This is a genomic window from Streptomyces sp. NPDC013187 (assembly GCF_042899705.1).
GTDB lineage: Bacteria > Actinomycetota > Actinomycetes > Streptomycetales > Streptomycetaceae > Streptomyces > Streptomyces hawaiiensis_A.
In genome coordinates this window covers 112,222-169,072 of sequence record NZ_JBIBAF010000009.1, presented here as the reverse complement: position 1 = coordinate 169,072, position 56,851 = coordinate 112,222, and the positions used below count along the sequence as shown (strand labels likewise).

Below are 56,851 nucleotides of genomic sequence, written 5' to 3'. Positions count from 1 at the left end.
TCCGATAACACTCGGCCGGGGTGGGACGCCTCCACGTCCCACCCCGGCCCAACCAGCGACAGCGCCACACCTGTTGCGGTGTTTGTCGTCAGCAGTGCCAGCGCTGAGCTGCATCAACGCTAGAACGCCACGGCGCAGGCCTCGAGAGAGTCGCCGCGCCGACTGCACGTCAGTCAACGGGACACCCGGACCGACGACCGACTGATCCAAACGAAACCGCCCAGTCCTCTGTGATCAGAGTGACGCTCGTCAGGGCCTCGGTCAGCACACCGCTGACGTCCTCGACCGTCTTTCCGACTCCGCCACCGGACCGGGGGGATCGGTCACGTGACCGATGCCCACCTCGGCACCAGCACCCCGATCTCACCCACCACCGTCACCGACAGGAGCCCACGATGAGCCGCAAGCCGCTGAAGGACCCGCTCGACCTGCTCGACTTCTCCTCCACCCTCACCGACGAGGAACGGGAAATCCAGGCCACCGTCGCGAAGTTCCTCGCCGACCGGGTGCGCCCGCACCTCGGCGAGTGGTTCGAGAGCGCGCATTTCGCCTGTGAACTCGCACTCGAGCTTGGCAAGTCGGGCGTTCTCGGCATGCATCTGGAGGGCTACGGCTGTGCCGGCACCAACGCCGTCTCCTACGGCCTGGCCTGCCTCGAACTGGAGGCGGCGGACTCCGGTTTCAGCAGTTGTTCAGCATGATCACTTCTGGGTGTCTGTGTCGTCGGGAAGGAGATCACCTACGTCGATTCCGCACTCCTGCTCGATCCCGGTGATCGCGGCCTTGCGGGAGGCGCCATCGACCGAGGTGCCGTCGCCCGACCGGAGGGAGTCCGCGTAGGCCCGCAGGGACGAGGCGCCCTCGTCCGTCATGTCGGCGAGGTCCGTGATGACGGAGGCGAGCTCGTCCGGGGCGTAACGGTTCGCTTCGGACACCGCGAGCGGCGACGCGACGGAGCAGAACGTATCCGCGGGCGGCTGGGTCTCGCCCGCGACCTTCTGGTGACGGGCGACCGCGTCGAGGTCGAAATACCGCGCCGCCGTGGTGTCGGCAGGAGTGCTCTGCAAGAGGTTCCCGAGACCCGTGGCCGGGCTCCCGACGGTCCGCAAGGCCACCGGTTCGTCTTCGCCGGGGATCATTCGTCGCTCCAGCGCCGCTCGGTAGGCGGCGACGGTGACGTTCTGTCCCTCGAACTCGCCCTGGCCGATCCGGCCGTTGTCGTAGGGCAGGACGCCGCCCGATCCCAGCGGTGCCCATTCGTCGTCGGAGAAGCGGGCGAAAGCGATCACGTAGTCGTGGCCAACCTCGAGCCGCGAGGCGTCCTGAGGTGCCAGGGGGGTTCGCTGGTCCCCGTCGAGCGCCCATCCGTCGGCGACGACCGACAGGGCGTCGGGCAGGGCGGCCACACCGGACCTCGCCCACACGCGCTCCTTGACGCGCAGGTCGATCGACCGCACCACATAGCCCTCGCCGGCCTCGGCTTCCGCTTGAGCGAGGCCGGACTCCTCGTGTTCGGCCGCCACATGGACGACAGCGACCTGGTCGCCGTACGACACCCAGTCGGTCGCCGTGTAGGAGGGCAGGGCTTCCTTCGACCCGGCCGCTGCGGCCTCCAGGCTGACGGTGTCTCGTCGATGGTCATCCTCCGCGAAGACCGGAACGCACGCGATCGCGCCGGCGACGGCCGCGCCCAGCACGGCACCAGTGATCTTCATACGCTTGGTCAAAACCATGAGACACCCCTGTTTCAGTCAAGCGGTCGGAGCTCCTGCCCGGTCCGCCGACACTGTGACGCCATAAGGCATCCGAACGTTCACGGGATGACTGAGCCGTGGCACGGCGGATCACTGGGCTGATGGCCGATGTGATTGCTGGACTCGTGCCGGGGGCAGGCCCGTTGTGGCACGAGTGCCGCCAGGACAGGCTTGCCGCCAGGCAGCGGAAACGGGCAGTGGGCGCCGGTGCGATGCACCGGCTGGTGTTCGGCTGCTCTCGACCCTGGTTCATCTCCGTCACGGGGTGACCCATGACGTGCTGGCCTGCTGGTTCGGTGGCGAGCGGCTGATGACGGCCTCAAAGGTGCCCGGGGTCGGCGGACGACACCTGACGACGTTTCACGTTGCATGGTTCGGATCCTGCCGCCCAGGCATCAAGAGTGAAGGCCCCCCGATGCGCTCGAGCCGGTTTCGCTCGTGACGGCATAGCTGCCGCGATGACACGGTCGCTGGTGCGTGGCCTCGGAAGGTGCCTGTGGGCTCGCGGTCCGCGGAAGCGTGTCATCCGGATGTGACGCCAAGTTCGGCGCCACCTCTTGCGGAGATGCCGCGTCGGCGTCCATCATCAGGAATCCTGATATTTGAAACTTGTAATGATGGGCGGTCGAGTCATGCTGTTGAGTCCCGGAGTGCAAGCCAGAGCAGTGCAGCTGCTGCTCGGCCGCATGATGAGCCGAGTCCACAAGGAGCTGCGCTTCACCGACGTCCCGAAGCGGACCGAGTCCCTGCGGGTGGACACCGGAGCCGGACCGGTGGCCTGCACGGTCTACCGCCCGCCGACCGCCCCGACGGCCACCCCGGCCCCCGTGTACGTCAACTTCCACGGCGGCGGCTTCGTGGTCGCCCGCCCGGAGCAGGACGACCACATCTGTCGCTACATCGCCGCCACGGCCGGCTGCGTCGTGATCAACGTGGACTACGCCGTCGCACCGCAACGGCCGTTCCCCGCCCCCGTCAGGCAGGCGTACGACGTCACCGCCTGGGTCGCCGAGCACGGCACCGCCCACGACTGGGACGGCACACGACTCGCCGTGGGCGGCCACAGCGCCGGCGGCAACCTGGCCGCCGCGGTCTGCCGCACGGCCCGAGACCGCGGCACCTTCACGCCCCGGCTGCAGATACTCGACTCGGCGCCGCTCGACCAACTCGCCGACCCGGCCACCAAACCGTCCCCCATAGCCAAGCCCCTGCTCACACCCCAGCTCATGCGGATCTTCACCGCCGCCTACGTCCCGGACCCCGCCGACCTCACTGACCCCCTGGTCTCGCCCGCACACGCCGACGACCTCTCCGGACTGCCGCCCGCCCTGGTCATCACGGCGGAACACGACCGGCTCCGGGACGAGGGCGACGCCTACGCCAAGGCCCTGGAAGCCGGCGGCGTACCGGTCACCCACCGTGTCTTCGCAGGGGTCGACCACTACTTCACCCATACCGGCCCCGTCGCGGCAGGAAAGGAAGCCATCGATCTGATGGCCACCACCCTGCGCATGGCGCTCGCGACGTGACCGGCGAAGATCAGTTCTCTCCGCGGGCCGTGGCCGGGACGGCCGGCTCGCTTGTCCGTGAGCTGTCCGGCTTGGCAGGGCTCTGCCCGGGCGGCCTAGGACGTTCATGAAGGTGTTCGGCCGCACCGAGCTGCGCAGGCGACGGCGCGCTCCAGTCGGTGGGGCTGACTGATTCTCCGTGATGGGCACCGACCGGTCACACCTGATGTGGGTGACGCAGGTCGCCGGGTGGGGATCCTGGCGGCGCGGTACGCACGCCGGGTGGCAGCCCGGCCAGTACCGACTGCGGGCGCAGTACCGCGTTGTCGGTCGGGGGCCGAACGGACCAAGGAAGAGATCACCCGTCGGTAGCCATGTCCCACCGCTCCCCTCCGACAGCGCGGGCGGCGGCCGTGCGGCCGCCGCCCTCCGCATGCTCCTGGGTGCAGCGACAAGCCCCGCGACACGGGCATGTGGGTCGACGGTTCCGAGGCGGGGATGCGTTTCCCTCACCTTCGCGCGTCGGTCCTGAGGAGATCGCCCGCGGGCCGGATCTCAGAGCCGCTCAGCCTCAGGGAGGGTCTGCGAGCACCAGATCGTCTTGCCGTCGGTGGTGTGCCGGGTGCCCCACCCCTGGGTGAGCTGTGCGACGAGCAACAGGCCCCGGCCGCCCTCGTCGAACGCGCGGGCCCGGCGCAGGTGCGGGGCGGTGTTGCTGGCGTCGGAGACCTCGCAGATCAGAGAGGTGTCCCGAATCAGCCGCAGCCTGATGGGCGGCTCGCCGTATCTGATGGCGTTGGTGACCAGCTCGCTGACGACCAGTTCGGTGACGAACGCTGCCTCCTCCAGGCCCCAGGCGTCCACCTGGTCGACGGCGAGCTTCCGGGCGCGCGGCACCTGCGCGGTGTCGGGCTCGACGTCCCAGTCGGCGACGTGGTGGGGATCCAGCGCGTGGGTGCGAACGAGCAGCAGGGCGGCGTCGTCGGTGCGGCGTCGCGGAAGCATGGTGTCCATCACCGTGTCGCACAGTGCCTCCAGCGAGGCGGTCGAGTGGTTCAGGGCTCGCTGCAGTTCGGCGGTCCGCTGGTCGACGTCGCGCTCGCGGCTTTCCACCAGTCCGTCGGTGTAGAGGGCGAGCAGGCTGTCCTCCGGCAGCTCGAGCTCGGTGGCCTCGAATGGCAGTCCACCGATGCCGAGCGGCGGTCCCGGATGGACGGGCACCGGTGTGCGGGTGCCGTCCTGGGAGATGATCAGCGGCAGGGGATGGCCGGCGCTCGCCAGCGTGAGATGCCGGGAGACCGGGTCGTAGACGGTGTAGAGGCAGGTGGCCCCGGACTCGCCGGTCGGCTGGAAGTGGGCGGCGGGCTGGAGGTCGCTGGCGAGGTGGAGGACCAGGTCGTCCAGGTGGGTCAGCAGTTCGTCCGGTGGGAGGTCGACGTCGGCGAGGGTGCGTACCGCCGTGCGCAGCCTGCCCATGCTGGCCGAGGCGTGCAGGCCGTGACCGACGACATCACCGACGACCAGGGCGACCCGGGCGCCGGACAGCGGAATGACGTCGAACCAGTCACCGCCCACTTCGGTACCGGTTCCGCCGGGCAGGTAGCGGGAGGCCACCTCGACCGCTTCCTGGTTCGGCAGCCCTTGCGGCAGCAGGGCGCGTTGCAGGGTCAGCGCGGTGGTGCGCTCGCGCGAGTACCGGCGGGCGTTGTCGATGGCGACGGCCGCCTTGGCGGTCAGCTCCTCGGCGAGGATCAGGTCGTCGGCGGTGAAGGCCTCGGGCCGGTCGACGCGGGAGAAGGCGACGACGCCGAGCAGCGTGCCGCGCGCCCGGAGCGGCACGGTGATCCGGCCGGTCAGCCCGTCCGCGGCGATGGACTCGTCGATCACCGGGTTGCCCGGTGGCCAGTGGGCCGGGTCGGCGGCGAGTCCGGGCCCGAAGGCCCACTCGCCGCCCTGGCCGGGCTCGACGGCGAGCTCGACCGTGGACCTGCCGGTGGCCATGCAGCGGGCGGCGACGGAACCGGGCGCGTGCGTGACCGGTGCCGTGGCCTCCGGATCCTGGCCGGCGTCCGTCTTCGTGCTGTGCTGGGCGGCACGGCTGAGCCTGATGGTCTCGCTGGGGTCGGACGCGGGCACGGAAGGCGGTTCCTCGCCGCGCAGCACCTCGTCGAAGAGGTCCACGCTGACGAGGTCGACGAATCCCGGCACCGGGGTCCTGGCCAGTTCCTGGGCGGTGCCCATCACGTCGAGTGTCCGGCCGATGCCGCCGCTGGCCTTGTTGAGGATGAGCAGGCGTTGCCGAGCCCAGTACTCGGCGCTCATGTCGAATCCCCAGTTGGCGATCGCGCGGACCGTGCCCTCGGCATCCCGGACGGGCCAGATGCTGGTGGCCCAGGCGTTGGCGTAGTCGCTGCCGCGCGGGCGGAAGACGGTGATGAGACGCGTGGGCTCGCCCGTCCTCGCCACGTGGGCGACCGCGTCGGTGTAGGGCTTGTCGTCCCTTTCGGGAAACAGCGTGCGGTCGAACTCGGGGAGCACCTCGCGGTACTTCCTGCCGAGCACTTGCTCCTCGGAGTGCGCGATCACCCGGCCCGAGGAGGCGTTGATCCACAGGAACCGCAGCTCGGGATCGTAAACGCCCAGAGCGAAGGGAGACTGCTCGAAGGCCCGGTCGGCGATCACCGGGCGGCGTCCCCAACGCTGGATGGTCACCACGTGGCCCATTGCCGATCCGCCGGGCCCGGAGAGCGGGTGAGCCGTCACCACGGCGTCCACTGTGGAGCCGTCCCGGTGGCGCAGGAGGATGAACCCCGTCGGGTCGGGGCCCACCCCGTAGCCTTCGGGAAAGCCGGGCGGCGGGGGGTCGACCAGCAGGTCGGTCACGGGGCGCCCGACGGTGTCCTGCGCCGTCCAGCCGAGCAGCAGCCGGCCCCCCTCACTCCAGCCGCTCACCATGCCGTCCGGGCCCACCACGACAGCGGCAGTGGGGGCATCCTGCTTGCCGGCCATCTCCACGTACCACGCCTCCGTCCGGATTGCCGGGCCCGTCGGGGCTGGTTTCCAGCGGCTGCTTCCAGCGTAGATCGGCCCCCGCTCAACGGCGCTCCGGCCGGTGACACCGGGGTCCCGTGGGCAGCGGTCTTGTGCTCTGGCTCCTGGGTGACCAGACGGCTTCCTTCGTCAGGTCTCGGACATCTGCAGAGGGCCCGTGGTCGCCCGTACCCGGACGGAGGCTGGTCGGGTCCGGGTCACCACAGGCCCTCTGCGGTCACCGTTCTCGTCAAGCGCGGGGCAGGCCGAAAAGGACGGGGAGGTCGGCGATGTCGGTGATCCGCTCGTAGCCGAGCCAGTGCTCGTCGTGCTCGAAGCCGCGGTCGACGTACACCTTGTTCTTGATGCCCATGACGGCCGCGGAGCGATGGTCGTACATCGGGCTCGCGGAGACGTGCACGAGCTCGTCGGGTGTGACACCGAGCTTGTCGAAGAGGTACTCGAAGGCCTGGAGTCGTGGCTTGTAGACGCCCATCTCCTCGGCGCTGATGATGACCTCGAACGGGGCCTTGAGGTTCTCCGCGAGGCGCACGGCGTGCGCGGTGTCGCTGTTCGTGATGATGACCAGCGGGACTTCCTCGGCCAGGCGGTTCAGCGCCTCGGTGACACCGGGGTACGGGCCCCAGGTGGGGATGCGGTCGTACACCGCCCGCGCCTCGTCCTCGCGGTACTCGAGACCGACGCTGCGCGAGGCGCGTTCCATCGAACGCGCGACGACTCGGTGGAACGGCTGGTACGCGCCCGTGCACTCGTCGATCCGGTACGCCTTGCAGATCCGCAGGTATTCATCGGCGACCTCGGCCGGCAGTCGGTCGCCCAGGACCTCTCGCATCGCGTCGTTGATGCTGAACTTGATCAGTGTTCCGTTCATGTCGAACGTCACGAACTTCGGCTTGTTCTCGAATCTCACGGTTCCTCCATTCGTCGACCACGGCGGCAGCCGCCCGATCGGTGATTGCCGAGGACCATACCCACAGTCATGCAAACAGACAACTGTTGACAGTTTGCAGTCGGCGTCCTTACCGTCACCTCATCGAACCGCCTCACACAGGCGCCCTGGACGCACGGAGGACCAGTGACAACCAGCACGCCATCCGGAACCGCCACCGAGCGCCTGGACGCTCTCGGCTTCACGCTTCCCCGCGTCGGAGAAGGCGGGAAGTACGTGGAGCACCGGTCGCTGGGCTCCAGCGTCTACGTGTCCGGGCAGCTGCCGTTCAAGGACGGTGTGCTGCTGGGGCAGGGCATCGTCGGCCGGGACGTCGAGACAGGGGCGGCGCGGGATCTGGCGCGTCATGCGGTGCTCAACTGCCTTGCCGTCGCCGCGGATGCGGTGGGCGGCCTGGACCGGGTCCGGATCGTGCAGATGCTGGTCTTCGTCGCCAGTACGCCGGATCTCGGACAACAGTCACGTGTCGCCGACGCGGCGAGTGATCTGCTCATCGAGGTGCTCGGCGAGAACGGGCGGCATGCCCGCACCGCGATCGGTGTCGCGGGACTTCCGCTCAACAGTCCGGTCGAGATCCAGATGGTCTGCACGGCGCTGTAGAGACGCGCCGGCGTGAACGGCGGCTGCGACTCGTGTGGTGTTCGAGGTCGCCGGGACGTGCCGCAAGCCATATTCCAGACCGCTCATCCAAGGAGTGCAGCGTGCACCGGCTTCAACGAGCTCTCGACGCGCTGGTCGACCGGGTGGACACACCCGCGCCCATCGTGTTGATCGACGTCATGCAGCAGAACATCGACCGGATGCAGCACTTCGCCGTCCGGCACAACCTTCAGCTGAGACCTCACGTCAAGACGCACAAGTGCGTGGAGATAGGCAGACTCCAGATCGAGGCGGGGGCCGTCGGGATCACCGCCGGCAACGTCGGTGAGGCAGAGGTCTTCGCCGAGGCCGGCTTCGGCGACGTCTTCCTCGCCTATCCCGTCTGGCCGGCCGGTACCAAGGGTGAGCGGATCCGTCAGCTCGCCAGGATCACCCGGCTGCGGGTGGGGGCCGACAACGTCGCCGCCATCGACGCCCTCGCCGACGCCATGGGGGACGAGCCGGAACGGCTTCAGATCGTGGTGGAGGTCGACTGCGGGGCCGGCCGTTCGGGTGCGCCGCCCGAGACCGCGGGTGACCTCGCCCTCGCCGCCCGCAAGCGGGGGCTGGTGCCCGTAGGCGTCTACACCTACCCGGGGCACGGCAGCTCCGGCCCGGGTGTGCGCGAGCTTGCCGCACGGGACCAGGAGGTCGCGCTGACCGCCGCCGTGCGCAGCTTCGCCGGCGTCGGGATGACGGCCGAGGTGGTCAGTGCCGGCTCCACGCCCACGGTGGCGTTCTCCACCACCAGCCTGATCACCGAGATCCGTCCCGGCGAGTACGTCTTCTGCGACATGAACAACACTCGCCTCGGTGCCTGTGACGAGGACCAGATCGCGTTGTTCGTCGCGGCCACGGTGGTCAGCGACCGGGTTCCCGGTCAGGTCATCCTCGACATCGGTACCAAGGCCCTCGGCAGGGAGGGCAACCCGCGGCTGGGGTACGGGCAGATCGCCGGTATGAAGGCCGTGCTGTCCAAGCTCAACGAGTACCACGGCTTTCTCACCGTGCCCCCCGAGGAGCGGCGGCCCGGTGTCGGAACCGTTCTCCCGATGGTGCCCAACCACGTGTGCCCGATCGTGAACAACTTCGAGGAACTGGTCGTGACCGACTCGCAGGGCACGACGCTGCGGTGGCCGGTCGCGGCCCGGGGACTCCTCAGCTGAACGGCCCCGCTGCACCGCCTCACACCCCCCTTGTCCGACCCAGGAAAGAGTGGCTGAACATGAGACTCGACAAGCTCACGGCGCTGGTGACCGGAGCCGGCAGCGGCATCGGGGAGGCGGTGAGTTCCCACTTGGGCCGCGAGGGCGCACGGCTGCTCCTCACCGGCCGCAGGCCCGAGCTGCACACTGCCCGACCCGATGATCTGTACGTCCCCGGTGACCTCAACGACGAGGCGTTCGTCGCGAGCCTGGCTCAGCAGGCCGCCGACGTGGTGGGGACCGTCGACGTCGTCGTCCTCAACCATGGCCTCCAGGTCAGCGGCGCGCTCACCGAGATGGCGTACGAGGACGCGAAGAACGTGTTGCACAGCAACCTGCTCAGCGCGTTCCTGGTGATGAAGCACTTCGCGCCGCTCATGCCCGAGGCGGGCGGGTCGTTCGTCTGCGTCGGCTCACGGCTCGGCATGGTGGGCAAGGCCGACGAAGTGCTGTACTCGGCCGCCAAGGGCGGGCTCATCATGCTGGCCAAGGGTGCGGCCATCGAATGGGCTTCGCGCAACATCCGCGTCAACGTCGTCGCTCCGGGCCTGACCGTCACGCCCGTCATCGAGGCGTCGTTCCAGCGTCGGCCCGACCCCGTCGCACACCGACGCCAGCGAGAGGCCCAGATACCGCTCCAGCGCCTCGCGACCCCCGAGGAGATAGCGGACGCGGTCCTGTTCCTCGCCTCACCGGAGTCGTCCTACATCACCGGAGCGGTTCTTCCCGTGGACGGCGGTTACACCGCCTTCTGACCGCGCCCTGAGCGGGACCGTCCCGTCGTCGAGCAGGAGACTGCGTGGGTGGCCCGTCACGCCGCGAGCTGCCAGGGGCGCCTCCTCACGCGAGCGACGGCACAGCACATGCCGCCCGCTTCGGCAGGCGGTGGCGGCGATGATCTGCTCAAGCGGGAGGCTCAATGGTTCGCGGACCGCTAGGTTCTCGAGCGGTGGCTCACGTCGCGCTGCGGTGCGGTCGCCGTGGCGAGGCCGGTGTGAACGGTGTCATGGAGGCGCGAGGCTTCAGCCGGTTCCCCGACCGCAGCCCTGGCCGCCCGCTCCGCCGGCGTCTCCCGCGTGCTCACCCCGCGGGCGGTGCCTGCTTCTCCTCGCCGTCCTGGCTGGTCAGGGTCGCCACCGCGTCGTCGAAGTGCTTCTTCAGCGCTGCCAGGGCGCCCGGGGCGTCGCCGTCACGGATCAGCTCGCTGATCTTGCGGTGATTGACTTCGTCCGGGCTATGGGCCTTGTGGTGGTGCCGAGCCTCCTCGGTGGTGAGGGCGCCCATGCACAGACGGGTCTCGGAGATCACCGTGCTGAACATGCGCTGGAGCCGTTGGCTGCCGGAGGCGGCGACCAGGATGGTGTGGAACTCCAGGTCGTACTTCCTCGCCGTCTGCCAGTCCCCGGCCGCTTCGGCGGCAGCCTCCGCCCTGACGTTGCTGTCCAGTTCCTTGAAGGTCTCCTCCGACTTGGCGGAGGCGATGATGGACTGGACCGCTGCGGACTCCAGCGCCGTACGAGCCAGGTAGATGTCAGCGATGTCTTCCCTGGTGAGCAGCGGGACGGAGACCCTCCGGTGAGGCTCGCCGCGGAGCAGCCCCTCTTGGATCAGCCGCTGGATGGCCTCACGGATGGGCCCGCGGCTCACCCCGAAGCTCGTGGCCAGCTCTACCTCGCTGAGCTGTGTGCCGGCGGCGAGGGTCCCGTCGATGATGTCCTCCCTCAGGCGGTCGAGCACCATCGAGGCGAACGTCTCGCGAGGCAGGCGGACGGGCCTTGCAGACTCTTGACTCACAGGGCTTCCCTCTCGTTGATCACTGTCCGCGGCGCAGCGCCCTGAACGCTCGCAGCTGTCCCCTCGGTCCCAGTGGGCCGAGAGGTAAGGGGGTGGACTGTGTCTCGCGCTTGCGTCGGCTCTTCACATCCAGGCCCGGTCCGATCATGTTAATGCCGAGGGCGGGGACGACGGGGTCGCGCGCTACGACCCGGTCGCCCGAGTTGGTCGTGACCGATCGCCCTTCCCGTCCCTATCCGACACGGTCCTTGAACTTGTAGTAGGCGCCCGCGAAGGGCAGGAACCACGGCGGGCCGAAGTGGCCGGGGATTCGCGGGAAGGACAGGTCGCGCCAGGGGTTGGCGGTCGTCGTACCGTCCATGTACTCCGCCATCTGCTTGCCCATGTGGGTGGCCATCTGGACGCCGTGGCCGGAGTAGCCGACCGAGTAGAACAGCCCGTCCTGCTCACCGGCGTGCACCATCCGGTCCATGCTCATGTCGACCAGGCCACCCCAGCAGTAGTCGACGTGGGCCTGGGCGAGTTGCGGGAAGACCTCGGTCATCGCCTTGTGCAGAATGCGGCCGCTCTTCGCGTCGGACTGCGGTCCGGACATGGCGAACCGGGCGCGGCCGCCGAACAGCAGCCGGTGATCCGGGGTGATCCGGAAGTAGTTCAGCAGGTTCATGGACGTCGACGCCATCCGACGGGTCGGCAGGATCTGGTCGCAGAGGTCCTTGCCCAGTGGTTCGGTCACGATGATGAAGCTGCCGACGGGCGCGATCCTGACCTGAAGCCAGCGGAACGGCCGGCCGGTGTAGCCGCTGGTCGCGACGAGGACCTGGTCGGCCCGGACGGTCCCTCGCGCGGTGACCACCTCGTGCTTGGTGCCGCCCAGCCGCCGGACCTTCTCGACCGGTGCCTTCTCGTGGATCTCCGTGCCCGCCCGTGCCGCGGCCTCGCCCAGACCGCGCGTGTACTTGCCGACGTGCAGTCCGGCGCTCTTGGTGTCGACCATCGCGCCGTGGAAGGAGTCGGAGCCGATCTCCGAGTGGAGTTCACTCCTGGGCACCAGGCGGGTCGTGTCGAGCCCGATGCGGTCCAGCAATGCGTGGGTCTTGCGCAGGCCTTCGAAGTGAGCCGGCTTGGAGGCCAGGACCAGCTTGCCCGTACGGGCGAAGTCGCAGTCGATTTCTTCTTCGACGACCAGCTGCTCAATGGTGTCGACCGCGTCGTGGTAAGTCCCGAGGTACCGTCTCGCGGTCTCGAAGCCGTAGCGGGCGACCGCGTCACGGGTGCCGATCGACAGTCCTGTGGTGGCCATGCCGCCGTTACGGCCCGACGCGCCGAAGGCCACGGTGTCCTTCTCCAGGACCGCGACCTTCGCTCCCTTGCGGGCGAGATGGAGGGCCGCGGACAGCCCGGTCAGCCCTGCCCCGACCACCGCCACGTCCACGTCGCCGCTCACCTCGGTCCGGGAACGGTCAGGCCCCTGCGGGGCGGTATCGAGCCAGTACGGGGTGAACTTCATGGGAGTTTCTCCTGGTGGGACGGTCGGGGCGGTGGCCCCGTTGCCGGAATCTGACGATGGGGGAGGACAGATCCGGCGCGGATGGCGGCCCACGGCCGGGAAGCCGGCAGCCTGTCGCCGGGATGTCGGACGCGTCAGCAGCGATCCGCGGTACCCGCTCCGTAGGCGACGGGTCGCCGGCGTCGGACAGGACCACCGGCTATCAGTGGTCGCCCGTCTTCCTTGCATCTCGCGTCGCTCATCGAAGGCTCCCTTCCAGGGGCTTGTTCGGCTCGACCGTAGAGGGCAGCCTGTCAGCTGTCAACAGTTTGCAGGAAGGGGATCGGGGTGGCCTTCGTCGGAGTGGCGACGACCGGCGTCCGTGTGAGTCTCAGCCTCAAGAGCAGCGCGTTCTCTGCATGGAGACGCCAACCGGCCACCGTGCCCGGTAGGGCTGCGGCGAGTCCCACCGGGCGCACCGTGAGCGGCTGCCCCGGGCCATCACCCTGGAAGTCGGCAAGACGATCACGGAAGCCCGCAGCGAGGTCGACTACGCCGCGGCCTATTTCCGCTGGTACGCCGAGGAGGCGGTCCGCCGGCACGCACGGAGCACTCCCTTCCCGGACGGCAGGAGTCACATCGTCACCGTCGCCGAACCGGTCGGTCCCTGCCTGCTCATCACCCCGTGGAACGTGCCGTTGGTCATGGCCGCCCGCAAAGTCGCCGCCGCCCTGGCCGCAGGCCGCACCGCCGTGCTCAAACCGGCCGAACTCACCCCGCTGTCCTCCCTGGTGCTGGGCGAGCCGGCACGTGGGGCCGGCGCGCCTGAAGGCGTCCTCACCGTGATCACCAGCAGCGACGCGGCAGCGGTCACCACGGCGCTGCCGGCCGACCCCAGGCTGCGCATGTCCTTCACAGGGTCCACCCCGGTCGGCAGACTGCTGCTCCAGAGCGGTGCCCGAGTGCTGCGCACCTCGATGGAGCTGGGCGGCAACGCGCCGTTCCTGGTCTTCGACGACGCCGACATGGGCCGCGCGGTCGCCGAGATGATGGACGGCCGCCCCGAGGGCAACCCGCTGCGCGGCCTCGGCTTCCCCAGGGTCCCGGTCCCCTGTTTACAACGGCACCGCCCGGTTCCTGCCGTTCGGCGGCGCGTACGACCAGGCCAAGGACAAACTGAGCTGAACGGCGTAGGCCCCGGGCCGGCAGCCTCGCCCCGGTCCTCCAAGGTGAAACGGGGGGCTGTGTGCCCCCTCGCATCCGGATGGCCCCTCCGTCACGCGGCTACGACCAGGGCAGCACCAGCGCCCCCCAGGCGACGACCGGGCCGAGGGCGACGATCCCACCGGTGTAGCCGATGACCTGGCGGTAGAAGCGGCGGGGGTCCACCCCGCGGGCGTTGCTGAGGACGAGAGCGCCGTTGGTGGAGAAGGGCGAGGTGTCGACGATCGTCGTGGAGACGGCGAGAGCGGCGATCAGCCCGGCGGGACTGAGGTGACTGGAGAGCAGCAGCGGTACGGCGATCGGGATGATCGCGGTCAGGATCGCGGTGGAGGAGGCGAAGGCGGACGTGATGGCCACGGTGAAGCACAGCAGCAGGGCGACGGCGACCGGTGCGCCCAGGCCCGCCGCGTGCTCGGAGATGTTCGCGATGATGCCGGCCTTCTCCAGCATGGCGATGTAGGTCATCATGCCCGCGACCAGCAGCAGGGTGGACCAGCTGACGCCGTCCACGGCCTTCTCCTGCCGCTTCATGTCCACCAGGGCCAGCAGGGCACCGGCCGCGAGGGCGAGGAAGCCGATCTCCAGGTGGAAGCCGAGGGCGCCGATGACGAGGGCGGCCAGGCAGGCGAGGGTGAGCCACTGGCGCCAGTCGGGCCTGCCGGACACGGCGAGGTCCTGCTCCTCGGCCGTTTCCCCGGAACCCTCGGTCGGCGGGACGGGGCGTTTGGCCAGCAGCACGTAGGTGAGTGCCGAGAGCACCAGGTTGATCAGGAAGCTGGCGCTGAACAGTGTCACCGCGGAGACGTGCAGTTCGCTCTTGTCGACCAGACCGAGCACCAGCGCACCGGACACGGCGAGCGGGGAGAAGGCGCCCGCGTGTCCGCCGCTGATCACCATCATGCCCACGACCAGCGGGTTGAGCTTGTAGCGGTAGGCGAAGTTCATGCCGATCGGTGCGAGGATCGCGACCGCGGCCGGGGTGAAGGTGCCGAACGCCGTCAGCAGGGCGGCCACCAGGAACAACACCCAGGGGATGAGGGCGACCTTGCCGCGCACCAGCCGTACCCCGGCCGCGACCAGCCGGTCGATGGTGCCGTTGCGACGGGCGACGGAGAACAGGTAGGTGACCCCGACGATGGTGACGAAGAGCTTCGCCGGGAACCCTGCGAAGATCTCGTCCTCGGTGAGGCCGAGCGAGGCTGTGCCGACGGCGAAGGTGGCGACGAAGGCGAGGATGCCCAGGTTGATCGGCAGCACCGTGCCGACCACGAACATCACCAGCAGCGCGCCTATGGAGATCACTTCAGCAGACATCTTCGTCCTTGGTGCGATGGGGGAGGGGAGCGCCCCGGGGGCGCGAGGGTGTCCCGGTGCGGACGGCTGGGGGACCGGCCGACCGAGGTGATGTCCGTCCCGTTTCAGGCGGCTTGGGTGCGGCCTGTTCCCGGGACGTGGACGCGGTTCGTTCCCGGGACGTGGAGGCGGCCGGTTTCCGGGACGTAGATACGCGCGTCGGCGAGCAGTCGTGCCGCGCGTTGCACGGTGACCCGCCGCGGCAGGTCGTCCCGTATGTCGGTGCAGCGGACTGCGACGATGCCGGCGGGGGTGCCGAGACGCAGCCATTCGTCGGTCGGGCCGCCCGCCGTCCGGCAGACCACGGAGTCCTCGACGAGCCCGGCCGCCGCGACGGCGACGGCGGAGGTCAGGCCGATAGCGGGGTGCGGGGCGTTCATGCTCAGCATGCGTACCGAGATGTCGTAGGTTTCGGCGGCGATCTGCTCCCCGAGGGTGGTGGTGTACGACACCGGCGGGCCCACCAGACCCACCTTGGGCACCGCGTCGCCCGGTTCTTCGCCCGGCTCGACCAGACCCATCAACGGTGCGGCGGTATGACGCACGGTGCGCAGCCAGGGCACGTCCGCGCCCATCCGTTCCAGTGGCTCGGCGCCGGTGCGTCCGGAGCCGAGGGCGTCGACGAGGACGACGGGCGCTCCGGCGTCCACCATGCTCACCCGTACCGGCTCGGCGGCAGCGATCGGCAGATCCTGCACGGCCTGCCCGGTGGGAAGCAGTGAACCGGTGGTGCCGCCGGCCGGATCGCGGAAGGTGAGGCCGACGGCGACCCCGCCGGCACGGGTGCCGGGTACGGTCTGGCGGCCGAAGTGGTGTACGACGCCACCGGTGGTGTCCACGAGCCCTTCGAGGACCGCGCCGGTGTTGGTGTTGCGCATCACCACACGGGTCCGGTCGCCGGTGATCGCCACCATGCCCTTCGCGACCGCGTACAGGGCGACGCCTGTCGCGCAGTTGCCACAGTTGCTCGTCCACTCGACCGAGCCCGTGCCGATGCCTATCTGGGCGAAGAGATAGTCCACGTCCACGCCGGGTTCGGGTGCGGCGCCGACCACCGCCGCCTTCGAGGTGGTGGGGGTCGCCCCGCCCACACCGTCCAGTTCCACGGGATCGGTGGCGCCGTACGCGGAGACCAGCAGCTTCTCCAGTTCGCCACGGCCGGCGGGGACGTCGACCTGGTTGAACAGCCAGCACTTGCTGGTGCCGCCACGCACCAGGGTCGCGGGAGTGTGCACGTCTGAGCTCTTCCTTGATCGACGAGGGGGAAGGAAAGGCCGAGGCGGTGGGTGACGGGCGCATTGCGGGCCGGTGAACCGCTCGGCGATTGCGGAGACCTTCGCAGAGGCGTGACTTCGGAACAATCGCAGTTCGCTTCACCTGGGTTTAGCTCAGCTAAAGTCGTAAGCATGCTGAACGTGCGCCGGCTGCTGCTCCTCACTGAGGCCACCGAACGCGGGTCGCTCACCGCCGCCGCGGAGGCTCTGGGCATGACCACGTCCGCCGCCTCACAGCAGATGTCCCTGCTCGAGCAGGAGGCGGGACAGCCCCTGATCGAGCGGCTGCCACGCGGGATCCGCCCCACTCCGGCGGGTGCCGCGCTGGCCGAGCGGGGTCAGGCGATCCGCCGTGAACTGCGCGCGGCACAAGCCGACTTGGACTCCTTCACGGCCCTCGACCAGGGCACGTTGCGGCTGGGTTCCTTCCCCACGGCGAGCGCGTCGCTGCTGCCGCTCGCCCTCACCCGCTTCCGTCGCCGTCACGCCGGCATCCGTATCGAGGTACGTGCCGGGGTCCTCGCCGAACTCCGGGAAATGCTGCACACCGGCGAGGTGGAACAGGGTCTGCTCTGGGACTACGAGTGGAACCGCCTCGACGATCCGGCGCTCACCCTCACCCACCTCCTGGACGACCCCACGGTGCTGGTCGTCCCCGCCGACTCGCCCCTTCGCAGCCACCCCTCGGTGCGCCTGGGCGACCTCGCCGACCAGGAGTGGATCATCCGCGCCGACAACCACCCCGTCACCGACGTCCTGCGCCGCAGCTGCCGCCGGGCGGGCTTCGAGCCGCGCATCGCCTACTCGTCGCACGACTACCAGGAGGCACAGGCCATGGTCGCGGCCGGTCTCGGCATCGCCCTCGCCCCCCGTCTGGCCCTCACCAGCCGTCGCAGCGACGTGCGTCTCCTGCCGTTCGCCTCCGACGTACCGGCCCCCACCCGCCGCATCCTGCTCGCCCGCGCCACGGCCCGCCCCGCCACTCCACCCGCCCAGGCGATGGCCCGCGTCCTGCGCACGGTGGCGCAGCGGTTCACGGCCCCCGGCCTGCACCGGGCCCAGCTCGGCGCGGTGCGACGCGGCTGAGGCAGGCCCGGGCCTCGGACACCCAGCGGCGGAGGACACGCAGGCCGGGCGCAGCCGCCACGCCCAGTCGGCTTCCCTACGTCTTGACGATGAAAGAGCGCGCACCTACGTTCCCCTACACCGCTCCCGATCGGTCGATCTCCCGAAACTTTCGTTGTGAAGGGAGCGCTCCCACGCTCACCCCCCAGGCGAAGAGAGCAGCCGCCGGGACGAGCGGCGCCCCCTGCGAAGGAGGAACCATGTCGTCACACCGCAATGGATCCAGCACCCCTGGGCCGGAATCTCCAAGTCGCCGTGCCCTGCTGGCGACGATGGGCGCTCTGCCCGTCCTCGCGGCCACGTCACCGGCCGTCGGAGCACCTCGCACACCGTCGGTCGCGGCTGCGCTGATCGTCGACCCGTCGGCGACGCGGCAGACGATCCGGGGATTCGGCGGCATGAACCACCCGCTCTGGATCGGCGACCTGACATCCGCTCAGAGGGAAACGGCCTTCGGCAACGGCGAAGGACAGCTCGGTTTCTCGGTGCTCAGAATCTTCGTCTCCGAGGACCGGGCGAACTGGAACCGCGAAGTCGCGACGGCCAGGCGTGCGATCGAACTCGGGGCGACCGTCTTCGCATCGCCCTGGAATCCCCCCGCTCACATGGTCGAGACCTTCGTCCACGGCCAGCAGACCGACGCGAAGCGGCTCCGCTCCACCATGTACGGCGCCTATGCGCAGCACCTGAACGACTTCGTCGGCTTCATGCGGAACAACGGAGTGAACCTGTATGCCATCTCCGTGCAGAACGAGCCCGACTACGCTCACGACTGGACGTGGTGGACTCCGGGCGAGATGACCAGGTTCCTGCGGGAGAACGCCGGGTCGATCAGTACCAAGGTCATCGCTCCTGAGTCCTTCCAGTATGTGAAGAGCTTCTCGGACCCGATCCTCAACGACGCCAGAGCCCTCGCCAACGTGGACATCCTCGGGGCGCACCTCTACGGCACACCGTTCCAGAACTTCCCCTACCCCCTCTTCAAGCAGAAGGGCGGGGGCAAAGAACTGTGGATGACGGAGGTCTACTACCCCAACAGCAGCGATTCGGCCGATCTCTGGCCCCAGGCACTCGGTGTTGCGGAGCACGTCCACCGCGCGATGGTGGACGCCGAGTTCCAGGCCTACGTGTGGTGGTACATCCGGCGCGGCTACGGACCCATGCGGGAGGACGGCCGGATCAGCAAGCGCGGTGCCGGCATGGCGCACTTCTCCAAGTTCGTCCGCCCAGGGCACGTACGCATCGCGGTGACGCCGAATCCCCAGCCGAACGTCTACATCTCGGCATACAAGGGGAGCGGCTCCCGGTTGGTCATCGTCGCCGTCAACAAGGGAACCGCGGGAGTGAGCCAGCAGTTCGTCCTGCAGAACAACACCTCGTCCGGGGTGTCGTCCTGGCTGACGGACGCGAGCAGGAATCTCGCATTCCAGAGCAGGATCACCGTGTCGAACGGTTCCTTCACCGGTCAGCTTCCCGCTCAGAGCGTGACAACTTTCGTGACCGGCTGAGGATCCCCCTGCGGGCACTCGGTGCCCCCGCTTCTCATGGCCGTCTCGATGCGCCCCTCAGGGCCGTTTCGACGCGCGCACGCCCCATTCCCACACCCCGGCTATCGGGCGACGGGCTTCTTGACGCGGGCGGACTCGTCCTGCAGGAGCAGGGAGAGCAAGGAAGCCACGGGCAGGCCGGCTTCGGCCGGGTGGCGCAACACCTTGTCCGGCTCGATGCGGTAGATGTTCGTGCGTCCGTCCCGGGTGTGCGAGAGATAACCGTCCTGCTCCAGATCGGCGATGATCCGCGAGACGGCGCGTTCCGTGAGACGGCAGCGGGCAGCGATGTCACGGATGCGGACGTTCGGGTTGTCGGCAATGACTGCCAGTACACGCGCGTGGCTGGTGATGAACGTCCATCCGCTGTGGGACTCGGGCACTCCGACCATGCCGAGCATTTTAGAGGAGTGCGTTGCCGGAACGTAGATACGTGACATACTTTTCATGCAACATATGACGTGCTCCCCTCGGGGAATCACAGAAGGAGCCCGACCATGCCCTGGGACGAGGCCGGCATGCCGGCGCTCACGCGCGACACCGGCGCAGAGACGCAGCCGGGACAGCTCGCCGCGCCCGCCTCGGAAGGGGCCCCGGTGCTGCAATACGAATGGCGCGGGGCCTGGGTCGTCGTCGCCCGCGGCTCCTACGACATGGACTCGATCACGTCATTGGCGGACGCGCTGGCGGTCGCGGTCAGGGAGCATCCGAAGGTGATCCTGGACGCCTCCGGCATCACCTTCGCCGACTCGACCCTGCTGAATCTGCTGATCCTCACCCACCAGGCGGGCACCCTGCGGATCGTGGCGCCGTCGGCGCAGTTGCAGCGGCTCTGCGAGATCACTGGAGTCGACATGCTCCTGGAGACCCGGGATTCCGTCGACGACGCCGCCGCCTCCTGAGCGGGGCGGCCTCGCTCCAGAGGCACATCCCCGGTCCGCCTGCCGGCGCCGTCGACGGGTTCGGGGCGCGCTGACGCAGTTCGGCCGACGACGGTGGCTGCTGCTTTGTTCAGGGCTTGAAACGTGGGTTAACCTGCGGCGTATTTCCACATCGCATACACATCTGTGACCGTGGAACACGCTTGCATGACAACCGGGCCGCACATCGGCCCGGGGGGTTCCGAGTCCTCGGCTTCGAGGGCTCTTGGGGAGCGGAACGAGGGTGCGCATGACCAGCGACAGCACTGGGGTCGTCGATGCGGTGCCGGGTGACCAGGAGCTGCGTCGGCTGCTGGCCGGCCTGACAGCCGTTCGCGACGGGGACTTCGGTACCCGGCTGCCGGACGACGCGGACGGCCTCATGGGCGACATCGCCACGGTCTTCAACGGCATGGTCGACCAGCTGTCCGTGTTCACCTCCGAAGTCACGCGGGTGGCGCGTGAGGTCGGCACCGAGGGCACGCTCGGCGGGCAGGCGGAGGTGCCGGGCGTCTCGGGCACCTGGGCCGACCTGACCGACTCGGTGAACGCGATGGCGGGCAACCTGACCACCCAGGTCCGCGACATCGCCCAGGTGGCCACGGCGGTTGCCAAGGGCGACCTCTCGCAGAAGATCGACGTGCCCGCCCGGGGCGAGATCCTTCAGCTGAAGGAGACCGTCAACACGATGGTCGACCAGTTGTCCGCGTTCGCCGACGAGGTCACGCGCGTGGCCCGTGAGGTCGGCAGCGAGGGACGGCTCGGCGGCCAAGCGCAGGTGCCCGGCGTGGCGGGCGTCTGGCGTGACCTCACCGACTCCGTGAACCACATGGCGGGCAACCTCACCAGCCAGGTCCGCTCCATCGCCCAGGTCACCACAGCGGTCGCGGAGGGCGACCTCTCGCAGAAGATCACCGTGGACGCGCGCGGGGAGATTCTGGAGCTGAAGAGCACCATCAACACGATGGTCGACCAGTTGTCCGCGTTCGCCGACGAGGTCACGCGGGTCGCCCGTGAGGTCGGCACCGAGGGGCGCCTCGGCGGCCAGGCGGACGTCAAGGGTGTCAAAGGCACCTGGCGCGACCTCACCGACTCGGTGAACTTCATGGCGGGCAACCTCACCGGCCAGGTCCGCAACATCGCCCTGGTGGCCACGGCGGTGGCCAAGGGCGACCTCTCGCAGAAGATCACCGTGGACGCGCGCGGAGAGATTCTGGAGCTGAAGAGCACCATCAACACGATGGTCGACCAGCTGTCGGCCTTCGCCGACGAGGTCACGCGGGTCGCCCGTGAGGTCGGCACAGAGGGGCGCCTCGGCGGCCAGGCACAGGTGCGCGGGGTGTCGGGGACCTGGAAGGACCTCACCGACAACGTCAACGTCATGGCGTCGAACCTGACCGGCCAGGTCCGCTCCATCGCCCAGGTCGCCACCGCCGTGGCGCGCGGCGACCTGTCGCAGCGGATCACCGTCGAGGCGGCGGGCGAGGTCGCGGCGCTGGCCGAGGTCATCAACACGATGGTCGACACGCTGTCGGCCTTCGCCGACGAGGTCACGCGCGTCGCCCGCGAGGTCGGCACCGAGGGACGACTCGGCGGCCAGGCACACGTGCCGAACGTCGCCGGCACCTGGAAGGACCTCACCGACAACGTCAACTCCATGGCCAACAACCTCACCGGCCAGGTGCGCAACATCGCGCTCGTGACGACCGCGGTGGCCCGGGGCGACCTGTCGAAGAAGATCGACGTGGACGCCCGCGGTGAGATCCTCGAACTCAAGACGACGATCAACACGATGGTCGACCAGCTGTCCGCGTTCGCCGACGAGGTCACTCGAGTCGCCCGCGAGGTCGGCACCGAGGGACGGCTCGGCGGACAGGCCGAGGTCGAGGGCGTCTCCGGCACCTGGAAGCGCCTGACGGAGAACGTCAACGAACTCGCGGGCAACCTGACCCGTCAGGTGCGGGCCATCGCCGAGGTCACCAGCGCCGTCGCCGAGGGCGACCTGACCCGGTCGATCAACGTGGAGGCGTCCGGCGAGGTCGCCGAGCTCAAGGACAACATCAACTCGATGGTGGAGTCCCTGCGCGAGACCACCCGGGCCAACCAGGAGCAGGACTGGCTCAAGACGAACCTCGCCAGGATCTCGAGCCTGATGCAGGGCCACCGCGACCTGCCCGTGGTCGCCGAGCTGATCATGGACGAGCTGGTCCCGCTGGTGTCGGCCCAGTACGGAGCCTTCTACCTCGCCGAGGACGGGGACGACGGGCCCGAACTGCGGCTCGTGGGCTCCTACGGCTACCCGGAGGAGAGCACCAGGCCCGCCCGCATCGCCTTCGGCCGCACCCTGGTCGGACAGGCAGCGCGCAGCCGGCGCACCATCATGGTGGAGGAGCTGCCGGACGGCTACGTCACCATCTCCTCCGGCCTCGGCCAGGTGGTGCCGTCCGCGCTGGTGCTGCTGCCCATCGTGGTGGAGGGCCAGGTCCTCGGCGTCATCGAGCTGGCGTCGGTCACACGCTTCACCCAGATCCACCGGGACTTCCTGGCGCAGCTGATGGAGACCATCGGCGTCAACGTCAACACCATCGTGGCCAACGCCCGCACCGACGAGCTGCTGGTCGAGTCCCAGCGCCTCACCGTCGAACTCCAGGCCCGCTCCACCGAGTTGCAGGTGCAGCAGGAGGAACTGCAGCGCTCCAACGCGGAACTGGAGGAGAAGGCCTCTCTGCTGGTCGCGCAGAACCGGGACATCGAGGCGAAGAACCTGCAGATCGAGCAGGCTCGCCAGGAGCTGGAGACCCGTGCCCAGCAGCTGTCGTTGGCCTCGAAGTACAAGTCGGAGTTCCTGGCCAACATGAGCCACGAACTGCGCACCCCGCTCAACAGCCTGCTCATCCTGGCCCAGTTGCTCGCGCAGAACCCGTCCCGCAACCTCACGCCCAAGCAGGTCGAGTACGCGCAGATCATCCACTCCGCCGGTTCGGACCTGCTGCAGCTGATCAACGACATCCTCGACCTGTCGAAGGTCGAGGCCGGGAAGATGGACGTCACACCCGAGCGGGTGACGCTGCGACAGCTCATCGAGTACGTCGAGGCCACCTTCCGGCCGATGACGACGCAGAAGAGCCTGGAGTTCACGGTGACGACCGCACCCGGCGCGCCCGCCGACGTGCTCACGGACGACTCCCGGCTGCGGCAGGTGCTGCGCAACCTCCTGTCGAACGCCGTGAAGTTCACCGAGCAGGGCGGCGTGGAACTGAGCATCGAGCCCGCCTCGGACGACGAGGTGCCCGAGGGTGTGGTGCGAGGCGCCGCCGTGGTCGCCTTCCGGGTCAAGGACACCGGCATCGGCATCCCGGAGCAGCACCTGGAGACGATCTTCGGTGCCTTCCAGCAGGCGGACGGCACGACCAGCCGCAAGTACGGCGGCACCGGCCTGGGCCTGTCCATCACGCGGGAGATCGCCCAACTGCTCGGCGGCGCCGTCTCGGTGCACAGCACGCCGGGTCAGGGCAGTACGTTCACGCTGTTCCTGCCCGTGGCCCGTCCCGACTTCGAGGAACTGCTCCACTCCGGCAGGCCCCTGGAGCGCGTCTCGGCGGAGCCCGTACCGGAGGGACTGTCCGGCTCGGTGCCGGTGCCCCAGATCGGGCCCGGCCCCCGGCCCCGGCGTCTGCTCGTCGTGGAGGAGCGGTCGCGCGGTCTGCTGACCCTCGTCGCGGAAAGCGTGGTCGCCGACCTGACGCACGGCCGCGCCGACGGTGCTCAGCGTCCCGCGGTCGACATCATCACCGCCGTCGGAGCGCAGGAGGCGGCCGGTGCCCTCGCGTCCGAGCCGTGTCACTGCGTCGTCCTGGAGCTGGGCATGCCCCACGACGAGGCGTCCCGCTTCCTCCAGGCCTTGGAGGGCGACTCGGCGCTGACGAGCGTTCCGGTGCTGGTCCACAGCAGCCACCCCGCGGACGTGCCCCTGGACGAGACGCTGCGCTCCCGCTCGGCGGACGGCGCACTGGAGTTGCTGTCCAGCCTCGACGAACTGCGCGAGCGCATCGCCCTGCACCTGTCCGCGGAGGAACCCGGGGACGTGCTCTCCCTCGTCCGGACGGAAGGGCCGCAGCACCTGACGCCGCCCGCCGTCCATGACACGGCGGCCGGCCGCACCGTCCTCGTCGTCGACGACGACGCGCGGAACCTCTTCGCCCTGAGCGGGATCCTGGAGCTGCACGGATTCCGCGTCCTGCACGCCGAGAACGGGCGCAGAGGCATCGAGACACTGGTGAACAACCCGGACATCGCCCTCGTGCTGATGGATGTGATGATGCCGGAGATGGACGGTTACACCGCGACGGCCGAGATCCGCCGGATGCCGCAGTACGCCGAGCTGCCCATCATCGCCGTCACGGCGAAGGCGATGCCGGGTGACCGGGACAAGAGCCTCGCCTCCGGGGCGAGCGACTACGTCACCAAGCCCGTCGACACGCGCGACCTCATGGCCTGCGTCCGCCGCTGGCTGCCCGCATGAGCACACCGACGCCCGGCCCTCGCACCGGCGGACCGGGCGCCCCGCAGCGCCAGTCGTACCGCGCCCCAGGGCACTCCAGCCGAGGAGCTTCCACACCGTGAGCATGTCCGAGCAGCCGCGCGAGCCGGGTCGGGGCGGTGAGCCGCAGCGCGGCTCGGCCGCAGATCCGCAGTCTTCGCTGCCGTCGGTGACCTCCGACGCGTCGCCCCCGGCCGCGGACGGGGAATCCCGATCCTCCGACGAACAGGCGGCGGCCCCCAGCGGGCCATCGCGGGACGTCGACGGTCCGTCGGAGTCCCGCGACGAACAGCCCGACGACCTCGAAAACCCCTCACCCGCCTCTCCGGTGGGCCGGCTCGCCGCCACCGTGGAACGGCTCAGCCGGGAGGTGCGGGCCGCCCAGGCGGAGGCCGAAGGGCGTGCCCTGATCGAGCTCGCCAAGGGCGTCCTGGTCGAGCGGCTGCAGTGCGGCCCGGCCCAGGCCGCCCGCCAGCTCACCCAGTTGGCCGAGCAGGCCCAGGTCACCCCCCTGGAACTCGCCGTCGACGTCATCAACCAGGCAGCCCGGGACCGGATGTCCGAGGTGACGGACGCCTTCCTCGCCGCCACCAGGGCCGCAGACGAGGCGGAGACCGAGTCGGCCGCCGTGCGCCTGCGCGCGGCCGAGAGCGGCGTACTGGCGGCGGACGACGCCCAAGCCGTGGCGGACGCCCTGCTGGAGCAGGCGCTGCGCCCGCTCGGCGCGGTGGCGGTGGCCGTCTGGGCCGTGGGCGCCGACGGTTCGCTCACCCTGGCGGGCAGCGCCGGTTTCTCGCCGGCCGAGGCGGAGCGCTGGCGCTACGTCCCGCCGGACGTGGTGACCGTGGCACGACGGGGACTCATCGAGCGCGAGGGGCAGTGGATCACCACCCTCGGCGCGACCGGACTGCCCACCATCGGCCTGCACCACCATCCGGACGGCGGCCGGGCCGCCCTGCCCGCGGGCACCGGAGGCCGTATCCACGGTGTGCTGGAGATCGCCTGGCCGACCCCGCTGGCGCCGCAGCCCCCGCAGATCGTCCGGCAGACGGAGGCGCTGGCCGAACTGTGCGCCCACACCCTGGAGATGTACACGCCGCCACAGGGAGCGGCCAAGGAGCCGCGCCTGCTGCCGGACGCCGCCGAGCTGATGGACCTGGCCGACGGGCTGTACGACCCCGCCCTAGTCCTGGTGCCGCATCTGGACGGTGACGGGCACCTGGTGGACTTCCGCATCCAGCACGCGAACAACCACTTCCTGGACCCGGCAGGCAGGTCGCGGGCGGTCGTGAACGGCGCGCTGCTTCTGGAGGCCTACCCCATGGCCGCCGGGGACAGCGAGTTGTTCCAGCGCGTCGAGCGCGTCTACGCCACCGGTGAACCCTTCCGGGCCCGCCGCATGAACCTCACCGCCCTCGTCGACGAGGTCCCCCTCTCGGCGGTCGCCGACATCAGCATCAGCCGCCACGGCATGTCCGTCCTCCTCATCTGGCGCATCGAGGACGAGACGGCACGACTGGCCAGTCTGCTTCAGCACGCCCAACGGCTGGGTCGCATCGGCGGGTTCGAGGAGAACGTACTCACCGGCGAGATCACCTGGAACGGGCAGCTCTTCGACCTGTACGGGCGCCCGCAGACGAGCACCCCGGTGCCTCTGGAAGAGCTGCCGGCCCATGCGCACCCGGACGACGCCGTCTCCATCCGCCGTTTCCTGCGCACGCTGCTGCACCACCAGCGGCCGGCGGCCGCCGCCTTCCGGCTGCAGCGGCCGGACGGGGTGACCCGTCACATCCGGATCGTCGCCGAACCCGTGCTCGACACCGACGACCGGCTGCTCCTGGTGCGCGGCGCCTGCCAGGACATCTCGGCCCAGCACTGGACCGAGGTGGCGCTCGCCGCCACCCGCGACCAGCTGGCGCACACCGAGCAGCAGGCGACCGAACGCAACCGGCTGACCCTGCAGTTGCAGCACGCCATCATGCCTCCCACCCAGGCGCCGTTGCAGGTGTCCGGCCTGCAGGTCGCCGTGCGCTACCGGCCGGCGGAGACCGAGCAACTGGTGGGCGGCGACTGGTACGACGCCGTCGTCCTGCCGTCCCGGAAGGTGCTGCTGTGTGTCGGGGACGTGGCCGGGCACGGCATAGAGGCCGCCACCAGCATGGTCGTCCTGCGCAACGCGTTGCGCGGCCTGGCGGTGACCGGTGCCGGGCCGGGGCAGTTGCTGTCGTGGCTCAACATCGTGGCGCACCATCTGACGGGTGCCGTCACGGCGACGGCGGTGTGCGGCCTGTACGACCCGGTCCGGCGGACGCTGCGCTGGGCCCGGGCTGGTCACCTGCCGCCCGTGCTCGTCCGTGACACCGAAGCGGCCCCCTTGCCTCTGGTCAAGGGTCTGCTGCTGGGCGCCGTACCCGAGGCCGTCTACGAGGAGACCGAGCTGCAACTGGCCCCGGGGGACACCCTGTTGATGTACACGGACGGTCTGGTCGAACGACGCGACCGGCCGGTGGAGGAGTCCCTGACCCACCTCCTGACCACCGCCCGCGCGGCGCCCAGCACCCTCGACCAGCAGCTGGACCGCCTGCTGACCTACAGCAAGTCGGACACCGACGACGACACGTGCATCGTGGGCATCCGGGTCGGCTGAGGGGCGAGCGCGATGAGGTGCGGGGAGTGGCTGTGCCGCCCCTCGTGCCTCACCGTTGCTGCAGGACGCCCGACGGAAGCACGGCGTCCCTGGCCTTGTCGCCCGTGGGGAGCTGGTCGGCGTAGCCGGCCTCGGTCCACACCAGCTTCTTGAACTGTTCCGGGGTGAGCGCTCCCTGCCACGGGGCGCCGCCCGGGCAGAACACGGAGGAGCAGTCGGAGCAGTAGTGCGCAGGCCGCCACAGGCGCTCCGCGCGCTGAGCACCGGCCTCGGCCGCGGCCTTCTCGCGACCGTCGCTCCGCGCGACGACGATGGTTCCGACGAAGCAGAGCAGAGCGAACGCCGCCCCGCCGACCAGGTACAGGGGCTTGTCCTGGTGCACGCCGACGTAGGCGAAGGCGATGCCCATGCCGGTCAGCACCATGCCCTCCGCGACGTGTATGCACCCGTCGCCGGACTTCTCCGGTCCCGGCGCCAGTCGGCCGGACAGGTCGTGTCGCATCGCACCCTTGCCGCCGCGTGCTTGCTCAACCGTTCGGACCTGGCCACCGCCGCACCTCGGACACACCGCTCGGACCGGCCCTCCGGGCCCCTCGTACTCCATGATGATCAGCTTATAGGTGTGACCTCTTCGCCTTGACTTCCCGCCCCGGCCCCCTGCGCACACAGAATCCAGCTCGCCCCTACGGCCTTCAGCCGGCCTGCCTGAAACCCACGTGACCGGAGGGCTTGGTTGTCACCGGTGCGTCCTAGGCTCTGGCAGATGAGAGGACATCGAACAGAGGCCCGGGCTCTTGAGGCCGCGGTGCTCGACGCGCGTCAAGCCCTCGCGGTCCAGGACGGAGCGGTGGAGTGGTTGTGCCGACCCGATGCAGTCATGAAAGGGCCTCTCGCAGCCGAGGTGTGGGCCTTCGACAGCACCTTGACCCATGTCCTGCTGGTGCATCACCGATGGCGCGGATGGGTGGCGCCGGGTGGCAAGGTCGATCCCGGCGAAACGCCACGCGAGGCTGCTCGCCGAGAACTGTTCGAGGAGGCCGGGGTGCGGGCAGAGCTGATCGGGACCCCGGCGGCCGCTACTGTGCGCTCGTATCACCCCACCTGGTCGGCCACCGCAGGCATTTCGTATCTGGCAGTGGTCGACCAGAGGCCGAAGCCGAAGTCTGAGAGTGGTCAGCCGGCTGCCTGGCATCGCTTGGATGAGCCCTGGCAAGGGTGGTTCTCTGACGATCGCCTCCGCATGAAACAGTGCGCCCTCTGGCTTGAACACAGCCACTGACAGGATGGTGTCATGATGGCCGATCTCGGACTGCCCGATTTTCCGGCTCGTGAGCCCGACTTCGAGGAAGATTTCACCGCTCCGCGGCTCAGGGAAGATCGCTGGGTCGATCACTATCTTCCGCACTGGACGTCACCCGAGCGTTCTCAGGCACGCTACGACCTGAACGATTCGGGGTTGCGGCTCCGTATCGACGAAGACCAGCTGGATTGGCGAAAGGAAGACGCCCCACTTCGCGTGTCCAACCTGCAAACCGGAGTCTTTTCTGGTCCCGCAGGCTCTCGGCGAGGAACACATCGGCATCGTTCGGATGGACTTGTCGTCCGCACACAGACACCGGAACGCCTGCTGTGGGCGCCCACCGCCGGACGTGTGGATGTGACCGTGAGCGCGAGCGTGCACAAGGGGTGCATGCTCGCGGCGTGGCTCGTGGGGACGGAGCATCTGTCCGAGAGGGACAGCGGCGAGATCTGCATCTTCGAGATCGACGCCGACGCTGTCGGCGAAGGTAAGAGTCGCGCCCGATGCGGAGTGAAGGCACATTCGGACGCGCGGCTGACAACCGACATGACAGAAGTCGTCCTTCCCTTGGACGCGTCGCAGCCCCACACCTGGACAGTTGTCTGGGGACCGTCAGGCACGCTGATCGGCTGCGAGGGCATCGTGGTGAAACAGACGCCTCAGTCTCCGGGCTATCCGCTCTTCTTGATGATCGACCTGTTTGAGATCGGCCCTCGCTCGGGAACCGACACCCTCTACCCGAAAACTGCTCACCTCCACCGCGTACTTGGATGGAATGCCATTCCAGCGTCCGGCAGGAACTAGCCGGGCGGGCGTATGGCCCGGATCCGCCCTCGCAACCGGCTCAGGTCTGACGAAGTTCACTACGGACAAGCGGCCGCTGGATGCTCCGCAGTCCCCACCCGAAACAGGTGGTCTGCCCGGAAGACCGCTCAAAGCTCGATCGACGACTGCCGGGGAGTCATATGCGGCGCGGTACGGCTCCGTCCTGCCAGCGGTGGAGGTCGCGCAGCAGGGAAATCTCGGCGCCGTGATGGATCAGCTCCCTGTTGACGTGCAGGACGATGCCCTCCATGGGACGCCGCTCAGGACCCACCGGGGGCGGATTCTTCAGGTCGGCGTCCGCCGACGCCGTCGCCGACCGTGGGCCGCGAGAGCGTACCGCACCGGGAGATGACGCCGGGGGCCGATGCGCCCTTCGGGCCGCGCTGCCGCAAACGACGGTGTGCCGTGGGCAACCCGGCAGACTGGGCTGGGCTCAGGGCCAGAATGTTGCGGGGCATCACCCGGCCTTGGCCCCGCCCGAGGTGAAGCCCCGCTCAGAGGTCCGTCGCATCCGGGTAGTGGCGACGAAGTCCGCCGAGCACGCCCTCGTCGACGGACCTGACGTCCCACAACGAGCTGTCCACTCCGCTCAGAACGACCACCGGCTTTTCCTCGGCGAACCCGCGCGCTTCGGCGTCGATCAGCTGAAAGCACGGGGTCGTCAGCGACAACATGAACCAGGGGACGGCCCTGGCCGGCTCGCACGACCCATCGGACAGCGCACCTAGTCCTCGTACCGGGGCGTCCACTGCGCCCGGGCGATGGCCTCGCGCAGGTCCTCCTCCGTCGCCCGCGGGGCCACCCCGTCCTCGACGGCGGCGAGGGCCGCGGCCAGGGCGATCTCGCGGGCTGACTCCCGCATCCCGGTCAGCGGCGGCAGCAACGGCACGGGGAGGTCCTCGCCGTCCGCCGCCCGCACCGCGCACCGTGCGACGGCCCGGGCCGCGGCCACGAGCATGCGGTCCGTGACCCGGGTGGCCCCGCTCGCGGTCACCGCGAGGCCCATGGCCGGGAAGACGTACACGTTGTTCGACTGCGCCACGGGCACTTCACGCCCGTCGACCGTGAGCGGCGGGAAGGGCGAACCGGTGGCGATCAGCGCCCGCCCGTCGGTCCAGCGGGTGAGGTCCGCCGGGTCGGCCTCGGAGTGCGAGGTGGGGTTGGACAACGGGAACACGACGGGCCGTTCGCAGGTCGACGCCATCTGCCGCACGATCTCCTCCGTGAACGCGCCGTGCGCCGTCGACAGCCCGATGAGCGCCGTCGGCTCCACGCGACGCACCACCTCGGCCAGGCCGGTGCCGTCCCAGTCGGCCACCTCGCTGTCGTCGCGGGCGAACGCCCGCTGCTGCGGGGTCAGTTCGGAACGTGAGGACACCAGCAGGCCGTCGACGTCGAGGATCCAGAACCGCGCCGTGGCCTCGTCCTCCGACAGCCCCTCGTCGACCATGGCGGTACGGATCATGTCGGCGACGCCGATGGCGGCCGACCCGGCGCCCAGGATCACCACCCGCTGCTCGGGCAGCGGGGTGCCGGCCACGTCCGCCGCGGTCGACAGCGCACCGAGCGTGACGGCCGCGGTGCCCTGGATGTCGTCGTTGAACGTGAGCAGTCGGTCGCGGTAGCGGGCCAGGATCGGGTGGGCGTGGGCGGTGGCGAAGTCCTCCCACTGCAGCAGCGTCCCGGGGAGTTCCGCCTCGACCGCCGAGACGAACGCCTCGATCATCTCGTCGTACTCGGCGCCGGTCAGCCTCCGGGCACGCCGGCCCAGGTAGCGGGGGTTGTCGAGCAGGGTCTCGTTGTCGGTGCCGACGTCCAGGAGGATCGGCAGCGTGCGGGCCGGGTGGATGCCGCCGATCGCCGTGTAGAGGCTGAGCTTGCCGACGGGGATGCCCATGCCGCCGACGCCCTGGTCGCCCAGGCCGAGGATGCGCTGGCCGTCGGTGACGACGACGACGTCCACGTCGTGGTCCCGGTGCGGGCGGTTGCGCAGGATGTCCCGGAAGCGGTGCCGGTCCTCCCAGGTGAGGAACAGACCGCGGGGCCGCCGGTAGATCTCGCTGAAGCGCTGACAGGCCTCGCCCACCGTGGGCGTGTAGACCACGGGCAGCAGCTCCTCCAGGTACTCGGTGACCAGACGGTAGAAGAGCACCTCGTTGGTGTCCTGGAGCTGCCGCAGGTAGATGTGCCGGTTGAGGGGCTTGTCGTAGCCGTGGAACGCCTCGTAGGCGCGGGCGACCTGCTCGTCCAGGGTCTCCACGGCGGGCGGCAGCAGTCCGTCGATGCCCAGCTCCTCGCGTTCGCGCCGGCTGAAGGCGGTGCCCTTGTTGACCAGGGGGTCGGCCAGGGTCGTGACGGCGGGGCTGGTGGTGGGGCGGGGGTGATGTGTCGGCTGGTCCATGAGGTGACGCCTTCCCGTGATGCGCCGATTCGTGCGGGTGACGTGTGCCATCCGGACGCCCACCGGCTCCCGGGAAACGTCTCCCGGCCACGGACGAGTTCCGCCCTGCCGCCCGCTCTGCCTCCGTACGCCCGGCGCCGAGAGGCCTGTCGCCGTGTCCCGTCCCGCGCCGCGGCACGGTGGCAGCACCGTGACCACCCCGAACAGCCCAATCGCGCTGCGCCGGAGGAGGCGAACGTGGATGAGCGGTGTGACCGTGGTGGAAGGGATGCGGTGCACACAGGACACACCGTGTGCACACAGGACCGCGTGCACACAGGGACCCCCTGCACACAAGGACGAGGAGGCGCGATGGCGGAGGCACTGGCCGAGGGCGGCACGAAGGGCGCTGCCGCGACGGCCGGCACACGCCCGTCCCCGGGTGTCTTCGAGCAGCTCAGCGCCGTCGCCGACGCCGTCCTCTACGAGGGCTACCTGCTCTACCCCTACCGCCGCTCCTCCGCCAAGAACCGCGTCCGCTGGCAGTTCGGCGTGCTGTTCCCCCGGGACTGGGTGGAGGCGGACGGCCCCGTCCTCCCCGGTGTCTCCGGCTCCGCCGACTCCTGGTACCAGCAGACCGAGTGCCTGCTGCTGATCCGTCAGCCGGACAGCGCCCGCCTACGCGTGCGGGTCCGCTACCTCCAGATGCAGCGCAAGCAGGTGGAAGAAGCGGGCCGCCCCGTCGAATCGCTGCACAGCGACGACGGCACGGTGCATCTCACCTTCGACGAAGCCCTGCCGCGCGAGTGCGAGATGGAAGCCCCGCTCGACGAACTCCTTCGCGGCGGACGCACCGTCGCGGTGGGTGCAGCGGCGGGTGAGGACGTCGAGCCGCTGCCCGGGGGCACCGGGCGGGTGGTGCGCAGCCGGGAGGAGATCCGGGCCGAGACCGTCCTCACCGCCGAGCGGCTCTCCGAGGACCTCTGCCGGGTCCGCGTACGCACCGCGAACACCGCGCCCGCACCGCGGCCGGGCACCGCGCGCGACGAGGCCCTGCGCCGGGCCCTCATCGCCACCCACACCCTCATCGGCGGCGAGGGAGTGGAGTTCGTCTCGCTGATCGATCCACCGACGGACCTGCGAGCACCCGTGCGCGCGTGCCGCAACGAGTTCACCTTCCCCGTGCTCGGGGGCGAGGCCGGGGACACCGGACACGTCCTGCTGTCCGCGCCGATCATCCTGCCCGACCACCCCCAGGTCGCCCCCGAGAGCCCGGGTGACCTGCACGACGCCGCGGAGATCGACGAGATCCTCACGTTGCGCACGATGCTGCTGACCGACGAGGAGAAGCGCGAGGCGCGAGCCACCGACCCGCGGGCGGCGGCGATCCTCGACCGGGTCGACACCATGCCGCAGGAGGTCTTCGAACGGCTCCACGGTGCCGTCCGCTCCCTGACACCGGCCGCCCCCACGGCGCCGGCCGACCACTCCCTGACGCCCGTCGGCCCCACGGCGTCCGGCGGCGCCCCCCTGACACCCCTCACCCCCACAGCGTCCGCCGACCGTCCCGCCTGGTGGCAGGAGGGGGCCGATGACGGTCTCTCACCGACCACCGACACCGTGCTCGTCGACGGCGTCCGGCTCGGCGGCGGCAGCCGCGTACGGCTGCGCCCCCGGGGACGCGGCGCCGACGCCCAGGACATGTTCCTGGCCGGGCGGACCGCCGAGGTCGCCGCCGTCTTCCACGACGTGGACGGCAGCGTGCACCTCGCCGTCACCCTCGACGACGACCCGGCCGCCGAACTGAACAACTGGTACGGCCGCTTCCACTACTTCCGGCCCGACGAGCTCGAACCCCTCGAGCCCGCCGGATCCCCGGACGAGCCGTCGGCACCGGCTCCCGCCGCAGCTCCTGCGCGGCACACGTCCGACTCCGAGACCCCCGCAGCGGAGGCCGAGTGACATGACCATCCACAGCAGCACCGAAGAAGTCAGCAAGGAACCCGAACGGTCCGAGGTCCGGCAGGGCATCGACGAGATCCACATCCTCTGGATCTCCGAGGGCATGAGCTGCGACGGCGACACCGTCTCGCTCACCGCCGCCGACCAGCCCTCCATCGAGGACCTGGTGCTCGGGCTGATCCCGGGCCTGCCGAAGGTGAACCTGATCAACAAGGTGCTCTCGCCCAGCCTGGGCGGCGAGGACTTCCTCGCGCCCTACCGGGCCGCCGTACGCGGCGAGCTGGGCCCCTTCATCCTCGTCATCGAGGGCTCGATCCCCAACCAGAACATCATCGAGGGCGACGGCTACTGGACGTCCTTCGGCAACGACCCGGAGACCGGCGAGCCGCAGACCCTCAACTGGTGGATCGACCAACTGGCCCCCAAGGCCTGGGCGGTGGTCGCCGCGGGCACCTGCGCCACCTTCGGCGGCATCCACGCCATGGCCGGCAACCCGACGGGCTGCATGGGCCTCGCCGACTACCTGGGCTGGGACTACACCTCCCAGGCCGGCCTGCCCGTCGTCAACGTGCCCGGCTGCCCGATCCAGCCCGAGAACTTCATGGAGACCCTGATCTGGGTCCTCTACCACGCGGCCGGCTCCGCGCCTCCGCCGCCGCTGGACCACATGCTGCGCCCGCAGTGGCTGTTCGGGAAGACGGTCCACGAGGGCTGCGACCGCGGCTCGTACTACGAGCAGGCCAACTTCGCCGCCGACTACAACTCACCCAAGTGCCTCGTGAAGACGGGCTGCTGGGGTCCGGTCGTCAACTGCAACGTGCCCAAGCGCGGCTGGATGGGCGGCATCGGAGGCTGCCCCAACGTCGGCGGCATCTGCATCGGCTGCACGATGCCCGGCTTCCCCGACGCGTTCATGCCGTTCATGGACGAGCCCCCGGGCAGCACCCTGTCGTCCCTGGTCATCAAGCCGTACGGGGCCGTCGTCCGACGACTGCGCGGCATGACCAACGAGCTGGTCAACCACGAGCCCAGATGGCGCCACAACAAGCGCAAGCTGACCAGCGGTTACGACCCCCACTGGCGCGCCTGATGAGGCTTCCCCGCAGTAAGCCCACCACCCCACACACCACCGACAGCGAGGGGCAGTACCGCAGATGACCACCACCGAGGCCCGTCCCACGGACCGCAAGCCACCACAGCTCGTGGACATGTCCTGGGATCCGATCACACGGATCATCGGGAACCTGGGCATCTACACGAAGATCGACTTCGCCAACCGGGAAGTCGTCGAATGCCACAGCACCTCGTCGCTCTTCCGCGGCTACTCGGTGTTCATGAAGGGCAAGGACCCGCGCGACGCGGGCTTCATCACGTCCCGGATCTGCGGCATCTGCGGCGACAACCACACCACCTGCTCCGACTACGCCCAGCAGATGGCCTACGGCGTCAAGCCGCCCCCGCTGGCCGAGCACATCGTCAACCTCGGCGAAGCGGCCGAGTACATGTTCGACCACACGATCTTCCAGGACAACCTGGTCTTCGTGGACTTCTGCGAGGCGATGGTCAAGGCCACCAACCCCGGTGTCCTGGCACGCGCCGAACGCACCGAGGCACCCCGCGGCGAGATCCACGGCTACCGGACGATCGCCGACATCATGAAGGCCTTCAACCCCTTCGAGGGAGAGGTCTACAAGGAGGCCCTGAAGGTCAGCCGGGTCACCCGCGAGATGTTCTGCCTGATGGAGGGACGGCACGTCCACCCCTCCACGCTCTACCCGGGTGGCGTCGGCACGATGCCGCAGCCGACCGTCTTCACCGACTACCTCAGCCGCCTCATGCGGGTCATCGACTTCGTGAAGAAGGCCGTCGCCATGAACGACGACGTCTTCGACTTCTTCTACGAGGCACTGCCCGGCTACGAGGAGGTCGGCCGCCGCCGCGTCCTGCTGGGCTGCTGGGGCGCCTTCCAGAACCCCCAGACGGTCGACTACCGCTACGAGAACATGAACTCCTGGGGCAAGGACATGTACGTCACCCCGGGCATCATCGTCGACGGCGAACTGGTCACCAACAACCTCGTCGACATCAACCTCGGCCTGCGCATCATGCTCGGCAGCTCCTACTACGAGGACTGGGTCAACGAGCAGCCGTTCGTCACCCACGACCCGCTCGGCAACCCCGTCGACATGCGCCACCCGTGGAACCAGACCACCGTCCCGGTGCCGCAGAAGCGCAACTTCGACGACAAGTACAGCTGGGTGATGAGCCCGCGCTGGTTCGACCAGCGCACCGGCGACCACCTCGCCCTGGACACCGGCGGCGGTCCCCTGGCCCGCCTGTGGTCGACCGCGCTGAGCGGCCTGGTCGACACCCCGTACGTCAAGGCCACCGGCCACAGCGTGCGCATCTCCCTGCCCAAGGGCGAGTCGCTGCCGGAGACCACACTGGAGTGGCGCATCCCGCAGTGGAGCAACACCATCGAACGCGACCGCGCCCGCCCCTACTTCATCGCCTACGCGGCCGCCATGGCCCTGCAGTTCCTCGAAGAGGCCATGGGCATGGTGCGCGCGGGCGAGACCAAGGTGTTCGAGAACTACGAGGTGCCGGACGAGGCGATCGGCTGCGGCTTCCACGAGGCGGTGCGCGGCGTCCTCTCCCACCACCTGGTGATCAAGGACAAGAAGATCGCCAACTACCACCCGTACCCACCCACCCCGTGGAACGCCAGCCCCCGGGACATGTACGGCACGCCCGGCCCGTACGAGGACGCCGTCCAGGGCCAGCCCATCTTCGAGGAGAACGGGCCGGACGACTTCAAGGGCGTCGACATCATGCGCACGGTCCGCAGCTTCGACCCGTGTCTGCCGTGCGGTGTGCACATGTACGTCGGCAAGGGCAAGACACTGACCACCCTGCACTCGCCGACGTACGGGGCGAACCATGGCTGAGGCCGGCGCACGGCTGGCCGACCCGGACGTCGAGGCCCGGCTCGCCCGGCTCGACCAGGCGCTCGAAACCCTCGAGTCCGCCCCGGGGCCCACCACCCGCTCCGCGACCGAGGCGGTGGCCCTGCTGACCGAGGTCTACGGCGAGGCCCTGGCCCGCGTCCTGGACGCCGCGGACGAGCGGTTGGCCGAGCGTCTGGCCGACGACGAGCTGCTCGGGCACCTCATGGTGCTGCACGACATCCACCCCGAGCCCGCCGAACGCCGGGCGGCCCGCGCGGTCGAACGGCTGCGGCCCGCCGTACGGGAACGGGGCGGCGACGTGGAGTGGGCCGGGGTCGAAGGGCAGGTCGCACGGGTCCGTCTGACGAAGGGCGGCGGCGGATGCGGGTCCGGCTGCGGCGGCGGAGGATCGGAGGTCACCGACGCGGTCCGCGCGGCGGTGCTCGCCGTGGCTCCCGAGCTGACGGCGGTGGAGCCCGTGACCGAGACGCCCCCTGCCTTCGTCCCCCTGACCACGCTGACGCGCCGGGGCGCGCCGTGACCACCGACGGGGCACTGGCCCGCCTCATCCGCTCCTCGGCCGATCGCGCGGCGGCGGCCGAGAAGGAGGTGTGCGACCTGTGCGCCGCGCCGGTCGCCGACGAGCACGCCCACCTGTACGACACCGGGCAGGAGGAGGTGCGCTGCGTCTGCGGCCCCTGCTCCGTGCTGTTCGCCGACGCGGCGGCGGGGGACGGCCAGTACCGTCTGGTGCCCCGGCGCCGGGTGCGGCTGCCCGAGGTCGACACGGCCGCGCTGGGCGTACCGGTCGGCCTGGTCTTCTTCGTGCCCAGGGCCGACGGCACCGTCACCGCCGAGGGCCCGAGCCCGGCGGGAGCCATGCGCTGGGAGGTGGACGCGGAGGCCTGGCGGAAACTGTCCGGCACGTGTCCACAGCTCGCGAGCGTGGAACCCGACGTGGAGGCCCTGCTGGTCAACACCGTCCACGGCCTCGACCACCACTGGATCGTGCCGATCGACGACTGCTACCGGATGGTCGCCGTCGTACGCCGGGAGTGGCGAGGTCTGTCCGGCGGCGGCCGGATCTGGCCGGCCGTCCGGCAGTTCTTCGAGGACCTCACCGAGCGGCCATAGCCACGCACTCCGCAGGTCGGAGGCGAGGAAGGAGAGCACCCCATGGGCAGCATCAGAGTGGGCCGGCCCCAGGCGAAGCCCGACACACCCCGGCACGTCGCCGGGATGCACCAGGGCAACAAGGGACCGCGCCAGCAGCAGAAGGGGCACCACGCGGACGGCACCGCCGACGCGCGCCGCTCCACGGGGATCCACTGGAAGCGGCATGACGCCCTCGCGGAGACCATGCCGAACATCTCGCCGGGATGAACACCGTCATGCGAACGAGCAGGGAGTCACCGCAATGAAACGAGTAGGCAGAACCGTCATGCGCAGGCGGGGCGGGATGAGCGGGCAGCGGGTGCTGAAGACCGAGGCCGTCCTGGTGGGCGGCGCGGCCCTGGCCCTGCTGTGCTGGGAGTGGCCCAGCCTGAGGCGCGAAGCGCGGATCTGGCGGATGGCGGGCGGGTTCCGCGCCGGCCACCGCTACCCGTGAGCGGGCCGTGCACGAACTGTCGATCGCGACCGCGATCATCGAGCGGGCGGACGAGCTGGCCCGGGCGGACGGGACGGACACCGTCTCGAAGGTGACCGTCCGGGTCGGCGAGCTGGCGGGCGTCGTCCCCGACGCCCTGGATTTCGCCTTCGAGGTCGCCCGTGACGGCACGTCCCTCGCGGGAGCACGGCTCGTCGTCGAACAGATCCCCGCGCAGGCCTGGTGCGGCCCGTGCGCCGAGGAGTTCCCGGTGGGCATGCCCCCGTTCTTCTGGTGCCCGCGCTGCGACCAGCCCTCCAGCGACCTGCGCAGCGGCCGTGAGCTGGAGATCGCCGGGATCGAGCCGGCACCGGCCTAGCGAGCGGACGAAGGGCCCCCGCCGACACGTCGGCGGGGCCCTTCGTCCACTGCTGTGCTCAGCAGATGCGCGGCAGCTGCTCCCCGAGGGGCAGGTCCACCACCCGCGTCCCGCCGAGCCCGGTGGCGACCACCACCATCCCGGGATGCTCGGCGACGCACTCGCCGATCGGTGTCGCCCCCGCTCCCTGCGGATGGGCCCGCATGGCCGCCAGCACCTCGTCGGCACGCGCCGGTGGCACGAACGCGACCAGCCGCCCCTCGTTGGCGACGTACAGCGGATCGAGCCCGAGGAAACCGCAGGCGTTCGCCACGGCGTCCGGCACCGGGATCGCCCGCTCCCGCAACCGGACCCCGGTCCCCGAGGCACGGGCGATCTCGTTGAGGGACGCGCCCAGGCCGCCCCTGGTGGGGTCGCGCAGCACATGGATGTCCGGCGTGACGGCCAGCATGGCCGCCACGAGATCCGCCAGCGGTGCGGTGTCGCTGGCGACCTCCACCCCGAACTCCATACCCTCCCGCACGCTCATGATCGCCACACCGTGCAGCCCGATGGGCCCGCTGACGATGACCACGTCCCCGGGCCGGGCACGCTGGGGCCGGATGTCCACCCCGTCGGGCACGAGACCCACCCCGGCGGTGGTGACGTACACCCCGTCGCCGTGCCCGGACTCCACCACCTTGGTGTCACCCGTGGCGATCGTGACCCCGGCGGCCTCGGCAGCCGCCCCCATCGAGCGCGCGATCCGCTCGACGACCGTCAGCTCCACGCCCTCCTCCAGGACGAAGGCGGCGGAGAGGTAGCTGGGGCGCGCGCCGCTCATCGCGAGGTCGTTGACGGTGCCGTTGACCGCGAGGTCGCCGAGGCAACCGCCGGGGAAGAACAGCGGCCGGACCACGTAGGAGTCGGTGGAGAAGGCCAGCCGCGCGCCGCCCAGTTCAAGGACCGCGGAGTCGGCCAGACCGGACAGGGTTGCGTTGCCGTAGGCAGGGGTGAAGATCTGCTCCATCAGCTCCGCCGACAGCGCACCCCCGCCGCCGTGCCCCATGACCACGACCCCCTGGTCACGCAGCGGGGCCGGGCAGGTCCATTCGGCCGGGTCGACCACATCGGTGACGTGCTCAGGCAACGGGAGTCACTTCCTCCTGAGGAGCGGCCCCGGCGGTCTGCGGGGCCGGGGTGTTCATCCGGCGGTAGAGGTAGTAGGCCGCGCAGGCGCCCTCGCTGGAGACCATGGTGGCGCCGAGCGGGGTGCGCGGGGTGCAGGTGGTGCCGAACGCGCCGCACTCGGTGGGCTTGATCAGGCCCTGGAGCACCTCGCCGGCCCGGCACTCGGCGGGCTCCTCGGTACGGATCCCGCTCACGTCGAAGCGGTGCTCCGCGTCGTAGGCGCGGAAGGCGTCGGTCAGCCGCCAGCCGCTGGCCGGGATCCGCCCGATGCCGCGCCAGTTCCGGTCGGTGACCTCGAAGACCTCCTCGATCATGCGCACCGCGGCCGGGTTGCCGTCCTCGCGCACGGCCCGCGGGTAGGCGTTCTCCACCCGGTGCTCACCGCGCTCCAGCTGGCGTACCGCCCGGCGGATGCCCTCCAGGATGTCCAGCGGCTCGAAGCCGGTCACCACCATCGGCACCCGGAACCGCTCGGCCAGCTCCGGGTACTCGGCCATCCCCATCACGCTGCACACGTGCCCGGCGGCGAGGAAGCCCTGCACCCGGCACTCCGGTGCCGTCATGATCGCCTCGACGGCCGGGGGCACCCGCACGTGCGACACCAGCAGGCTGAAGTTGGCCAGGCCCAGCCGGCGCGCCTGGTGCACCGCCATCGCGTTGGCCGGGGCGGTGGTCTCGAAGCCGATCGCGAAGAACACCACCTCCCGGTCGGGGTTGCGGCGGGCCAGCTCCAGGGCGTCGAGCGGCGAGTACACCACGCGCACGTCGCCGCCCTCGCCCTTGACCCGGAACAGGTCGCGGTCGGTGCCCGGCACCCGGAGCATGTCGCCGAAGGAGCAGAAGATCACCCCGGGCCGCGCGGCGATCTCCAGCGCCTTGTCGATGACCTCCAGCGGCGTGACACAGACCGGGCAACCGGGCCCGTGGATCAACTCGACCTGCTCGGGCAGCAGTTGGTCGATGCCGTGCCGGATGATCGAGTGGGTCTGCCCGCCGCACACCTCCATCAGGGCCCAGGGCCGGGTGGCGGTGGCACGGATCTCGTCCAGCAGCCGCCGCGCCAGCTGGGGGTCGTTGAACTCGTCGATGTACTTCACCGGGCCTCACTCCCGCTGTCCTGGGGCTCCGCCACAGCGGCGCCCGCCTCCTTGGCCGCCTGCTCCCAGGCGTCCCCGAACTCCTCCTCCAGGAGGCCCAGTTCCTCGAACAGCTTCAGGGAGGCCAGGGCCGACTCCTCGTCCAGACGCTGGAGCGCGAAACCGACGTGCACGATGACGTACTCACCGACCTTCACGTCGGACACGTATTCCAGGCACGCCTGTTTCTGCACGCCGCCGAAGTCGACCAGCCCGGTGAGCGGGTCGGCACTGTCGTCGATGGACACGACCTTTCCGGGCACTGCCAAACACATGGGTCACTCCTCCTGTCGTAGGTGCGCCGCGACCATCAGCTGGCCGAGGGCCAGTCCGCCGTCGTTCGGCGGGACTTCGCCGTGGCGGAGCACCGCGAAACCGTCCTCGGACAGCAGCCGCGCGCACTCCTCCTCCAGCAGCGCGTTGGCGAACACCCCGCCGCTGAGCGCGACGGTGGCCAGGCCGGTGTCCTGACGGGCCCCTCGGCAGACCCCCGCCACCGCCCGCGCCACGGCCCGGTGGAAACGGGCCGCGAGCACGGCGGCCGGGGTGCCGCGCCGCAGATCGGCGATGAGCGCGCCGAGCACGGGCGCCGGGTCGAGATCCCCGGCGAAGGCGTACGCCGACGGGTCCGCGTCCCACGCCGAAGCGGCAGCGGCTTCCAGTTCCAGTGCGGCCTGTGCCTCGTACCCCGCGCGATGGCACACGCCCACGAGCGACGACACGGCGTCGAAGAGGCGGCCCATGCTGGACGTCGGCACACAGGCCAGACCGCCGGACAACTGCTTCCGGAGCACAGCCAGTTCCTGGGGTGCGCAGGCGGTCACGCACGGCAGGTCCGCGTCCCACGGCAGGCCCGCCGCCCACAGCCGGGCCAGGGCCAGACGGCACGGGTTGGCGACGCCCGCGTCACCACCGGGCAGCGGGGCGGGGGAGAGGCGGGCGTAGCGGCGGAAGCCCGTGTAGTCGGCGAGCAGGATCTCGCCGCCCCAGACGGTGCCGTCGTCGCCGTAGCCCGTGCCGTCGAAGGCGACGCCGATCACGGGGGTGGTGCCGTCGAGGCCGTGCCCGGCCATGGCGGAGGCGATGTGCGCGTGGTGGTGCTGGACCGGCACGGGGGCGTGCCCGGACAGTCGGGAAGCCCACCGTGTGGAGTGGTAGCCGGGGTGCCGGTCGGCGGCGACCAGCTCGGGGCTCACGCCGGTGAGGGCCCGCAGGTGCGCGTCGGCCCGCCGGGCCGCCTCCAGCGTGGTCAGGTCGCCCATGTCGCCGATGTGCGGGCCGAACCACGCCTGGTCGCCCGCACCGAGGCACAGGGCGTTCTTCAGGTCACCTCCCACGGCGAGAGCGGGCCGTACCGGCACCGGCAGCCGCAGCGGCCGGGGCACGTACCCGCGGGACCGGCGCAGCACCTGCTCGGTGCCGTCGGGGCGTACGCGCAGCAGGGAGTCGTCGCAGGGGGAGGCGATGGGCCGGTCGTGGGCTAGCCAGGCGTCGGCCAGCCCGGCGAGCCGGGTCAGTGCCTCCTCGTCGTCCGTGACGATCGGCTCCCCGGAGCGGTTGCCGCTGGTCATGACCAGCACGCGGGGGCCGGGCGGATCACCGGGCAGGCCGAACAGCAGGGTGTGCACGGGGGTGTAGGGCAGCATCACGCCGAGGTGCGGGCTGCCGGGGCAGACACCGGGCGCGAGGCCGTTCGCCTCCGGGCGCCGGCGCAGCAGGACGATGGGGCGGCGAGGGCCGGTGAGCGCGTCCAGTTCGAAGGGGGAGAGTCCGGCGACGCGCCGTACCTCGTCGAGGTCCGCGCACATCACCGCGAACGGCTTGCCGCCGCGCGCCTTGCGGGTGCGCAGGGTGTCGACGGCGCGTGCGTCGCCGGCGTCGCAGGCCAAGTGGTAGCCGCCGAGCCCCTTGACGGCGACGATCCGCCCGGCCGCCAGCAGCGCCCGTGCCGACGCCAGGGCCTCGGCGTCGCGGGCCGGGCGCACCCCGCTCCCGGACGCGGGCACCAGGCGGAGCCGGGGACCGCAGTCGGGGCAGGCCACCGGCTGGGCGTGGAAACGGCGGTCGAGGGGGTCGCCGTACTCCCGGGCGCACGCGGCGCACATCGGGAAGCCGGCCATCGTCGTGACCGCCCGGTCGTACGGCATGCCCGTGGCGATGGTGAAACGGGGGCCGCAGTGGGTGCAGGTGACGAACGGGTGCCGGTGCCGGCGATCGGCGGGATCGCCCAGCTCCCGCAGGCAGTCCGGGCAGGTCGCCGTGTCGGGCGGGAGGAGGGTGCTGCCGGGGGAGCGGTCGGTGGAGCGGATGTCGAAGGTGCCGTCGACGCCCGTCGCGGGCAGGTCCTCGAACCCCACGCCGGTGACGGTGGCCAGCGGCGGAGGCTCCTCGGCCAGCCGGTCGCAGAAGTCGGCGACACCCTCCGGCGGCCCCTCCACCTCGATCAGGACGCCGCTCGCCGTGTTGCTCACGAAGCCCGCCAGCGCGAGCTCGGAGGCGAGGCGGTGCACGAACGGGCGGAAACCCACGCCCTGCACGGTGCCGCGCACGGTGACGCGACGGCGTACCGCCCGGGTGACGGGCGCCGTCACGAGACGAGGCCGGCTTCGGCGCCCTCGTGGGTGGGGGTGTGGGTGTGCGGGCGGGGCGCCAGGGGCGGCCGGTGGACGGGGGCCCCGTCCCGGACGGCGAGCACCCGCTCCAGCAGGGTGTCGACGCCGGCGCCGGTGCGGGCGCAGGACCGCACCACCTCCACTCCCGGGTTGACCCGCCGGACGTTCGCCTCGAAGGCGGCCTCGTCGAATCCGGCCGGCCCGGACAGGTCGGTCTTCGTCAGCACCACCAGCTGGGCGGACCCGAAGGCGGTGGGGTACTTCAGAGGCTTGTCCTCGCCCTCCGTCACCGCCATGAGCACGATCCGCAGACTCTCGCCGAGGTCGTAGGACGCGGGGCAGACGAGGTTGCCGACGTTCTCCACGAACAGCAGCGAGGTCCCCTCGGGCAGCCAGCTCTCGACGTGGCCGCGCAGCTGCCGCGCCTCCAGATGGCACAGCCCGTCCGTCAGCAGCTGCTTCACCGGGGCTCCCGAACGCGCCAGCCGCTCGGCGTCGTTCTCGGTCGCCAGATCGGCGGTGAGCGCGGCCACCGGAAGGCCCCGCTCCACCGCCCTGGCCAGCACCCGGCCCAGCAGCTCCGTCTTGCCGCTGCCCGGGCTGGACAGCAGGTTGACCACGCTCACTCCGCGCCGGGCCAGCTCCTCACGCAGGCCCGCGGCCAGAGAGTCGTTCTTCGCCAGGACGGCCTGGGTGACCTCGTCCACGGAATCGCACATGGGTGCCGCTCCTCGCGGGTCGGTAGGGAAATCGTTCCGCTACCGATCCTCCGCGCCGCCGCTCACCGTGCCCGGCAGCCCGGCCGACGACAGGGCCGCGGATTCGTCCGGGCGGCTCAACGGGGGCGTGGCCCCGGGGTCGGCGAGCAGCACCGGCACCATCGCGTGCAGAGCCGTGACGGCCCGCCCCACCGCCTCCCGCACCGTCGCGCTGATGCCCGGGGCGATGTCCTCGTCGGCGGGCGCCCGCAGCTCCGGCTCGCAGGCCAGCACCAGGACGCGGGGGAGCGGCTCGTCGCCCAGGTGGGCGGCCAGCGCGAGGACCTTCGCCGGGTCCATGCCGTGCGCCTCGGGCGGGGCGCCCGCGGTGGATCGGCCGGGCAGGTCCGGCTCGATCAGCGACAACGTGCCCGGCTCGTGCCCCCGCACCGCCGCGTCGACCAGGACGGCCGTGTCGTAGCCGTCGAGCAGCTCGTACGCCAGGTCCATGCCACGGATGCCGAAGTCCCGCACCCGGACCTCCGGCGGCAGCGGGCGCACGTCCAGGGCGCGGATCACCTCCGGGCCGAAGGCGTCGTCCGCGAGGAAGATGTTGCCGACGCCCGCCACGAGCAGCCGCGCGCTCACTGCGCGCCTCCGGTGGCAAGCGGCCGGGCGGAGCCACCCGGGAGCTTGCGGACGAACGCGGACCGCAGCGCGTGGTACGGCGCCTCGGGGTCGAAGAAGACGGCGCGCATCCGGGCGAGTTCGTCCCGCCGGTACTCGGCGAGGGGCCGCTGGAGCTCGTCCGCGTGACGTGCGGTGGCCTTGGCGGTGATCCGGCCGGGGAGATCCGGGTCGCCGGCCAGATCGGCGGCCAGCCGCTCGACCTCGGCGGCGAAGTCCCGGGCCGCGACCGGCACCAGACGGTCCACCAGTCCGATCCGCTCGGCGGCCGCGGCACTCACCGGCAGCGCCTCGCTCGTCAGCCGCTCGGCGGTCTCGGCGCCCGCCCGGCGGGGCAGCGAGTACGTCCAGAACTCCGACCCGTACAGGCCCATGTTCCGGTAGTGCGGGTTGAGGACGCCGCCTGTGCGGCACCAGACCTCGTCGGCGGCCAGGGCGAGCATGACCCCGCCGGCCGCCGCGTTGCCGCCCAGGGCCGCCACCACCAGCCGGTCGGTGGTCCGCAGCACCGCCTCGACCAGGTCGTTCATGGCGTTGAGGTTGGACCAGGACTCGGCCGCCGGGTCGCCCGCCGCCTCGATGACGTTGAGGTGGATGCCGTTGGAGAAGAAGTCCCGGGCGCCGCCGAGCACCAGCACCGAGGTGGGGCGGGTGAGGGCGTAGCGCCAGGCGGCGAGCAGCCTGCGGCAGTGGGTGGTGCTCATGGCCCCGCCGGGGAACGAGAAGGTCAGAAAGCCGATGGGACCGCGCTGCCGGTAGCGGATGTCGGTCCAGGTGGTGCGGTCCGGCGGCAGTTCCAGCGGGGCCGCGATCTCGGGCAGCCAGTACGGGCGGTCGTACGCACCCGGCATGCCCGGGCCGCTGCCGGGCGGGGCCGGGAAGGCGGCGAGCACCGAGGCCGCGGGGCGGCGGAACGGCGCCGGGTCACCGGAGCTCTTGCGGGGGCGCAGTTCCGGGATCCACACCGCGCCGTCCCGGGTGGCCCGGCACACCGCACCGGCCCGGGTCGCGAGCAGCTCACCGGGCTCCCCGCGCAGCCGGTCCTCGGGGTGCCCGCCGTGCAGGAACACCTCCCGGCCGCAGATCTCGTCCCGGACGCCGGGCTGCGAGTCGGCCCCGCGGAGCTTGCGCAGCACCGTCGCCGTGTCGTCGTTCTCCCAGTCGATCCGCCGCTGCTCCTGGCGGAAGAAGTCGCGCCACACCACGTGGATCCCGGGTTCGCTCTGCGGACGCGGTTTGTACGACCCGTCGGCGTAGCGCCGTACGGCCAGCAGCACGGCGGCCGTGGCGGCGTCCGCGAGCTCGTTGCGGTACACGTCGCTCTTGCCCGCCGGCGGCACGGGGAAGGAGCCGTCCGCCCATACGTCCCCCGCGTCCATGGCCGCCTCGGCCTGCAGCACCGTGACGCCCCACTCAGGGGCCTCCTCGGCGATCGCCCAGTCCAGCGCCGACGGGCCACGGTCGCCGGGCGGCCCCGGGTGCACGATCAGGCAGGTGTGGTCCCGCCACACGTCCTCCGGCAGGGCCGACTTCAGCATCGGGGCGACGATCAGCTCCGGGCCTGTCTCGCGTACGGCGTCCCGGACGGCGTCGGGGCCGTGCGAGGCGAGCACCACGTCCACGTGGTGCCCCTCGTCCGACAGTTCGGCGAACACACGCTGGGACAGGCTGTTGAACGCGCTGGCGACGAGCAAGATGTCCATGACACGGCATGGTCGCCCGTCGCGGGAGGGCCGCGAAGGACCACGGCGGCGTTTCGCGGTGCTCATCCGCTTCCGGCGGAACGGTTGGGCGGCGGCCACCGCCGGGGCCGGGCCTCCGGTCATGCCGATCGGTGCGCCGCCGGGGGTACGTGCCACGCGGACTTCGAGGAGGTGGCACCCCGGGCCGGGCACCATGCTCGGGGCCGGTGCGTTCGGGGGTGTGGAACGCTGGGCGTGAGGGGCCGTGGTGCGGCCGCCGGACGCGGGGGAGTGAGTGATGACGCGAGTGGGAGGACGGGCCGGTGGCGGCGCGCCGCGCGGGGTGGACGTGGCCCGGCTGGCCGGGGTCTCGCAGAAGACGGTGTCACGGGTCCTCAACGGGGAGCGCTACGTCTCCGAGGACGTACGCCGAAGAGTGCTCGAGGCGGCCGGGGAACTCGGCTACCGGCTGAACAGCGCGGCCCGGGCCCTGGCCTCCGGGCGGACCCGCTCCATCGGCGTGATCACCCTCGGAACCGCCCTCTACGGCCCCGCCTCGCTGCTGATCGGCATCGAACGGGCCGCGCGGGAGGCCGGTTACGCGCTCCGGGTCGTCCACACGCTCGAAGGCGACCCGGGCGGTGTGGCCGGCGCGGTGGAGTCGCTGCTGGAGCAGGGCGTGGACGGCATCGTCGTCTCCGAGCCGATCGACGAGGGGCCGGTCTCCCTCGGCGTCGACGTGCCGGTCCTCGTGCTCGGCGCACCGGCGGCGTTCGGCGGTGCCCGCATCATGACCAGGGGTGTGGGCGCCGAACTCCTCGCCCGGACGGCCACCGAGCATCTGCTGGACCTCGGGCACGCGACGGTCCACCATCTCGCCGGCCCGCAACGGTGGTTCGCCGCCCGGGACCGGCTGGAGGGCTGGCGCGGTGCCCTCGCCGCACGCGGCATCGCGCCGCCCGCCGTGCTGCACGGTGACTGGTCGGCCGCGTCCGGATACGCGGCGGGCCGGGAGCTCGCCGCGCACCGTGACTGCACCGCCGTGTTCGCCGCCAACGACGACATGGCCATCGGCGTCGTCCGCGCCCTGACGGAGGCCGGGCTGCGCGTGCCGGACGACATCAGCGTGGTGGGCTTCGACGACATCCCCGTGGCCGCCTACATGACCCCGCCGCTGACCACCGTGCGGCAGCCGTTCGACGCCGTGGCGCGGGAGGGGCTCCGGCTCCTGGTGAGGGCGATCGAGGACCCTGAGGCGGACCTGCCGCCGGCGTACGACCCGCCGGTCGACCTCGTCGTCCGCGCGTCCACGGCACCGCCGCCCCGGGGCGCCCGCCCGCCCGCGCCCACCGCCGCGGAGCCGCGAGGGGACACGACGGCAGCCGGTCCACGCTGAACCACCGGTCTCCCCTTGCCCGGCGCCCGGCCCTGACGCACGCTGTTCGTATGGGTGGGCAAGACGGCCCTACGCTCATCAACTCCGTCCAGCGGGCCATGCGTCTGCTGGAGGCGGTGAGCGCGCACGAGAACGGCGCGCCGGCCAAGCAGCTGGCGCGTGAGACGGGCCTGCCCCTAGCCACCGCCTATCACCTGCTGCGGACCCTGGTCCACGACGGGTACGTGCGGAAGCTGGACGACGGCGGCTTCGTCCTCGGCGACAAACTGCAGACGCTGCAGTCCACCGGACGTGCGCAGGCGCTGCTCAGTCGTGTCCGGCCCACCCTCGCCGCGCTGCGGGACGAGCTCGCGACGGCCGCCTACCTCACCTTCTACGAGGACGGCGAGATCCGGGTCGCCGAGATCGTCGACGGCCCGGGGACGCCCCGCGTCGATCTGTGGGTGGGCTTCGAGGACGCCGGGCACGCCACCGCACTGGGCAAGTCCGTCCTGCGCGAGATGGACGAGGAGGCCCGCCAGGACTACCTCTCCAGGCACCATCTCGCCGACCTCACCCCGCGGACGATCACCAGCCTCCCCGAACTCCTCCGGAGGCTGGAGACCCAGCCCATGGCCCCGGCCACCACGGACCTGGAGGAGTACGCCCTCGGCACGGTCTGCGTCGCCGTCCCGGTCTACAGCGGGGACACGCTCGGCTCCCTCGGTGTGTCGCTGCCGTCGAACCGGCTCTCCCGGCTGCCGGAGATCCGGGACCGGCTGCTTCCGACCGCGAGCCGCGTGACCAGGAGCCTCTCGCTCACTATCTGAAATTCCGCTTCTTGCCGGTGACTGCCCGCACCCCGTTTTCTGTATAAGTCAGACATTTCCAGGACGTGCCCCGCGCACAGGTGAGGACTGCGGACACCGACATGAGCCAAGCCCGCAACCATGGCGACGACCACCCGCCCGTACGGCCGTTCCGCAACCGGGTGGCCGGTGCCGGGAATTCGGCCCGCAGGCGCGCCGTCGCGCAGCTGGGCGTCGGCGCACCCGTCCTTCCGGTCCTGGTCGTCGCCGCCGTCGTGTCCGCCGACTTCCTCGGCGGGGCGGGAATGATCTGGCTGCCCCTGCTCGCGGCCGGGCCGGCCCTGGCGGCCACGACCAACGGACCGCGCGGGGTCCTCTGCGTCGGCGTCCTCGCCGTGGTGGTCGGTGCGACGCTCGGGATCCGGGACGGAGTGCCGGGCCGGGAACTGGCCGCCGTGCTGTCGGCGCTGGTCGCCGTCACGCTCGCGAGCGGCCTGGCCGGCGTGCTGCGCGGACGCCGGGAGCGGGTGCTGGCCGCCGTCCGATCGGTCGCGGAGACCGCGCAGCACGCCCTGCTCAAACCCGTGCCGTCGACCGTCGGCCCGTTTCAGGTGGCCGTCCGCTACAGCGCCGCGGCGGCCGAGGCCCGTATCGGCGGTGACCTCTACGCGTTGATACCCACCCCGCACGGGGTGCGGCTGATCGTCGGCGACGTGCGCGGCAAGGGGCTGCCCGCCGTGGGGACCGCCGCGCTGGTGCTCGGTGTCTTCCGTGAGGCCGCCCACGACGAGCCCGACCTCCTCGCCGTCGTCGACCGGATCGAGCGGAGCCTCGCCCGCAACCTCGGCCGCGACGACTTCGTGACCGCCGTGGTCGCCGGCTATCCGCGGGAGGGGCAACTGGAGGTGGTGAACTGCGGACACGCGCCCCCGCTCCTGGTGCGCGCCTCCGGGACCATCACCCCGGTGGACCCCGTGCTCCCGGCGCCGCCCCTCGGACTGCGCGACCTCGCGGGGCACGCCCCGGGACTCCACACGCTCCCCTTCGCCGACGGCGACCAGCTGCTGCTCTACACCGACGGGGTCACCGAAGCCCGCGACGGAGGCCGCGCCTTCTACCCCCTGGCCGAGGGCCTGCAGCGGCATGTCTCCCAGGAGCCGGCCCGCACCCTCGGCGCGCTCCACGAGGAGCTGCTGGCCCATGTGGGCGGCAGGCTGCACGACGACGCGGCCCTGCTCCTCATCCGCAAACCTGCCGCGCGCGCGGCGGAAGCAGAGGCTCCGGTGGCGACCGGCACCGGCCCGGACGCTCCCGCTCCGGTGCCCGGGGCGGAGTGCTGCTCATGACAGCCGCGGCGACCGCACGGGCAGGGACGTTCCTGCCCCGGTGCCCTGGGTGAGATGCTGCTCATGGCGTCGCCGCGGCCACAAGCGGCTCACGCCTCGCGCAGGTCCTTCACCCGGCGGATCTTGCCGACGGAACGCTCCAGGGTCTCCGGTTCGACGATCGTCACGTCGGCGGTGATGCCGATGCCGTCCTTGACGGCCCGGGCGATCGTCCCGGCCGCGGCCTCGCGCTGCTCGGGGCCGGTGCCGGGGCGGGCCTCGACACGGACGGTCATATGGTCCAGGCGGCCACGCCGGGTCAGCCGGATCTGGAAGTGCGGGGCGACGCCGGGCGTACGCAGCACGATCTCCTCGATCTGGCTGGGAAAGACGTTCACCCCACGCAGGATGATCATGTCGTCGCAGCGGCCGGTGATCTTCCGGATGCGGCGGAACGCGGGCCGGGCCGTGCCGGGCAGCAGCCGCGTCAGATCGCGGGTGCGGTAGCGGACGACCGGCAGGGCCTCCTTGGTCAGGGACGTGAAGACCAGCTCGCCTTCCTCGCCCTCCGGCAGCACCTCACCCGTGACGGGGTCGACGACCTCGGGGTAGAAGTGGTCCTCCCACACGTGCAGCCCGTCCTTGGTCTCCACGCACTCCTGGGCGACACCGGGGCCGATCACCTCGGACAGGCCGTATATGTCGACGGCGTGGATGTCCGTCCGCTCCTCGATCTCGCGGCGCATCTCCTCCGTCCACGGCTCGGCACCGAAGATGCCCACCCGCAGACTGCTCGTGCGTGGATCGATGCCCTGCCGCTCGAACTCGTCGAGCAGCGTGAGCATGTAGGAGGGCGTGACCATGATGATCTCGGGCCGGAAGTCCTGGATGATCTGCACCTGGCGCGCGGTCATGCCGCCGGAGGCCGGGATCACCAGACAGCCTGCGCGCTCCGCGCCGTAGTGCGCGCCGAGACCGCCGGTGAACAGCCCGTAGCCGTAGGAGACGTGCACCTTGTGGCCCGGACGCCCGCCCGCGGCGCGGATCGAGCGGGCGACGAGGTCCGCCCACATCGACAGGTCGTTCTCCGTGTAGCCGACCACCGTGGGGCGGCCGGTGGTGCCGCTGGAGGCGTGCACCCGCCGTACCTGGTCCATGGGGACGGCGAACATCCCGAACGGGTAGGTGTCCCGCAGGTCGGCCTTCGTGGTGAAGGGGAAGCGGGACAGGTCCTCCAGCGAACGGCAGTCGTCGGGGGAGACCCCGGCCGCGTCGAACTTCTTCCGGTACGCCTCCACGTTGTCGTAGGCGTGCCGCAGACTCCTGCGCAGACGGTCGAGCTGGACCTCGCGCAGCTGCTCGCGGCTCAGCCGCTCCCCGGCGTCGAGGAGGTCGTGGGGGAGGGGCTCGCCGCGTCGCGGTCCCGTCGGCTCCTGGGCCCGGGAGGCCGCCGTCTCGCTGGTCATTCTGGCTCCTCCGGGCTCGCGCTCCTGATGCTCCGGCTGGGGCCCCGGGACTCCGCGACCACCGCGTCAGCGGTATGGGTCACTTCTCGCACCACCTCATGGCCCGACCGAACATTCGGTTAGCTTGGCGTCGCCATGTAATCCAGCCGTCTCGACACCTGTCAAGGGTGCAGGACTTGCTCAAGAGGTCTTACCAAGGCGTGCCGGCGTGTCTTACGATGGACCGAACGAATGGTCGGTTGGGAAGTGGGACGGATGGACACGACACACTCCAGCCCCCCGGGGGCGGACGGCGCCGAGCCGGCTCTCCAGCAGCACTTCGACGCGACGATCGCGCGGGACCAGCGGATCGAGCCGCGCGACTGGATGCCGGAGGGGTACCGGAAGACACTGATCCGGCAGATCGCGCAACACGCGCACTCGGAGATCATCGGCATGCAGCCGGAGGGCGAGTGGATCACCCGCGCCCCGTCGCTGCGCCGCAAGGCCATTCTGTTCGCCAAGGTCCAGGACGAGGCCGGGCACGGGCTGTACCTGTACTCCGCGGCGGAGACGCTGGGCGCCGACCGCGCCGACCTCACCGAGCGGCTGATCGAGGGCCGCCAGAAGTACTCGTCGATCTTCAACTACCCGACGCTGAGCTTCGCGGACGTCGGGGTGATCGGCTGGTTCGTGGACGGCGCCGCGATCTGCAACCAGGTGCCGCTGTGCCGCTCCTCCTACGGGCCCTACGCGCGCGCCATGGTGCGGATCTGCAAGGAGGAGTCGTTCCACCAGCGGCAGGGCTACGAGCTGCTGATGACGATGATGCGCGGCACCCCGGAGCAGCGCGAGATGGTGCAGGACGCGGTGAACCGCTGGTGGTGGCCGTCGCTGATGATGTTCGGCCCGCCCGACGACGCCTCGCCCAACTCCGCGCGGTCCATGGCCTGGAAGATCAAACGGCACAGCAACGACGAACTGCGGCAGCGCTTCGTCGACATGACCGTCCCGCAGGCCGGGAAGCTCGGCGTGACGCTCCCCGACCCGGAGCTGCGCTGGAACGAGGAGCGGGGCCACCACGACTTCGGCACGCCCGACTGGGACGAGCTGATGCGGGTCATCAAGGGCGACGGCCCGTGCAACGACCAGCGGACGGAACGACGCCGCACGGCCCACGAGGAGGGCGCCTGGGTGCGCGAGGCGGCCACCGCCCACGCCGCCAAACAGGCCGCCCGCGCGGAGAAGGGAGCGGTGGCATGACCGCCGACAGGCAGGACTGGCCGCTGTACGAGGTGTTCGTGCGCGGCAAGCGCGGGCTGAACCACGTCCACGTGGGATCGCTGCACGCCGCCGACGACCGCATGGCGCTCACCCACGCCCGCGACCTGTACACCCGGCGCAACGAGGGGGTGTCCATCTGGGTCGTGCGCTCCGAGCACATCGCCGCCTCCACCCGCGACGAGAAGGACCCCTTCTTCGAGCCCAGCGCCGACAAGGTCTACCGGCACCCGACCTTCTACGACATCCCCGACGACGTCCCCCACATCTGAAGGACAGGGCATGAGCGACGACCACGTCTACATGACCCTCGCCGAGGGACACGAGGACGACACCCGCTGGGCCTACGGCACCGGCTTCGAGGACCCCCTGCACGGCGTCGACACCGCCGTGCCCGACGACGTGGACGCCGGTGAACTGGCCGCCCTCTGCGTCACGCTGGCCGACGACGCCCTGGTCTGCGCCCAGCGGCTCGCCGAGTGGACCACCCGCGCCCCCGAGCTGGAGGAGGAGGTGGCGCTCGCCAACATCGGGCTCGACCTGCTCGGCCAGGCCCGCCTGCTGTACTCCCGCGCGGGCCAGGTCGACGGCACCGGCCGCGACGAGGACGCCTACGCCTACTTCCGCGACGCCGGCGACTTCCGCAACGTACGCCTGGCCGAACTGCCGAACGGCGACTTCGCGTTCTCCGTCGTGCGGCTGCTGGTGTTCGCCAGCTGGCGCCTCGCGCACTTCGAGCGGCTCACCGCGCACCGCGACCCGGTGCTCGCGGCCATCGCCGCCAAGGGCGTGAAGGAGCTGGCGTACCACCGCCAGTACGCGGCCGAATGGGCCGTGCGGCTGGGTGACGGCACCGAGGAGTCCCACCGCCGGATGCGCAAGGCGCAGGAGCAGGTGGCGCCCTACCTGGGCGAGCTGTTCACCGCGTACGACGTCCGGGACGACGTCGTCGGGGTCCTCCGGCAGGTCACCGAGGCGGCAGGGCTGCCCATGCCGGTCTATCGCCCGCTGCCCGGCTCGGGCCGCACCGGGGACCACACCGAGCATCTCGCCCCGCTGCTGGCCGAGTTGCAGGGCGTGGCCCGCGCCCACCCGGGGGCGGCATGGTGACGGCGCTGCTGGACGCGCGACGGGCCCGGCGCATCGCCGAGCAGGTGCCCGACCCGGAACTGCCCATGCTCACCCTGGCCGACCTCGGCGTACTGCGTGAGGTGACCCTGGCCCCGGACGGCACGGTCGTCGCGAGCCTCACCCCGACCTACTCGGGCTGCCCGGCGATGGCCGAGATGCGCGCGGGCGTGGCCGCCCGGCTGCGGGACGCCGGCTATGAGCGCGTCGAGATCCGCACGGTCCTCGACCCGCCCTGGAGCACCGACTGGATCACGGCGGACGGCCGGCGCAAGCTCGCCGAGCACGGCATCGCCCCGCCCGGCGCCGCGCCCGCCCGCTCCGCCGGACCGGTCCCGCTCGTCCTGTCGCCGACCCGCCGCTCGGTCCCCTGCCCCCGCTGCGGCCACCCCGACACCGAAGAGACCTCCCGCTTCGGCGCCACGTCCTGCAAGTCCCTGTGGCGCTGCCTCGCCTGCCGCGAGCCGTTCGAGTACGTCAAGGAGATCTGATGGAGGACCTGATGGAGCCGGCCCCCGCCGAGGCGGCCCGCCCGCGAGCCCGCCGACGTCCGGTCTTCCACCCCCTGCGGGTCGCCGCCGTGCAGCCGCTGTGCGAGGACGCGGCAGCCGTCAGCTTCGACATCCCGGCCGAACTGGCCGAGGAGTTCACCTTCGCGCCCGGCCAGTCGCTCACCCTGCGCCGCGACATCGACGGCCGGGACGAGCGCCGTTCGTACTCGATCTGCGCCCCCGCCGGCACCGCGCCGCGGATCGGCGTCCGGGTGGTGCCGGGCGGCCTGTTCTCCTCCTGGCTGGTGCACGACGTACGCCCCGGCGACACCGTCGAGGTCATGGCGCCCACCGGCGCCTTCACCCCCGACCTCACCACCCGCGGCCACCACGTCCTGATCGCCGCCGGGTCCGGCATCACGCCCATGGTGTCCATCGCCGAGTCAGTCCTGGCCGCCGACCCCCGCTCACGCGTCACCCTGCTCTACGGCAACCGCCGCACCGGTACGGTCATGTTCGCCGACGAACTCGCCGACCTGAAGGACCTCTACCCGACGCGGTTCCAGCTCGCCCACGTCCTCTCCCGCGAGCCCCGCGAGGCCGAGGTACTCTCCGGCCGCCTCGACGCCGAGCGGCTGGCCGCCCTGGTCGACGCTTTGGTGGACGTGGAGTCGGCCGACCACTGGTGGCTGTGCGGCCCGCACGGCATGGTCCGCGCCGCCCAGCAGGTCCTGACCGGCCTCGGCGTCCCCGCCGACCGCGTCCACCAGGAGTTGTTCTACGCCGACGACGAGCCCGTCCGCGAGGTCCGGCACACCGAGACCGGCCCCTCCGGCCCGGTCAGCCAGGTCACCGTCACCCTCGACGGCCGCTCCACCAGGTCCCGGCTGCCCCGCGACCGCACCATCCTGGAAGGGGCCCAACAGACCCGGCCCGACCTCCCCTTCGCCTGCAAGGGCGGTGTCTGCGGCACCTGCCGGGCCCGGATCACCGACGGCAAGGCCGACATGCGCCGCAACTTCGCCCTCGAACCGTCCGAGGTCGACGCGGGCTACGTCCTCACCTGCCAGTCGTTCCCGGTGTCGGAGGAACTGTCGGTGGACTTCGACACCTGATCCGCCGAACGGTGGGCCAGCCTGCGGCCCCAGGCCTGGCCCGGCGCTTCGACGTGGCGGTGGGTCAGTACGCACAGGGGCAACAGGACGGCGAAGAACGCCACTTCGAGCACGGCGTTGTCGTCGTGCCTGCGTCCGGCGGTGCCGTCGATCACCGCAAGCAGCACCGGATGCACCAGGTACACCGAGTAGCTGACCGCTCCCAGGCCGGTCAGCGGTCGCGGTACGCGCCGGTAGCGCCACGCCCATCCGGTGGCGAAGGTGAGCCCGGCCAGCAGGAACGCCGTGATCCAGCCGCGCCGGGTGAAGTGGTGGCCGTCGCCGTACCGGTAGGCGCTTCCGACGGCGCAGACGATCACCACGGCTGCCGTGCCCGCGACACGGTGCCAGGTGCTCCGCCCGTGCTCGGCTCGGTGGACCGCGGTACCGAGGAACATGACAGCGAGGATCACCAGGCCCTCCCACACCGGGACCGTGCCGTTGAACGCAACCAGTACGAGAGCCAGCGCTCCGCCCAGCACACCCCCGAACACCCGCGACACCGGTGAGGAGGAGCTCGCACAGCACAGGGCGACCGCCATCGCGATCGACGCGAACGCGATCACCGGACCGGTGCCGACCAGGCCGGACAGGGCGGACACCGGCAGCACCGCCCCTGCCACCGCGCTCACCACGGCGAGCACCGCCAGGACGACGGCGACCGAAGCGGATCGGTGGTGCAGCCGGACCGTGAAGAGGGCGACGACCAGCAGGTAGAAGCACATCTCGTAGGAGAGAGTCCAGAGGACGAGCAGGACGTTGGGGGTCCCCAGCAGCTCCTGGAGCATGGTGGCGTGGGCGAGAATCACGGTGACCGCCCCCTGCCCGCCGAAGTCACGCAGCCCCGCCAGTCCCAGGAGGTCGACCGCGAGCAGCACCGCGACGACGACCAGCAACAGCGGGTACACCCGGAAGAGCCGCCCGATCCAGAACGCCCGCACACAGCCCCGGCGTTCCAGCGATGCCGGGATGATGTAGCCGCTGACCAGGAAGAACACCATGATGCCGTAGCGGCTGGTGTTGAACTGCGGCATCAGCTCCCCCCGGAGGTCCGGCATGAAGGTGTGGGACGAGTGGTCGAAAACCACGACGAGCGCGGCGAGTCCGCGCAGCGCGTCGAGCCAGCCCGACCGCGCGCTCACCGGTCACAGGGCTTCACCTCGTAGTGCTCGATCTCGTCCCGGGGGACCGGCTCGCCCCAGGAGTTCTCGATCACCAGCGTGCTGCCCCGGCGCAGGGTGACGGGCCAGGCACGGATGGGGTCGCCCTCGGCGGTGAGGACCATGACCCGCGGGATCTCCCGCGGACTGCACACGTCCCCGGGAGCGACCACGTTCACCCGGATGCCCCACGGGCGCACGCGTTCCGCGAGTTCCAGCTGGTCGTCGATGCCGAAGCCTCGTGTCCTGACGGTGAGTTCGACACTGCCGTCGTCGTGGCGTTCCGCCGCGAACGCA

General features: G+C 70.9%; 51 protein-coding genes and 1 pseudogene (2 of these 52 running past the window's edge). 31 read left to right on the top strand and 21 right to left on the bottom strand.

Annotation, left to right across the window (positions count from 1 at the left end; genetic code table 11):
• Together ACFY5B_RS20700 and ACFY5B_RS20695 are read left to right on the top strand one after the other, a co-directional pair.
• Positions 1–8, top strand: partial view of a DUF418 domain-containing protein gene (locus ACFY5B_RS20700; RefSeq protein WP_389971211.1) — the 3' end only. 1,153 nt of this gene lie to the left of the window's left edge; only the last 8 of its 1,161 coding nucleotides appear in the window; the start codon falls outside the window, past its left edge; it ends in the stop codon at positions 6–8.
• A 387-nt stretch (positions 9–395) separates the two neighbouring features.
• Positions 396–701, top strand: a complete 306-nt coding sequence (locus tag ACFY5B_RS20695) for an acyl-CoA dehydrogenase family protein (RefSeq protein ID WP_389971209.1) — start codon at positions 396–398, stop codon at positions 699–701.
• On the opposite strand, the gene ACFY5B_RS20690 is transcribed toward ACFY5B_RS20695, so the two are convergent.
• Positions 702–1,715, bottom strand: coding sequence for a hypothetical protein (locus ACFY5B_RS20690; protein WP_389971207.1), 1,014 nt, complete (start codon positions 1,713–1,715; stop codon positions 702–704). It abuts the gene before it with no gap.
• A 184-nt stretch (positions 1,716–1,899) separates the two neighbouring features.
• Between ACFY5B_RS20690 and ACFY5B_RS20685 the strand changes: the two genes are divergently transcribed.
• Both ACFY5B_RS20685 and ACFY5B_RS20680 read left to right on the top strand, forming a co-directional pair.
• Entirely contained in the window at positions 1,900–2,196 is a 297-nt protein-coding gene (locus tag ACFY5B_RS20685) for a transposase family protein (RefSeq protein WP_389971205.1), read from the top strand.
• Between the two features lie 190 nt (positions 2,197–2,386).
• On the top strand, positions 2,387–3,283 hold the full coding sequence (locus ACFY5B_RS20680) for an alpha/beta hydrolase (protein WP_389971203.1): 897 nt from the start codon (positions 2,387–2,389) through the stop codon (positions 3,281–3,283).
• A gap of 534 nt (positions 3,284–3,817) precedes the next feature.
• On the opposite strand, the gene ACFY5B_RS20675 is transcribed toward ACFY5B_RS20680, so the two are convergent.
• Entirely contained in the window at positions 3,818–6,271 is a 2,454-nt protein-coding gene (locus tag ACFY5B_RS20675) for a SpoIIE family protein phosphatase (protein WP_389971201.1), read from the bottom strand.
• Between the two features lie 271 nt (positions 6,272–6,542).
• Positions 6,543–7,223: a haloacid dehalogenase type II gene (locus ACFY5B_RS20670; RefSeq protein WP_389971199.1), complete on the bottom strand. Its 681-nt coding sequence runs from the start codon at positions 7,221–7,223 to the stop codon at positions 6,543–6,545.
• A 165-nt stretch (positions 7,224–7,388) separates the two neighbouring features.
• On the opposite strand from ACFY5B_RS20670, the gene ACFY5B_RS20665 reads away from it, so the two are divergent.
• From ACFY5B_RS20665 to ACFY5B_RS20655, 3 genes are all read left to right on the top strand, one after another.
• The gene (locus ACFY5B_RS20665; protein WP_389971197.1) at positions 7,389–7,862 is read left to right on the top strand and encodes a RidA family protein; all 474 of its coding nucleotides are present in this window, start codon (positions 7,389–7,391) and stop codon (positions 7,860–7,862) included.
• Positions 7,863–7,963: 101 nt separating this feature from the next.
• Entirely contained in the window at positions 7,964–9,067 is a 1,104-nt protein-coding gene (locus tag ACFY5B_RS20660; RefSeq protein ID WP_389971195.1) for an alanine racemase, read from the top strand.
• A gap of 59 nt (positions 9,068–9,126) precedes the next feature.
• Positions 9,127–9,861, top strand: coding sequence for an SDR family NAD(P)-dependent oxidoreductase (locus ACFY5B_RS20655; RefSeq protein WP_389971193.1), 735 nt, complete (start codon positions 9,127–9,129; stop codon positions 9,859–9,861).
• A gap of 325 nt (positions 9,862–10,186) precedes the next feature.
• On the opposite strand, the gene ACFY5B_RS20650 is transcribed toward ACFY5B_RS20655, so the two are convergent.
• Complete coding sequence (locus ACFY5B_RS20650; protein WP_389971191.1) at positions 10,187–10,846, bottom strand: GntR family transcriptional regulator; 660 nt, start codon at positions 10,844–10,846, stop codon at positions 10,187–10,189.
• Positions 10,847–11,132: 286 nt separating this feature from the next.
• A complete protein-coding gene (locus tag ACFY5B_RS20645; RefSeq protein ID WP_389971189.1) occupies positions 11,133–12,410 on the bottom strand; it encodes an NAD(P)/FAD-dependent oxidoreductase in 1,278 nt (425 codons plus the stop codon).
• A 467-nt stretch (positions 12,411–12,877) separates the two neighbouring features.
• Between ACFY5B_RS20645 and ACFY5B_RS20640 the strand changes: the two genes are divergently transcribed.
• The gene (locus tag ACFY5B_RS20640; protein ID WP_389971623.1) at positions 12,878–13,750 is read left to right on the top strand and encodes an aldehyde dehydrogenase family protein; all 873 of its coding nucleotides are present in this window, start codon (positions 12,878–12,880) and stop codon (positions 13,748–13,750) included.
• Here ACFY5B_RS20640 and ACFY5B_RS20635 read toward each other — a convergent pair.
• Together ACFY5B_RS20635 and ACFY5B_RS20630 are read right to left on the bottom strand one after the other, a co-directional pair.
• The gene (locus ACFY5B_RS20635) at positions 13,674–14,915 is read right to left on the bottom strand and encodes an SLC13 family permease (protein WP_389971621.1); all 1,242 of its coding nucleotides are present in this window, start codon (positions 14,913–14,915) and stop codon (positions 13,674–13,676) included. The genes ACFY5B_RS20640 and ACFY5B_RS20635 overlap by 77 nt on opposite strands.
• A gap of 116 nt (positions 14,916–15,031) precedes the next feature.
• On the bottom strand, positions 15,032–16,201 hold the full coding sequence (locus ACFY5B_RS20630) for a PrpF domain-containing protein (protein ID WP_389971187.1): 1,170 nt from the start codon (positions 16,199–16,201) through the stop codon (positions 15,032–15,034).
• Between the two features lie 171 nt (positions 16,202–16,372).
• On the opposite strand from ACFY5B_RS20630, the gene ACFY5B_RS20625 reads away from it, so the two are divergent.
• Together ACFY5B_RS20625 and ACFY5B_RS20620 are read left to right on the top strand one after the other, a co-directional pair.
• Positions 16,373–17,326, top strand: a complete 954-nt coding sequence (locus tag ACFY5B_RS20625) for a LysR family transcriptional regulator (protein WP_389971185.1) — start codon at positions 16,373–16,375, stop codon at positions 17,324–17,326.
• Positions 17,327–17,637: 311 nt separating this feature from the next.
• Positions 17,638–18,873, top strand: a complete 1,236-nt coding sequence (locus ACFY5B_RS20620; RefSeq protein WP_389971183.1) for a glucuronoxylanase — start codon at positions 17,638–17,640, stop codon at positions 18,871–18,873.
• A gap of 101 nt (positions 18,874–18,974) precedes the next feature.
• Here ACFY5B_RS20620 and ACFY5B_RS20615 read toward each other — a convergent pair whose 3' ends face one another.
• Positions 18,975–19,304 carry a helix-turn-helix transcriptional regulator gene (locus ACFY5B_RS20615; RefSeq protein ID WP_389971181.1) on the bottom strand — a complete coding sequence of 110 codons (330 nt, stop codon included), beginning with the start codon at positions 19,302–19,304 and terminating at the stop codon, positions 18,975–18,977.
• Between the two features lie 105 nt (positions 19,305–19,409).
• On the opposite strand from ACFY5B_RS20615, the gene ACFY5B_RS20610 reads away from it, so the two are divergent.
• The 3 genes from ACFY5B_RS20610 to ACFY5B_RS20600 all read left to right on the top strand — a co-directional run bounded on the left by ACFY5B_RS20610 (position 19,410) and on the right by ACFY5B_RS20600 (position 27,019).
• On the top strand, positions 19,410–19,814 hold the full coding sequence (locus tag ACFY5B_RS20610) for an STAS domain-containing protein (protein WP_389971179.1): 405 nt from the start codon (positions 19,410–19,412) through the stop codon (positions 19,812–19,814).
• Positions 19,815–20,082: 268 nt separating this feature from the next.
• Positions 20,083–24,354, top strand: coding sequence for a HAMP domain-containing protein (locus ACFY5B_RS20605; protein WP_389971177.1), 4,272 nt, complete (start codon positions 20,083–20,085; stop codon positions 24,352–24,354).
• A 97-nt stretch (positions 24,355–24,451) separates the two neighbouring features.
• Positions 24,452–27,019 (top strand): SpoIIE family protein phosphatase, encoded by a 2,568-nt coding sequence (locus ACFY5B_RS20600; protein ID WP_389971175.1) that lies wholly within the window; start codon positions 24,452–24,454, stop codon positions 27,017–27,019.
• Between the two features lie 49 nt (positions 27,020–27,068).
• Here the strand turns inward: ACFY5B_RS20600 and ACFY5B_RS20595 are convergent, their stop codons facing one another.
• Positions 27,069–27,521 (bottom strand): hypothetical protein, encoded by a 453-nt coding sequence (locus ACFY5B_RS20595; RefSeq protein WP_389971173.1) that lies wholly within the window; start codon positions 27,519–27,521, stop codon positions 27,069–27,071.
• Between the two features lie 303 nt (positions 27,522–27,824).
• Here ACFY5B_RS20595 and ACFY5B_RS20590 point away from each other — a divergent pair, with 303 nt between their 5' ends.
• Together ACFY5B_RS20590 and ACFY5B_RS20585 are read left to right on the top strand one after the other, a co-directional pair.
• Positions 27,825–28,298 carry an NUDIX domain-containing protein gene (locus tag ACFY5B_RS20590; protein ID WP_389971171.1) on the top strand — a complete coding sequence of 158 codons (474 nt, stop codon included), beginning with the start codon at positions 27,825–27,827 and terminating at the stop codon, positions 28,296–28,298.
• A 12-nt stretch (positions 28,299–28,310) separates the two neighbouring features.
• The gene (locus ACFY5B_RS20585) at positions 28,311–29,123 is read left to right on the top strand and encodes a hypothetical protein (RefSeq protein WP_389971169.1); all 813 of its coding nucleotides are present in this window, start codon (positions 28,311–28,313) and stop codon (positions 29,121–29,123) included.
• Between the two features lie 157 nt (positions 29,124–29,280).
• Here ACFY5B_RS20585 and ACFY5B_RS20580 read toward each other — a convergent pair.
• Together ACFY5B_RS20580 and ACFY5B_RS20575 are read right to left on the bottom strand one after the other, a co-directional pair.
• A pseudogene (locus ACFY5B_RS20580) lies at positions 29,281–29,445 on the bottom strand (DinB family protein); the annotation flags it as partial.
• A 423-nt stretch (positions 29,446–29,868) separates the two neighbouring features.
• Complete coding sequence (locus tag ACFY5B_RS20575) at positions 29,869–31,545, bottom strand: NAD-dependent malic enzyme (protein WP_389971167.1); 1,677 nt, start codon at positions 31,543–31,545, stop codon at positions 29,869–29,871.
• A gap of 351 nt (positions 31,546–31,896) precedes the next feature.
• Here ACFY5B_RS20575 and ACFY5B_RS20570 point away from each other — a divergent pair, with 351 nt between their 5' ends.
• The 8 genes from ACFY5B_RS20570 to hypA all read left to right on the top strand — a co-directional run bounded on the left by ACFY5B_RS20570 (position 31,897) and on the right by hypA (position 38,401).
• Positions 31,897–33,486 (top strand): hypothetical protein, encoded by a 1,590-nt coding sequence (locus tag ACFY5B_RS20570; RefSeq protein ID WP_389971165.1) that lies wholly within the window; start codon positions 31,897–31,899, stop codon positions 33,484–33,486.
• A 1-nt stretch (position 33,487) separates the two neighbouring features.
• A complete protein-coding gene (locus ACFY5B_RS20565) occupies positions 33,488–34,576 on the top strand; it encodes a hydrogenase expression protein HypE (protein WP_389971163.1) in 1,089 nt (362 codons plus the stop codon).
• 64 nt (positions 34,577–34,640) lie between these two features.
• Entirely contained in the window at positions 34,641–36,434 is a 1,794-nt protein-coding gene (locus ACFY5B_RS20560) for a nickel-dependent hydrogenase large subunit (RefSeq protein WP_355822756.1), read from the top strand.
• The gene (locus ACFY5B_RS20555; protein ID WP_389971161.1) at positions 36,427–36,975 is read left to right on the top strand and encodes a NifU family protein; all 549 of its coding nucleotides are present in this window, start codon (positions 36,427–36,429) and stop codon (positions 36,973–36,975) included. Before ACFY5B_RS20560 ends, ACFY5B_RS20555 begins: the two co-directional genes overlap by 8 nt.
• On the top strand, positions 36,972–37,568 hold the full coding sequence (locus ACFY5B_RS20550; RefSeq protein WP_389971159.1) for a DUF5947 family protein: 597 nt from the start codon (positions 36,972–36,974) through the stop codon (positions 37,566–37,568). Before ACFY5B_RS20555 ends, ACFY5B_RS20550 begins: the two co-directional genes overlap by 4 nt.
• A 42-nt stretch (positions 37,569–37,610) precedes the next feature.
• Positions 37,611–37,817 (top strand): hypothetical protein, encoded by a 207-nt coding sequence (locus tag ACFY5B_RS20545; RefSeq protein ID WP_344455147.1) that lies wholly within the window; start codon positions 37,611–37,613, stop codon positions 37,815–37,817.
• Between the two features lie 34 nt (positions 37,818–37,851).
• Positions 37,852–38,043: a hypothetical protein gene (locus ACFY5B_RS20540; RefSeq protein WP_389971157.1), complete on the top strand. Its 192-nt coding sequence runs from the start codon at positions 37,852–37,854 to the stop codon at positions 38,041–38,043.
• A 7-nt stretch (positions 38,044–38,050) separates the two neighbouring features.
• Positions 38,051–38,401, top strand: a complete 351-nt coding sequence (gene hypA, locus ACFY5B_RS20535; protein ID WP_389971155.1) for a hydrogenase maturation nickel metallochaperone HypA — start codon at positions 38,051–38,053, stop codon at positions 38,399–38,401.
• A 58-nt stretch (positions 38,402–38,459) separates the two neighbouring features.
• On the opposite strand, the gene hypE is transcribed toward hypA, so the two are convergent.
• From hypE to ACFY5B_RS20500, 7 genes are read right to left on the bottom strand one after another with little or no spacing between them, the layout of a single operon-like run.
• The gene (gene hypE, locus ACFY5B_RS20530; RefSeq protein ID WP_389971154.1) at positions 38,460–39,530 is read right to left on the bottom strand and encodes a hydrogenase expression/formation protein HypE; all 1,071 of its coding nucleotides are present in this window, start codon (positions 39,528–39,530) and stop codon (positions 38,460–38,462) included.
• Positions 39,523–40,668, bottom strand: coding sequence for a hydrogenase formation protein HypD (gene hypD / locus ACFY5B_RS20525; RefSeq protein ID WP_389971152.1), 1,146 nt, complete (start codon positions 40,666–40,668; stop codon positions 39,523–39,525). Before hypD ends, hypE begins: the two co-directional genes overlap by 8 nt.
• On the bottom strand, positions 40,665–40,982 hold the full coding sequence (locus tag ACFY5B_RS20520; RefSeq protein ID WP_389971150.1) for a HypC/HybG/HupF family hydrogenase formation chaperone: 318 nt from the start codon (positions 40,980–40,982) through the stop codon (positions 40,665–40,667). The genes hypD and ACFY5B_RS20520 overlap by 4 nt, the downstream gene beginning before the upstream one ends.
• 3 nt (positions 40,983–40,985) lie before the next feature.
• On the bottom strand, positions 40,986–43,298 hold the full coding sequence (gene hypF / locus ACFY5B_RS20515) for a carbamoyltransferase HypF (RefSeq protein WP_389971148.1): 2,313 nt from the start codon (positions 43,296–43,298) through the stop codon (positions 40,986–40,988).
• A complete protein-coding gene (gene hypB, locus ACFY5B_RS20510; protein WP_389971146.1) occupies positions 43,295–44,038 on the bottom strand; it encodes a hydrogenase nickel incorporation protein HypB in 744 nt (247 codons plus the stop codon). Before hypB ends, hypF begins: the two co-directional genes overlap by 4 nt.
• Positions 44,039–44,077: 39 nt before the next feature.
• Positions 44,078–44,665 carry a hydrogenase maturation protease gene (locus ACFY5B_RS20505; RefSeq protein ID WP_389971144.1) on the bottom strand — a complete coding sequence of 196 codons (588 nt, stop codon included), beginning with the start codon at positions 44,663–44,665 and terminating at the stop codon, positions 44,078–44,080.
• Entirely contained in the window at positions 44,662–46,407 is a 1,746-nt protein-coding gene (locus tag ACFY5B_RS20500) for an enoyl-CoA hydratase-related protein (RefSeq protein ID WP_389971142.1), read from the bottom strand. The genes ACFY5B_RS20505 and ACFY5B_RS20500 overlap by 4 nt, the downstream gene beginning before the upstream one ends.
• Positions 46,408–46,684: 277 nt before the next feature.
• Between ACFY5B_RS20500 and ACFY5B_RS20495 the strand changes: the two genes are divergently transcribed.
• The 3 genes from ACFY5B_RS20495 (at position 46,685) to ACFY5B_RS20485 (ending at position 49,916) form a co-directional block, all read left to right on the top strand.
• Positions 46,685–47,782, top strand: a complete 1,098-nt coding sequence (locus tag ACFY5B_RS20495) for a LacI family DNA-binding transcriptional regulator (RefSeq protein ID WP_389971140.1) — start codon at positions 46,685–46,687, stop codon at positions 47,780–47,782.
• A 50-nt stretch (positions 47,783–47,832) separates the two neighbouring features.
• Positions 47,833–48,591 (top strand): IclR family transcriptional regulator, encoded by a 759-nt coding sequence (locus ACFY5B_RS20490; protein WP_389971138.1) that lies wholly within the window; start codon positions 47,833–47,835, stop codon positions 48,589–48,591.
• A 101-nt stretch (positions 48,592–48,692) separates the two neighbouring features.
• Entirely contained in the window at positions 48,693–49,916 is a 1,224-nt protein-coding gene (locus ACFY5B_RS20485; protein WP_389971136.1) for a PP2C family protein-serine/threonine phosphatase, read from the top strand.
• An 89-nt stretch (positions 49,917–50,005) separates the two neighbouring features.
• On the opposite strand, the gene paaK is transcribed toward ACFY5B_RS20485, so the two are convergent.
• Positions 50,006–51,361 carry a phenylacetate--CoA ligase PaaK gene (paaK, locus tag ACFY5B_RS20480; protein ID WP_389971134.1) on the bottom strand — a complete coding sequence of 452 codons (1,356 nt, stop codon included), beginning with the start codon at positions 51,359–51,361 and terminating at the stop codon, positions 50,006–50,008.
• A gap of 255 nt (positions 51,362–51,616) precedes the next feature.
• Between paaK and paaA the strand changes: the two genes are divergently transcribed.
• Genes paaA through paaE form a run of 5 tightly spaced genes read left to right on the top strand, consistent with a single transcriptional unit; the run spans position 51,617 to position 55,355 of the window.
• Entirely contained in the window at positions 51,617–52,603 is a 987-nt protein-coding gene (paaA, locus tag ACFY5B_RS20475; RefSeq protein ID WP_389971132.1) for a 1,2-phenylacetyl-CoA epoxidase subunit PaaA, read from the top strand.
• Complete coding sequence (gene paaB / locus ACFY5B_RS20470; protein ID WP_283968961.1) at positions 52,600–52,893, top strand: 1,2-phenylacetyl-CoA epoxidase subunit PaaB; 294 nt, start codon at positions 52,600–52,602, stop codon at positions 52,891–52,893. Before paaA ends, paaB begins: the two co-directional genes overlap by 4 nt.
• 10 nt (positions 52,894–52,903) lie before the next feature.
• Complete coding sequence (gene paaC / locus ACFY5B_RS20465; RefSeq protein ID WP_389971129.1) at positions 52,904–53,731, top strand: 1,2-phenylacetyl-CoA epoxidase subunit PaaC; 828 nt, start codon at positions 52,904–52,906, stop codon at positions 53,729–53,731.
• The gene (paaD, locus tag ACFY5B_RS20460) at positions 53,725–54,240 is read left to right on the top strand and encodes a 1,2-phenylacetyl-CoA epoxidase subunit PaaD (RefSeq protein WP_389971127.1); all 516 of its coding nucleotides are present in this window, start codon (positions 53,725–53,727) and stop codon (positions 54,238–54,240) included. Before paaC ends, paaD begins: the two co-directional genes overlap by 7 nt.
• Positions 54,240–55,355, top strand: a complete 1,116-nt coding sequence (paaE, locus tag ACFY5B_RS20455) for a 1,2-phenylacetyl-CoA epoxidase subunit PaaE (RefSeq protein ID WP_389971125.1) — start codon at positions 54,240–54,242, stop codon at positions 55,353–55,355. Before paaD ends, paaE begins: the two co-directional genes overlap by 1 nt.
• Here the strand turns inward: paaE and ACFY5B_RS20450 are convergent.
• Together ACFY5B_RS20450 and ACFY5B_RS20445 are read right to left on the bottom strand one after the other, a co-directional pair.
• Complete coding sequence (locus ACFY5B_RS20450; RefSeq protein WP_389971123.1) at positions 55,292–56,536, bottom strand: acyltransferase family protein; 1,245 nt, start codon at positions 56,534–56,536, stop codon at positions 55,292–55,294. The two genes, paaE and ACFY5B_RS20450, sit on opposite strands and share 64 nt — an antisense overlap.
• Positions 56,533–56,851: the 3' portion of a hypothetical protein gene (locus ACFY5B_RS20445; RefSeq protein ID WP_389971121.1), read on the bottom strand. 215 nt of this gene lie beyond the right edge of the window; 319 of the gene's 534 nt are visible here — the last part of the coding sequence; the start codon falls outside the window, past its right edge — the gene reads right to left on this strand; the stop codon is at positions 56,533–56,535. The genes ACFY5B_RS20450 and ACFY5B_RS20445 overlap by 4 nt, the downstream gene beginning before the upstream one ends.

Excerpts from the sequence above, each read along its gene's own strand:
- ACFY5B_RS20695 (WP_389971209.1), top strand. The coding sequence starts at position 396 with ATGAGCCGCAAGCCGCTGAAGGACCCGCTCGACCTGCTCGACTTCTCC.
- ACFY5B_RS20690 (WP_389971207.1), bottom strand. The coding sequence starts at position 1,715 with ATGAAGATCACTGGTGCCGTGCTGGGCGCGGCCGTCGCCGGCGCGATC.
- ACFY5B_RS20680 (WP_389971203.1), top strand. The coding sequence starts at position 2,387 with ATGCTGTTGAGTCCCGGAGTGCAAGCCAGAGCAGTGCAGCTGCTGCTC.
- ACFY5B_RS20675 (WP_389971201.1), bottom strand. The coding sequence starts at position 6,271 with ATGGCCGGCAAGCAGGATGCCCCCACTGCCGCTGTCGTGGTGGGCCCG.
- ACFY5B_RS20655 (WP_389971193.1), top strand. The coding sequence starts at position 9,127 with ATGAGACTCGACAAGCTCACGGCGCTGGTGACCGGAGCCGGCAGCGGC.
- ACFY5B_RS20650 (WP_389971191.1), bottom strand. The coding sequence starts at position 10,846 with ATGGTGCTCGACCGCCTGAGGGAGGACATCATCGACGGGACCCTCGCC.
- ACFY5B_RS20645 (WP_389971189.1), bottom strand. The coding sequence starts at position 12,410 with ATGAAGTTCACCCCGTACTGGCTCGATACCGCCCCGCAGGGGCCTGAC.
- ACFY5B_RS20625 (WP_389971185.1), top strand. The coding sequence starts at position 16,373 with ATGCTGAACGTGCGCCGGCTGCTGCTCCTCACTGAGGCCACCGAACGC.
- ACFY5B_RS20620 (WP_389971183.1), top strand. The coding sequence starts at position 17,638 with ATGGGCGCTCTGCCCGTCCTCGCGGCCACGTCACCGGCCGTCGGAGCA.
- ACFY5B_RS20615 (WP_389971181.1), bottom strand. The coding sequence starts at position 19,304 with ATGGTCGGAGTGCCCGAGTCCCACAGCGGATGGACGTTCATCACCAGC.
- ACFY5B_RS20610 (WP_389971179.1), top strand. The coding sequence starts at position 19,410 with ATGCCCTGGGACGAGGCCGGCATGCCGGCGCTCACGCGCGACACCGGC.
- ACFY5B_RS20605 (WP_389971177.1), top strand. The coding sequence starts at position 20,083 with ATGACCAGCGACAGCACTGGGGTCGTCGATGCGGTGCCGGGTGACCAG.
- ACFY5B_RS20595 (WP_389971173.1), bottom strand. The coding sequence starts at position 27,521 with ATGCGACACGACCTGTCCGGCCGACTGGCGCCGGGACCGGAGAAGTCC.
- ACFY5B_RS20585 (WP_389971169.1), top strand. The coding sequence starts at position 28,311 with ATGATGGCCGATCTCGGACTGCCCGATTTTCCGGCTCGTGAGCCCGAC.
- ACFY5B_RS20575 (WP_389971167.1), bottom strand. The coding sequence starts at position 31,545 with ATGGACCAGCCGACACATCACCCCCGCCCCACCACCAGCCCCGCCGTC.
- ACFY5B_RS20570 (WP_389971165.1), top strand. The coding sequence starts at position 31,897 with ATGGCGGAGGCACTGGCCGAGGGCGGCACGAAGGGCGCTGCCGCGACG.
- ACFY5B_RS20565 (WP_389971163.1), top strand. The coding sequence starts at position 33,488 with ATGACCATCCACAGCAGCACCGAAGAAGTCAGCAAGGAACCCGAACGG.
- ACFY5B_RS20560 (WP_355822756.1), top strand. The coding sequence starts at position 34,641 with ATGACCACCACCGAGGCCCGTCCCACGGACCGCAAGCCACCACAGCTC.
- ACFY5B_RS20555 (WP_389971161.1), top strand. The coding sequence starts at position 36,427 with ATGGCTGAGGCCGGCGCACGGCTGGCCGACCCGGACGTCGAGGCCCGG.
- ACFY5B_RS20545 (WP_344455147.1), top strand. The coding sequence starts at position 37,611 with ATGGGCAGCATCAGAGTGGGCCGGCCCCAGGCGAAGCCCGACACACCC.
- ACFY5B_RS20540 (WP_389971157.1), top strand. The coding sequence starts at position 37,852 with ATGAAACGAGTAGGCAGAACCGTCATGCGCAGGCGGGGCGGGATGAGC.
- ACFY5B_RS20520 (WP_389971150.1), bottom strand. The coding sequence starts at position 40,982 with ATGTGTTTGGCAGTGCCCGGAAAGGTCGTGTCCATCGACGACAGTGCC.
- hypB (WP_389971146.1), bottom strand. The coding sequence starts at position 44,038 with ATGTGCGATTCCGTGGACGAGGTCACCCAGGCCGTCCTGGCGAAGAAC.
- ACFY5B_RS20500 (WP_389971142.1), bottom strand. The coding sequence starts at position 46,407 with ATGGACATCTTGCTCGTCGCCAGCGCGTTCAACAGCCTGTCCCAGCGT.
- ACFY5B_RS20495 (WP_389971140.1), top strand. The coding sequence starts at position 46,685 with ATGACGCGAGTGGGAGGACGGGCCGGTGGCGGCGCGCCGCGCGGGGTG.
- ACFY5B_RS20490 (WP_389971138.1), top strand. The coding sequence starts at position 47,833 with ATGGGTGGGCAAGACGGCCCTACGCTCATCAACTCCGTCCAGCGGGCC.
- ACFY5B_RS20485 (WP_389971136.1), top strand. The coding sequence starts at position 48,693 with ATGAGCCAAGCCCGCAACCATGGCGACGACCACCCGCCCGTACGGCCG.
- paaK (WP_389971134.1), bottom strand. The coding sequence starts at position 51,361 with ATGACCAGCGAGACGGCGGCCTCCCGGGCCCAGGAGCCGACGGGACCG.
- paaA (WP_389971132.1), top strand. The coding sequence starts at position 51,617 with ATGGACACGACACACTCCAGCCCCCCGGGGGCGGACGGCGCCGAGCCG.
- paaB (WP_283968961.1), top strand. The coding sequence starts at position 52,600 with ATGACCGCCGACAGGCAGGACTGGCCGCTGTACGAGGTGTTCGTGCGC.
- paaC (WP_389971129.1), top strand. The coding sequence starts at position 52,904 with ATGAGCGACGACCACGTCTACATGACCCTCGCCGAGGGACACGAGGAC.
- paaD (WP_389971127.1), top strand. The coding sequence starts at position 53,725 with ATGGTGACGGCGCTGCTGGACGCGCGACGGGCCCGGCGCATCGCCGAG.
- paaE (WP_389971125.1), top strand. The coding sequence starts at position 54,240 with ATGGAGGACCTGATGGAGCCGGCCCCCGCCGAGGCGGCCCGCCCGCGA.